The sequence below is a fragment of the Allomuricauda sp. ARW1Y1 genome (assembly GCF_013407935.1).
Lineage (GTDB): Bacteria > Bacteroidota > Bacteroidia > Flavobacteriales > Flavobacteriaceae > Flagellimonas.
In genome coordinates, this window is the sequence record NZ_JACBZU010000002.1 from 871,252 (window position 1) to 916,827 (window position 45,576).

A 45,576-nucleotide genomic window follows, 5' to 3' on the forward strand; every position below is an offset into this window, starting at 1 on the left:
ACAGAATGCCAACATCAACCCGGGTGCAGAAGAAATCCCATACAACGGTATCGACGATGACTGTGACCCCACCACTCCTGATGATGACCTTGACGGTGACGACTTTAATAATGCCGAGGACTGTGACGACAACAATGCCAACATCAACCCGGGTGCAGAAGAAATCCCATACAACGGTATCGACGATGACTGTGACCCCACCACTCCTGATGATGACCTTGACGGTGACGACTTTGATACTGCCGAGGACTGTGACGACAGCAATGCCAACATCAACCCGGGTGCAGAAGAAATCCCATACAACGGCATTGACGATGACTGTGACCCCACCACTCCTGATGATGACCTTGACGGTGACAACTTTGATACTGCCGAGGACTGTGATGACAGCAACGCTAACATCAACCCAGATGCCGAAGAAATCCCATACAACGGTATCGATGATGATTGTGACCCGACCACTCCTGACGATGACCTTGACGGTGACAACTTTGATAATGCCGAGGACTGTGACGACAGCAACGCCAACATCAACCCGGATGCAGAAGAAATCCCATACAACGGTATCGACGATGATTGTGACCCGACCACTCCTGACGATGACCTTGACGGTGACAACTTTGATAATGCCGAGGACTGTGACGACAGCAATGCCAACATCAACCCGGGTGCAGAAGAAATCCCATACAACGGTATCGACGATGATTGTGACCCCACCACTCCTGATGATGACCTTGACGGTGACAACTTTGATAATGCCGAGGACTGTGACGACGACAATGCCAACATCAACCCGGATGCAGGAGAAATCCCATACAACGGTATCGATGACGATTGTGACCCTAACACTCCGGATGATGATTTGGACAACGATGGCTACAATAATGCTGAAGATTGTGATGACAACGACCCAGCCATAAATCCAAATACGGTATGGTACCTCGGGGTCGACAATGACAATGACGGCTTCTTCGGGTCCCAGTTATCCCAACAACAGTGCCTGTCCCCAGGCAACGGGTATTCGACAAAAGAATTCGAAATCAATGACTGCAACGATGATAACCCCAGCATCAACCCCAATGTAGATGAGATTCCTTACAACGGTATCGACGATGACTGTGATCCGGCCACCCCTGACGATGACCTTGACGGTGACAACTTTGATAATGCCGAGGACTGTGATGACAACAATGCCAACATCAACCCGGGTGCAGAAGAAATCCCATACAACGGCATTGACGATGACTGTGACCCCACCACTCCTGATGATGACCTTGACGGTGACGACTTTGATAATGCCGAGGACTGTGATGACAACAACGCCAACATCAACCCGGGCGCAGAAGAAATCCCATATAACGGTATCGATGATGACTGTGACCCCACCACTCCTGATGATGACCTTGACGGTGACAACTTTGATAATGCCGAGGACTGTGACGACAGCAATGCCAACATCAACCCAGATGCAATAGAGGTTACCTACAACGGTATTGATGATGACTGCGATCCGACCACGCTTGACGATGACCTAGACGGCGATGGGTTCAACAATGTGGATGACTGTGATGACAACAACGCTAACATCAACCCGGGTGCAGAAGAAATCCCATACAACGGTATCGATGATGACTGTGATCCTGCCACCTTGGATGATGACCTTGACCAAGACGGGTTCAACAATGCAAATGATTGCGATGACTCCAATGCCAGCATCAATCCAGATTCGGAGGAGGTTCCCTACAACGGCATTGACGATGACTGCAATCCGACCACGCTTGACGATGACCTAGACGGCGATGGGTTCAACAATGTGGATGACTGTGATGACAACAATGCCAACATCAATCCAAGCGCTACTGAAATCATAGGTAACCAGGTTGATGAAAATTGCGATGGCATCATCGAAGTAACATCTTCGGTGGAACCAATAGAACCCGAGCCCATGGAAATACGTGGCGATGAGATATTTATTTACCCCAACCCTGCCAAGGATTTCATTTACATTGAAAAGGTGGACAAATACCAATTCCTGGTCGAAATCTATGATGTCAACAAAAGACTTGTATTGCGTAAGTTTAACACGAATCAACTAAATATCCAGTCACTTGCCAATGGCATCTACTTCCTCATCTATTATGATGAAATGGGCGAAAGAATTGTCAAAAAATTGATCGTGGATAGAAAATAATGGATTCCTTTACCGTTTTTAGTCAAATTTCAACACCTCGCCAATAGGTTGCCCGGTTGTACCATTTGGGAAAGCGATTCCCAATAAAGTGGCAATGGTAGGGGCTATATCGGAAATCTCCGTGCGGTTTACCGTACTTCCCTGTTGAATGCCTTTCCCATATAATAAAAGGGGGACATGGGTATCATAAATCTGTGGGGAACCATGGGTAGAACCTGTTCGGCTATAAGAGATAAAGCCTACATTGGGCACCAAGAGCACATCCCCGGAACGTTTTTGGTTATACCCATTTTGCAAAATGTATGGAATCCCCTTGGTATACTCATTCTCCCACATTTGATGCGCTGTATATACCTGGGCAATTCCCTCATAAGAAAGTAATTCTTTGGCGATGGCCTCTTGAGCATCATCCAGATCGATATCCAAATTGGCCAGAATGGTATGGTCCAAAAACAGTTGATAATTGGATAGATCTCTCACCACATCGGTAGTCCCATAAGTGTATTGAAGAAATGTATTGAACTTTTCGCGCATGCCACCCATATCCAAATATCCGGCGGGAATCTTTGCATCCATCAAAAAAGAAGGAACGTGAATCGCCGCGTGATCGGCGGTCAGGAAAACGGTGTATTCACCTTTGCCCACTTTTTCGTCCAAAGTCGATAAAATTCTTTCCAAATCTTGGTCTAGTCTAATGTAGGTATCCTCGATTTCTTTGGAATTCACTCCAAAAAAGTGACCTACGTAATCCGTGCTTGAGAAACTGATAGCCAAGAAATCGGTTATGGTATCCGCTCCCAAATCCTCTCCTTCCAAAGCGGCCAACGCAAAATCAGCCGTAATGCTATTTCCATAAGGGCTTCTCCTGATCAAATCGAACTGACCGTTTTGGTCCCAAATGGCCGGCAAATCATGGGGAAAGGCATTAGTACTCTCTCCCTTCTGCAATCCTTCGTAGGTATTCGCATCCAATCCACTTTCAACATAAGTTTCAATCGGTTTTAGGGTAGTCCAAGGCTTTTTGTATGCCTCAACCTTATCGGAAGCGTTAAAATCGGCTACCCATTGTGGCAATTCATCCATATAATAGGAACTGGTGATCCAATTTCCGGTTTCACCTCCTTCAAACCAATAGGCCGCATTGGCGGCATGTCCTGCAGGAAGTATGGCCCCTCTATCCTTCAAGGCAACACCGATTACCTTCCCACGCATTTGGGTATGTAACCGCAATTGATCGGTAATGGTGGTGGTCAACATTCGGTGTGGCGACATTTTTCCCAAATCCGATGTAGTACCCACAGATTCATAGGCATCATCGCCTGCACAGTAGACGTCTTTTCCCAATTCCTTGTCGAACCAATCATTGCCGATAATACCGTGTACCGCAGGGGTTGTTCCCGTGTAAACAGAGGTATGTCCTGGCCCTGTACTGGTAGGCGCATAGTTAAAATGGTTGTTTTTACAATTGAAACCTTCGTTTACCAACCGTTTAAAACCGCCCTCCCCATATTGATTCCAAAAACGGGTGAGATAATCGTAGCGCATTTGGTCCACCACAATACCGACCACCAATTTAGGCTGATGCGCAATTGGAGCAGGTTGCGGTTCTGGGGCAGTATTTTTTCTTCGTTGGCCATAGGTTAGACTGATCATGCTCAAAGCCAAAACGGAAAGGATAAGGTTGGTCGTTCTCATAAAAGGATTTATTCAAATAAGAACAAAACTATTGATTTCTGCCGTTTAAAAATTTAAATGAAGGTTAAATGCTCCACAATATTCTTATTTTTATCACCTCAAGTCCATTAAACGCATGAAATACCTAGCAGCGATTGGAAAATACTTCATCATGGTTTGGGAAGTATTTAAAAAACCTACCAAGTGGCGCATCATGAAGACCTTGATCCTCAAGGAAATTGATGAGTTGATTTTTGGGGCCATGGGCATCATCATCTTCATCTCCTTTTTTATTGGAGGTGTTGTTACCATACAGACCGCTCTCAACCTGAACAATCCCCTACTCCCAAAAAGTTTGATAGGATTTGCGACCAGGCAATCGGTTATTTTGGAATTTGCCCCGACCTTTACCTCCATCATCATGGCAGGTAAAGTGGGCTCCTACATCACCTCTAGTATTGGGACCATGCGGGTTACCGAACAGATTGATGCCCTAGAGGTTATGGGCATCAACTCACTGAACTACCTAGTTTTTCCAAAAATTATCGCCACGATGATGTACCCCTTCGCGGTTGCCATTTCCATGTTTGTGGGTATTTTGGGCGGATGGGTCGCCGCAGTATTTGGTGGTTTTGCACCAAGTGGGGATTTTATACAGGGACTACAAATGGATTTTGATTCGTACCACGTGACCTATGCATTCATTAAATCGGTCGTGTTTGCCTTTGTGATAGCAACGGTACCCTCCTACCATGGATTTTACATGACAGGCGGTGCACTTGAGGTCGGAAAAGCCAGTACCACCTCCTTTGTATGGACCAGTGTGGTGATCATTATAGCGAATTATGTACTAACGCAATTGTTGCTGGGCTAATGATACAGGTAGAAAACATACACAAATCCTTCGGGGACAACCACGTATTAAAAGGTATTTCCACAGAGTTCGAAAAAGGGAAGACCAACTTGATCATTGGACAGAGTGGATCGGGTAAAACCGTTTTTATCAAATGTCTGCTTGGCCTTTTTGAACCCGATGAAGGCAATATTTACTACAACGGTAATTGCTATTCCGAACTTTCCATAAAGGAACGAAGAAATTTGAGGCAAGAAATGGGCATGGTTTTCCAAGGCAGTGCCCTTTTTGATTCCATGACGGTGGAAGGCAACGTGATGTTCCCTTTGGATATGTTCACCAATCAATCACAGTCCGAAAAACAAGATCGTGTGGATTTTGTGCTGAAACGGGTCAATCTGGTTGATGCCCATAAACGATATCCTGCGGAAATTTCCGGGGGAATGCAAAAAAGGGTGGCCATAGCCCGCGCCATTGTAATGAACCCCAAATACCTGTTCTGCGATGAGCCCAATTCTGGACTTGACCCCAAAACGGCCATGCTGATTGATAACCTTATCCAAGAAATCACCCAAGAATACGATATCACTACCGTAATCAACACCCACGATATGAACTCTGTGATGGAGATCGGGGAAAAGATTATTTTCCTAAAAAATGGCCTTAAGGAATGGGAAGGGACCAATAAGGAAATTTTCAAGACGGATAATGAGGCCGTGACCAACTTTGTTTACTCTTCCGAGCTGTTTAAAAAGGTACGGCAGATGTACATTGAAGAGCGTAACTAGTTTGAAGGTATCAAAACAAATCAGTTGGCCTCTTTGATGACCAAGGTGCTATCCTGCAAACGAAGTTTTAGCCAAGCCAACATCTTTTTGGTGTCGGCCTGCTTTTGGGAAGCACTGACGCCGTTCTTCCAATCCACTTCAAAAACCGGAATGGTATCCACCTTTTTGAAATCGGTACGTAGCTGGTAGGAAAATCCCAAGGACTCAATATTTTGATAGTTGGCCTTGGCCTCCGCGCTAATATTTTGAAATGGAATCTGTTTGCCCGCGTTCTTGGTCAAGCTAGCCAATTCTTCCTCCAATAACCTGATCTGTTCATCCTTGTTCAAGAGTTCGGCCTTGTTCTTTTCGTACAGTTCGCTCACATAATTGAACTTCTCCTCAGAATCGTCCTTCCCCCCTTGAATAATGTGCAACTCGGCATCCTTGAGCCTATTGTACTGGCTTTTTTGTGTGCGCCAAGTGTTGACGACATTCTCCGGAACGGCCTCATCCCCCATAAATACAACTTCAATCAGCGAAGTTCCATCATCCACATATTCCAATTTGGTCAGATTGTCCACATACCTTCCAGCACCCTCAAATTGATAGATTTCCACGGTTTCCTGCAAAAAACTTTGGGCCTGTTTCATAAAAAGGGATTCTTGGAACACATTATAGAAAGTGAACCCAGCAGGAATCATTACCAAAATACCGGTAATGGAGGCTAAACGTGCGATGAGTCTTCTTCGCTGCGAATTGGCATAGCGCACCATTGGAAATCGCAAAAACTTAATGACCAAAAAAGTGGCCAAACCTATAAATATGGTGTTGATGATAAACAGGTACATCGCCCCTGCAGCATACCATGGCTTCCCAATGGCTAATCCAAAACCGACCGTACAGAGTGGAGGCATCAGGGCAGTAGCAATGGCCACACCGAAAATAACACTGGCGATGGTCCCTTTTTTGGCACGTGCAATTACCAAGGCAAGTCCACCGAAAAATGCTATGAGCACATCCCGAATATCGGGCTTGGTACGGGCGAGCAACTCGGAGGATTCATCCCTTAAAGGAAAAAGGTAGAAAAACAAAAATGCGGTAATGACACTCAAGGTGACCATAACCGTGAAGTTTTTAAGCGATCGTCGCAACGTATCGATGTCATTGATGGCCAACGACATGCCCATCCCCAAAATGGGACCCATCAAAGGGGAGATAAGCATTGCTCCAATTACCACTGCGGTAGAGTTGGCATTCAACCCAATGGATGCAATAAAAATGGAACACACCAAAATCCAAGAGGTATGCCCTTTAAAAGGGATATCCGCTATAATGGATTCCTTGGTGGCTGCCGCATCCGTATTGGACCGAATTTCCAATAAATCGGAGAGAAACTTGCGTACACTCCCCAACAGCCCCTTAAAATCCTTTTTCACCTCATCCCCGCTATCCTGACCGGGAGAAGTGTCCATTTGTTTTTGATCTTCACTCATGTATTATGCAAACTGGTCCCCAAACGAATCCTTTACTTGGTTCAACACCTTTTTTATATCCTGTTGTTTATCCTTTGGATAAATCAAAAGTACGTCTTCTTTATCCACAATGATATAATCTTCCAGACCATCCACAACGACCACTTTATCCTTAGGCGTACGAATCATGTTGCCCTTGGCATTTTCCAACAGCGTTTTGGCATTCACGACTGCATTCTCATTTGGGTCCTTGTCCAATTTATCATACAATGCGCCCCAAGTCCCCAGATCGTTCCAATCGAAGGTGGCGGGCAAAGTGTAAATGGATTTAGATTGTTCCAAGATAGCGTAATCGATGGATATGTTTTCTGCCTTGGCATAGTTTTCTTGAATAAAGGCCGTCTCCTTTGCTGTGTTGTAGGTAGAAATCCCTTTTTCAAACAATGCATATTGATTGGGCTGATATTTTTCGAAAGCATTCACGATGGTTTCCACGCTCCACATAAAAATTCCCGCATTCCACAAAAAGTTCCCCTGTGCCAAGAATTCCTTTGCAGTTTCATAATCTGGTTTTTCACGGAACTGAGACACCTTTTTCAGGTTGTCGTCACTTCCTTTTTCAAATTCGATGTAGCCAAAGCCGGTATTGGGGAAGGTTGGCTGTATGCCCAAGGTGCAAAGGGCTTCTTCCTGTTGACACTTATCAAAACAGGCAATCACATCGTTTTCAAAAGCCGCCTCATCCTCAATCCAATGGTCACTGGGCGCCACGATCATAACGGCATTAGGATTCATTTTCTGAATCTTGAGTGATGCATACAAGATGCAGGGTGCGGTATTGCGCATGGCAGGTTCCAACACCACTTGATCCTGTTTCACCATAGGCAATTGTTCCAATACCAAATCGTTGTAGCGTTCATTGGTGAGGATTAAAATGTTTTCTGTTGGAATAAATCGGTTCAAACGATCAAAGGTCTTTTGGATCAAGGTTTTTCCCGTTCCCAACATATCGTGAAACTGCTTTGGGTTGGCGGATGTACTCACGGGCCAAAACCGGGAACCCACTCCCCCGGCCATCAATACGGCGTAATAATTCTTGTTCATTTGTATATGTTCTTCCATTCCTGCGCAGGCAGGAATCCATTTTGATTTTTCATTACGGATGGTTTATTCAACTAACTCCACTTCGGCATTCGGCTGAAACAAATATACTCTGCCAGTGGACAATTCCACGCATTCGTATCGCTTTACTTTTTTGTTCCCTTTTTTGAATAATCGACCATTGTACAACCTAAAAACACTTCCTGTGGGCAACTCATACACATACTGATGTTCCCGCTCTTCCTCGTCAAACGATTTTAACGCGATGGACAACCTCGCATCCGTGCTACTGCTCGCCTTTGGGTTTTTAAAATGATTCGCAATGATGGGCAGCAATTGTGACGGAAACACCTCCGGCCGTATAAAAGGCACCATTAAATGCTGAAAGGTACGCTTCCACTCCATTCCGTGCGGTTTTATTCGACGACCATAGCTTTCGAAGGCCACCAAATGCGCGATTTCGTGGACGAGCGTAATCAAGAATCGATATTTGTTGAGTGAAGCATTGACAGTAATCAGGTGCAGTCCGTTCGGCAATCTGCGGTAATCCCCATGTCGGGTAACGCGATGATTCACAATTTTCAAGTGCACCCCGTGGGTTTTGATCAATTCAAAACAGGGACCTACGGCAAGCTCCGGAAGATATTTTTGAAGGGTGTCGTTCACTATTGTAAAGTTATAAATTGTTGGTAATGCTTGAAATTGTCTTTACAAAAAATAGTTTCAGGAACAGTTTTTGATAAATAAACAAAGATTTATATTTTTGTAAATAATGTCCAAGGAGCGGATTTGCCACCTTTAGACAATTTATTTGCTAAAGGTGTTATAGCGGCAAATACTGACTTTGGACTTTTTTTATTTGTAGATATGAAAACTGCTTTTTTGATTGATGGAGGTTTCTTCATCAAGAGATACTCATATATAAAAGGTTTCAATAAATCAGACTCTCCTGATTTGGTAGCTAAGAATTTAGTTTCATATTGTTTTAGGCATATTCAAAGAATAAATGACTATAGATTTCGTTATGGATTGCCTCCCACAGAATTGTATAGGATTTTCTACTATGATGCTGAACCTTTTCAAGGTGATTCACATCATCCAATAACGGGAAAAGCTTTTAGTTTTAAAAGAACTGACATTTTCAAATTCCGGAGCACTCTTTTCACCGAATTAAAAAAACAAAGAAAAATTGCATTACGTCTCGGTTTTCTTAAGAATAGTTCTAGGCAATGGAATATAAAATCCCGTCATACAAAAGATTTAATATCAGGAAAAAAGCAAATCCAAGACCTTAATGAATTCGATGTTGAATATCCTTTGTCTCAAAAAGCTGTAGACATGAAAATAGGTTTGGATATTGCGACACTAGCGTTTAAGGAACGTGTTGACCAAATGATTTTAATAGCCGGGGACAGTGATTTTGTTCCTGCCGCAAAATTCGCAAGAAAAGAGGGGATAGATTTCATTTTGGATCCAATGTTAAACGCCATTGATCCATCTTTACATGAACATATTGATGGACTGATGACAATAAAATCTATGCAAAGAAATAATGGTAAAAAGACTGACTCTTCGGATAACTAGGCATCAAAGTTTTTTACCAAATTTCATTCTTTTTTAAGGCGTACTATTGCTCACCTGCAGCAACTTGCCATTGTAGAGTTTTTGTCCTGTCAATGCGAAATCCTTGATATAGGTCGCCATTTCCAAGGCGGTAACGGGAGCTTTGTACCCCGGAAAGGCTTCCTCCAACATTTCTGTTTGAACCGCTCCCAAGGCCAACACATTAAAACTGGGTCCTGTTTCTTTATATTCTTCGGCCAAAAGTTCGGTTAGCGTAATCACGGCCCCTTTGCTGGAACTGTACGCGGATAGTCCCGGAAACTTCATGCTACCCTGCACGCCACCCATGGAGCTTACCGTTACCACATGTCCTTCTTGTCCCATTATAGGCAAAACGGCCCTTGTCATTTCGGCCACGCCAAAGACATTTACTTTGTAAACCCTTTCAAATTCCTCAGCAGTCGTTTCAGAAAAAGGTTTGTTCAACAAACTACCTGCATTGTTTATGAGTACGTCCACCACATGCCAATCTTCCAAAAAGTCCAATAGCTTTTGATAGTCCTTTGGATTGCCCAAATCAAACGGAAAGGAGTCCACATTGGGTAAATTGAGCTTCTTTATCGGTGCATCATTGCGGGACAAGGCCAACACCTGATGTCCTTCCCTTGCAAAAAGTTTCACCAGTTCAAATCCTATTCCCCTGCTCGTTCCTGTTATTATGATATTGGCCATATGTTATTGTATTTATCATTCCCGAGAAATCGGGAATCTGTAAAAACCTTCACACCTTACCTGTTCTGCCCATACATCCGCCAGACGCTCGATGCGATATTTTGAACTTAGTTTAACTTAATTTCTTGATTGGCTGCATTGGCTATTTTTTCTATGACTGGAATGGTTTTGTTCACCACAGTAGACATGTGTTCAAAATCCATTAACCCCGCTTCATCCCCCGGTTTGTGGTAATAAGCGAAATTGGTAAAATCAAACGTGCAGAAGGTATGCGAAGGCACACCAAACTCCTGATGAAATGGGTAATTATCCGATCGCTGATACAGATTGAACTCCTTTGCAGTGGGCAGAAACCCAACCAAATTTTCTCCGGCATAGGTGTTACTGACCTTTGCCAAATTGGACATTTCATATCCTGTGATGTACATTAAATAATCTTTGTCCTGCATGGGCACCCCTGTCATTTCAAAATTGAGCATGGTGTAGAGATTCAACCCCTCTTCTTTCAGCTTCTTGGCCAAATGCTTTGATCCCAACAAGCCTTTTTCTTCAGCACTGAACAGGGCAAAAATTAGGCTGCGCTTATTGGTTTTCTGTGTTGCAAAATAACGGGCCATTTCCAAAACACTAATGGTTCCCGAGGCATTGTCATTGGCCCCATTGGCTATGGCGTCACCATTTTCGGGATTTACAACTCCAATATGGTCATAGTGCGCGCCAATCAAAATAAATTCATCTTTTAACTCCGGATCATTACCCTCTATCATACCCACTAGATTGTAAGATGGCTTTTGAAAATTGGAAAGGGTATCCCTGTAACTTTCAAAATAAGGTGCAAGTCCGTACGACTTGAAGTAATTCTCGATATAAACAGCTGCCATTTCAATGCCTTCAGTTCCCGCTTCCCTACCCTTAAGGTCGTTGCTTGCCAAGTAGTTCATCATTTCACCGATTCGGTCAGCAGTCGTTGGAGCGAAAGGGGTTTGGGTCATTTGACCAGAACCGCAACTTACCATGATCAGTGCGGCAAAAATAGAATACAAAAGTTTCATTCCTGTTGTTTTTTGAATGTTCTAAAGATAAAAAAAGCATCCCGAAAAGGATGCTTTCTATGTATAAGTTATGGAATGTCTATGCCAACATGGTCACTGGATTTTCCAAGTATGCCCTCAAAGTTTGAAGGAACTGGGCTCCAGTAGCACCATCAACGGTTCTGTGGTCACAGGCCAAAGTAACTTTCATGGTACTTCCCACGACGATTTCCCCATTTTTCACAACGGGTTTCTCTACAATGGCTCCGACAGATAGAATGGCCGAGTTAGGCTGATTGATAATGGAAGTAAACTCCTGAATGCCAAACATACCTAAGTTAGAAACCGTGAAGGTACTTCCTTCCATTTCTTCTGGCTTGATTTTTTTGCCTCTCGCCCTACCTGCCAAATCTTTTACGGAACTTCCCAATTGACTCAAGGTCATCTGGTCTGCAAACTTGATCACGGGAACCACCAAACCTTCATCCACGGCTACAGCTACGCCCATGTGCACATGATGCTTGTAAATGGTAGTGTCGCCATTCCAAGTAGTGTTTACTTGAGGGTGCTTTTTAAGGGCCATGGCGCATGCTTTCAATACCATATCGTTGAACGAAACTTTGGTATCCGGCAAATTATTGATTTGCGCACGGGATGCTTTTGCATTGTCCATATCCACCTCGATGGTAAGATAGTAATGTGGCGCTGTAAATTTGGACTCGCCCAAACGCTTGGCTATCACCTTGCGCATGGTGGAGTTTTTCACTTCTTCCACACTTTCCTCTCCCACAGGCAAGTTCACTGGAGCTACCGGCGCAGCAGCTTCTGCAGCTTTATCGGATGTAGCTGGTGCGGCTGGCTGTGCCGAAGGCTTGAAGTTTTCAATGTCTTTTTTGACAATTCTACCATTATCGCCCGTACCTTTTACATCGGCCAGGTTGATGCCTTTCTCATCGGCAATCTTTTTGGCCAATGGTGAGGCAAATATGCGCTGACCGTCCTGTGTGGTAGTTGTCGTTGCTTCTTTTTGGGAAGTATCTTCAGTTGTTGATGCTTCTTCTTCCTTGGAAGCCTCTTTTTTAGGCTTGCTCTTGGAACCACCGGATGATTGAGCTTTCAGCACTGCATCCACATCGGTTCCTTCTGGGCCAATTATGGCCAAAAGTGAATCGACCGGAGCTCCTTCGCCCTCTTGGATTCCGATGTGCAACAAGGTTCCTGCGTAGAACGATTCGAACTCCATGGTCGCCTTATCCGTTTCGATTTCGGCCAAAATATCGCCTTCTTCGACTTTGTCCCCTACATTTTTCAACCAGCTGGCCACGGTTCCTTCTTCCATGGTATCGCTCAAACGGGGCATGGTCACGATTTCAACTCCATCAGGAATCTCGGCGGCCCCGTTGCTATCGTCGTCAGCTGAACTCTCCTCTGCTTCGGGCTCGGCATCCTTTTCTTCTTCGGATGCGCTTGAACCACCCTCTGCACTACCGTTCAACAGACCGGAGATATCTTCTCCTTCTTCTCCAATTATGGCCAAAAGTGAATCAACCGGGGCTCCTTCTCCTTCCTGTATTCCGATATGGAGTAACGTTCCTTGATGGAAAGATTCAAATTCCATAGTGGCCTTATCGGTTTCGATTTCGGCCAAAATATCCCCTTCTTCGACTTTGTCCCCTACGTTCTTGAGCCATTTTGCCACGGTTCCTTCTTCCATGGTATCGCTCAATCTAGGCATGTTGATTACTTCTGCCATCTAATTATAATTTATGTTGTAAAAATGGATAGTCCTCTTGCTCGTAAACCGTATCGTACAATTGCTCCAATGGAGGGAAGTCCGACTCTTCGGCAAATTTCTCGCACTCTTTCACCAAATCCTTCACCTTCTTGTCAATCTTCTTAAGGTCGTCTTCGGTGGCATAACCTTTCTCAAGGATGACGTCTTTTACCTGAGTGATTGGGTCTATCTTTTTATACTCTTCTACTTCTTCTTTTGTTCTGTAATGCTGCGCATCCGACATGGAGTGACCGCGATACCTGTAGGTTTTCATCTCCAAGAAAGTGGGCCCGCCTCCTGTTCTGGCACGCTCAATGGCTTTGTCCATTTCTTTCGCTACGATGGCAGGATCCATTCCATCCACAGGGCCGCATGGCATCTCATAACCAAGACCCAATTTCCAGATATCGGTGGAGTGTGATGTACGCGCTACTGAAGTTCCCATGGCATAACCATTGTTCTCACATACAAAGACCACAGGCAATTGCCACAACATGGCCAGGTTGAAGGCCTCGTGCAGGGAACCCTGTCTAACGGCCCCATCACCCATATAACAAAGGGTTACAGAGTCCCTTTTAAAATATTTATCGGCAAACGCCAAACCAGCACCTAGAGGGATTTGTCCCCCTACGATACCGTGTCCACCATAAAAGCGGTGTTCTTTGGAGAATATGTGCATGGAACCTCCCATTCCTTTGGAAGTACCTGTTACTTTTCCATACAGTTCCGCCATCACCTTTCTTGGGTCCACTCCCATACCTATCGGCTGGACGTGGTTTCGATAAGCAGTGATCATGCGGTCCTTTTCAAGGTCCATGGCATGAAGCGCACCTGCCAAAACGGCTTCCTGTCCATTGTACAGGTGAAGAAACCCTCTTACTTTTTGTTGAATATACACAGCGGCAAGTTTATCCTCGAATTTCCTCCAGAAAAACATGTCCTCATACCATTTAAGGTAAACTTCTTTGGTGATTTTTTTCATCTACAGTAGTATTAAATGAATTTCCCCTGTGGTCGGGGACAGCAAAAATACATATATATCTGTTTTGGAAAAAGATTTGAATTAAGAATCATTCAAAAATGAGCCATCGAAGACCAAGGGCAGTATATCGCCCATGGAGCTACATTTGTAAATGGGGCCTTTTTCCGAGCCCATAATGAGGGATATGGGCGACTGATGCCTCTGCTCGTATTCGACAATGGATTGCCTACAGTTACCGCAAGGCGCAGCCGGAATTGCATCCGCTTTCAGAGAGGGCAAGGTACTGATGGCTATTGCAGTGATTGGAACTCCTGGAAATCTGGCACCTGCTTGAAAAACCGCTACCCTTTCTGCACAAAGTCCCGAAGGATAGGAAGCATTTTCCTGATTATTGCCGATAACGACTTCGCCATTTTCCAAAAGTACTGCCGCGCCAACCTTGAACTTGGAATAGGGTGCGTAGGCATCAGAGCGGGCCGTTATGGCATCCTTTAACAATTTTTGGTCGTTTTGTGACAAGTCTGATAGTGTATCGAAGATGAGCAGATCAAAAGCAATTTTCTTTTTTTTCATGTACTGTCGCGTGTATTCCAAAAATAAGAAAACCTGTCCGAGGACAGGTTTTTTTGTGTTATGTATTTTGCTATGCTTTTAGTCGTTGTAAAACTCCTCACCGATATCGAACCTAAGCGAGAATCGCAAGGTGTTTTCCAATGGGTTTCTAACTTGTGAGGTGGAGAAGAGATAGGAAAGGTCGATTTGTGCTGTTTTGTACTTAAATCCGGCCCCAAGCGTAAAGAATTTTCTTGAACCTTTTTCCTCGCTCTCGTTAAAATAACCACTACGCAACATAAAAGCTTCCCTAAAGCGGTACTCAGCTCCCAGAGCCCATGTTACTTCCTTCAACTCTTCGCTGAATCCACCGGGTGCGTCCCCAAACGACTCAAAGATTCCACTAAAGAATCCGATTTGTTGGTATTCATCATTGTCCTCAACGGTAATTTGTCCGTCACCATTGAAATCCCTTGGCGTAGGCACCAATAGTTTGTTAAACTCCGTGTTGATGGCCAATATATTGTCTTGATCGAAAATAAAATCGAATCCGCCTCCAAATTTAAGGTTGGTGGGCAAAAAGTTCTCTTGTCCGCCCTCATCGTATTGGATGGAACCACCCAAATTGGAAATATTGAAACCTGCTCTCCAACGGCCATCAAAGTTTTGATATGCGATTTCTGGGGAACGGTAAAAACCGGCTACATCAACCGCAAAAGAATTGGCAGCTTGCGAGTCTTGCGTACCATCTTGAAATCTTAAGTTAGAACTGATAAAACGTCCTGCAACGGCCATGGAAAAGGATTGGCTCAATTTTAGGGCGTACGAACCGTCCAACGCAAATTCGTTGGGCTTAACAATGGTCGCTGTTTGGTCAAAGGTTTGTCGTAGTTCGATTTCACCCAAACCAAAATAGCGCAAACCAAAGGCAAATGCGCTTCGATCGTTCAATTTGTTGTAAAAGTTGGCGTTCAACAAGGAAACATCGTTCACGATACTTTCCAAATAAGGGGTATAACTGGCCCCGATTCCCATTTTACGGTCAGCGAATGCATATTTGGCAGGGTTCCATTGTTGGGAATACACATCGAAAGAAGTGGCAACACCCATATCTCCCATACCAGAGGCCCTTGCATCGGCCGCAATGGTCAAAAAGGGAACAGCTGTGGTGATTGCTCTTTCTTGTTGAGCGCTAAGCTGTGGTGCAATTACAAGGAAAGCAACCACGATTAATAACTTTTTCATTCTAAAATTTTAGCAATTCGTCTAGTCCTCGTTTCAATTAAAGTTTTTGAAACAGTACAAATTAAACGGTGTTTTGACAAAAATCTTATATCTCGATACATAATTTTAATGTTAATCGTCCAAAACATCAGTATTTTGGTTAAAAGGTAATAAACCACACCTGCAACTTTTCCAATCCGTTAAAAAGCATCCTTTCCATACTAATTGGCACCAAACACCGTTACAATGATGTGGCATGTTCAGAAATGAGGCATGGCCAGAAATATTTGATGAGCACAAAATATAATGGTAAAAACATCGTTCTAATGCCATCGAAGGTTTAAAAAAATCAAAACAAGACTAAATTACCTGAATTGAAAAGCACAGGTTTTAAAGTACTTAAGCCCAAATTATGAAAAAACACTTAATCAAAGTTGTACTTTCTTGCGCCGTTGTAATGGGAGGTTTTTCCAGTTGTAAAAACTCTTCTTCATCCAAGAATGTTTCCAGAGCCACTGGATGGAAAATCAATGCCAAAGAAGGCGGATTTCAATACAATTCTGACTTCAAGGAGCAAGAAACGCCTCCAGGGACCGTATTTGTAGAGGGTGGAACGTTCACCAAAGGTAAAGTCCAAGATGATGTAATGCACGATTGGAACAATACACCAACGCAACAGCACGTCCAATCTTTTTATATGGACGAAACCGAGGTTACCAACGTAATGTATTTGGAGTACTTGGATTATTTGAAAGAGGTCTATCCTCCCGACAATCCAACATATGCCAATATTTATGAAGGAGCTCTTCCTGACACTTTGGTATGGAGAAACCGATTAGGCTTTAACGAAACCATGACCAATAACTACCTAAGGCACCCTGCCTATGCGGAATATCCTGTAGTGGGCGTAAACTGGGTTCAAGCGACCCAATATGCCGAATGGAGAACCGATAGGGTGAACGAGGTGATGTTGGAAAGGGAAGGATACCTTGCCGAAGATGCCAAATACAAAGTGTTGAACGGCGAAGTCAATGGCACCTTTAGTACAGAGGCTTACCTGAACAATCCAGAATCTGTTTATGGCGGTCAAATAGATTCCTTGCAAGGAAAACAAAAAAGAGATTCCATCAACACTTTTGCCAAAAGAAGCAGCGGTGTGATCATGCCAGAATATAGACTCCCCACCGAAACAGAGTGGGAATATGCCGCTCAAGCACTTGTGGGAACAAGGGAATACAACAACTACAGAGGTAGAAAAAAATATCCTTGGGAAGGCGACTATACCCGTAATGGACAACGCGTAGGCCGTGGAGACCAATTGGCCAACTTTAAACAAGGAAAAGGGGATTACGGCGGTATCGCAGGCTGGTCCGATGACGGCGCCGACATTACTGCCCAAGTAAAATCATACAAACCCAACGATTTTGGCCTATACGACATGGCCGGAAACGTAAACGAGTGGGTGGCCGACGTATACCGTCCTATTGTGGATGACGAAATCAGCGATTTCAACTATTACCGTGGTAACGTCTTCATGAAAAAAGCTATCGGTGAAGATGGAAAAGTAGAAATCTTGGAAGACAAAATTGTTTACGATACACTGCCCAACGGTAAAATTGTCGCCATCAACCTTCCCGGAGAAATCAAGGAAGTACCGGTAACTGAGGAGGAAACTTACTTGAGAACCAATTTCGATAAGAGCGATAACCGCGGATTTAGGGATGGTGACCCAGGTTCCTCCAGATTCTTTAGCCGTTTTGCGGATGAGGACGACAACCAAAGAATGTATGATGCCCCTAAACATAAAGTAGAGCGTAATGAAGATGGTGAATTGGTTCGTCAATATGATGAATCCAACTATAGAACTTCTCTGATCAACAACGAGGTTCGCGTGTACAAAGGTGGTTCTTGGAGAGACAGGGCATACTGGTTAGATCCTGCACAACGTAGATATTTGCCACAGTATATGGCAACCGACGATATTGGCTTTAGATGTGCTATGTCAAGAGTGGGATCAAAATCAAGATCCAACAAAACAGTACGTCATAAGAAGGCAAGATAAATTATGAGATCATTTTAAAAGCCCCGGCCCAAAAGGTCGGGGCTTTTTTTTATCTTCGATTTATGACATTGGAAGAGTTGCACGCTCTATTTTTGGAGCATCCCACAATTTGTACGGACACCCGGAAAATCACCGAAAACTGTCTGTTTTTTGCCTTAAAAGGCCCAAATTTTAACGGTAACGCCTTTGCGCAGGAAGCTCTTAAAAAGGGAGCCGCTTACGCTGTCGTTGATGAAGAATCCTTCGCCGGTGACCGATGCATCGTTTTTGATGATGTGCTGAACACATTGCAGCAACTGGCCCAATTCCACAGGAAACAGTCCAAGGCGAAGATTTTATCCTTGACGGGCAGTAATGGGAAGACCACTACCAAGGAGCTTATCAATGCCGTGCTCTCCAAAAAATACAGAACTGTTGCCACCAAAGGCAACCTCAACAATCACATTGGGGTTCCCTTGACCTTGCTTTCCATTCAAAACGAAACCGAAATCGCCATTGTGGAAATGGGGGCCAATCACCAAGGAGAAATCGAACTATTGAGCAGTATCGCACAGCCCGATTTTGGGTATATCACCAATTTTGGCAAGGCCCATCTTGAAGGTTTTGGCGGCGTGGAAGGGGTGATTCGGGGAAAAAGCGAGCTTTACGCCCATTTAATGGCCGACAATAATTTCATTTTTCTCAATGCCGACGACCCCATCCAGAAAGAAAAACTGCAAAACTACACCAAAAAAATTGGTTTCAGTACCAGCGACCCCACCTATTACAACATACAATACCTCGGCGCAAACCCCTACGTATCCATCCAAGTAGAGGGCATGCCCATACAGACCCAACTCATCGGCAAGTATAATTTCACCAATTGCTGTGCCGCCATTCTGATCGGAAAATATTTCAATGTTCCCTTGGAAGCTATCAAACAGGCCCTGGAGCACTATTCCCCTCAAAACAATCGCTCGCAAATCCTATCCAAAAACGGTTATGATATTGTTTTGGATGCCTATAACGCCAATCCCACAAGCATGAAAGCTGCTTTGGAGAATTTTGTGATGATGGCCGCGGACAAAAAAGCCCTTATTTTGGGGGACATGTTCGAATTGGGCAATACCGCGAAGGAAGAACATCAGACGATTGCGGATATGGTAGAGAAGTTCCAGTTTGATCAAGCGTATTTGGTGGGCGAAAATTTTCATGCCACCGAAACGTCACTGCCCACATTCCCGTCTTTTGATGATCTAAAAAAGTATCTACAAAGAAATCCTTTGGAAAAAGGAGCCGTTTTGATAAAAGGTTCTAGGGGAATGGCCTTGGAGCGCGTATTGGATTTGCTATAGAAAAGAAAAGTGGGATATACTGGATTCGAACCAGTGACCTCTGCCCTGTCAAGGCAGCGCTCTAAACCAACTGAGCTAATATCCCATTAAAATCGGGCTGCAATATCGGAAATTAATCCCAATCCCCATACTCCGCAGAGTTCTTTGATGTCTCATGCAGGGTAATATGCAACAATTGCCCCTTTTTAAGCTTCGGCTTTAGAATATCGTAGATTACTTTAACGAAATATTCGGTGGTCGGGAGCAAATTTTCAAACTCGGGACAATCCTCGTTCAAGTTTTTGTGATCAAAACGCTCCTCTACCTCATCCTTGATCAAAGCACCCAAATCAGCCAAATCCATAACAAAACCAGTATCGGGGTCCACTTCACCCTTAATTCGTACCTCAAGGTCAAAATTATGACCGTGAAAGCTTGGGCTGTTGCATTTTCCGAACACTTCTATGTTCTTTTCCTTGCTCCACTTGGGATTGTGGAGCCTATGGGCAGCGTTAAAATGGGCTTTTCTGCAAATTGTCGCAATCATGCTGCAAAGTTAAACCCTTTTTCTGCAATCCAAATTAGGGAACCAAAAAATTCTTCAAGAGTAGCAATCTGTTTCATTTTGCATTGAAATTGAGACGCGTTATTCCTAACTTTAGGCAAATCGCTAAAATTTTTGAGGCTTAAACACATCAAACAATATCTAAAAATAAAATCATATGAAAATCACCTATTTGGGCCATGCTTCCTTTTTAATTGAAATGAACGGAAAAACAATTCTGTTCGACCCCTTTATCTCTGGCAACGAAATGGCCAAGGAAATTGACATCAACAGCTTAAAGGTCGATTATATTTTTGTGACCCATGGGCACCAAGACCATGTACTCGATGTGGAGAGCATTGCAAAGAACAACCCAAAGGCGAAGTTGGTTTCCAACTTTGAAGTGGTCAGCTGGTTCGCCGAAAAGGGGATTGACGGACATGGAATGAACCATGGCGGAAAGTATACCTTCGATTTTGGAACGGCAAAATATGTAAGCGCAATCCATTCGAGCATGCTGCCCGACGGAAGCAACGGTGGAAATCCTGGCGGTTTTGTGCTCTATGATGACTCCCATTGCATCTACCATGCGGGCGATACGGCCTTGACCAAGGATATGGAATTGATACCGATGACCTGTCCCAAACTGAACATCGCTATTTTGCCTATTGGCGATAATTTTACCATGGGATACGAAGATGCAACCATTGCCAGTGATTTTGTCCAATGCAATCAAATTATTGGATGTCACTACGATACCTTTCCTCCCATCAAAATTGACAAAACCAAGGCCGTGGAGCATTTCGAAAAGAAGGGCAAAAAACTGATGCTGCCTGATATTGGGGAATCCATTTCCATCTAAATCCCTTATAACAATAGATTGTCACAGCGGGATATTCGGGTACGGCATTGGCTAAAAAAATTGGGGCTAAAGGAAGGCTTCAGGGTAGTTTTTTACAGGCCGCCATTTAATTAGTTTAATTTGTTCACTGATTTGCCACCCAATCTAGATATAGTTGACACCGGTTCATCCGGGGAAAAGGAAATTGATTTCATTCATTTGTTTTTTACTTCGTTCGTTTACCTAAAGACCCAGACAAACTATTGGATTCGACTACTCAAGCAAAATGGCCTATTATGGATAAGTTGACAAAAGGGAACGTCCAAAATCGAAACCGATTTAAAGAGAGATAAAATCAGGACGTACATTCTGGACCTAGGATTGGTAGATGTCAAGGTCGCTGCAATTGATGAAGATTGGAGCGGGCTCAAGTTTGTCCATATAACCAAGGATAGACAAACTTGAGCCTTTTTCGATTTTAATTTGGAGCCTTTATATCCGTATTAGAAATTGAAAAATTACCATTTGTATCTTTTGAAACCACCTCAATGAAGTAGGTTTCTTCAGCTGTAAACTGTATTGGCTGCAGGGATTCCGTGGAATAATCCACTTCTTCCAGCAGTAGACTGTTATTCTCCAAGACCTGTACGTCGTACACCAAGCTATCTCCGTCCTCATCGCTGCCCAACCAGCTGATAGACATTTCCATAGTGTTTGTGTTGAACTCAACATTAATTTCAGCAGCATAGGGAGCATAATTTCCCACTGGGACTCCAGGTGTGGTAAACGAGTAGGTATTTCCCGCTGTTTCTCCAAACTGATTAATTGAAGTGACCGACCATGTGTATGTTTTTCCTCTCTGCAATTCCACCTGGGCCTCTAGATTGGAATAGGTGTTATTGAAAACCTCGGTACTGCCTTCCAAAACCACCAATTCATAACTATCCGCAAATTCTGCCTCGTTCCAAGTGAAGGCAATCAAAACTTTGGTATCATCCGATGCCACTTCTTCATAATCTACACAAGGCTCACCATTTACGGGCAATGTCCCTGTCACTTTCAATGGCAAATCATTACTGGGGTTCGGTTCTGGCGGTGGCGGTTGCTCTCCACTGCCTTCACCACCACAGGAAGACAAAATAATTACAATACAGCCACAAACCATTCGAAAAATTGACTTCATTTTATTCATCTTTTTATAATTTTTACCGTTTCCAAACGTCCATCTACTTCCATCTGCAATAGATAAACACCTGATTTCAGGGTGGAAACATCTATATTTCTATTGTTTTGGTTATAATTGATTTCCTTGGCGAGTCGTCCATTCATTCCAAAAACTTTTGCATTAAGGGTATTTGCATCGGTTAAAACATTTACATGGGAGGATGTAATTGTGGGATACACCTGAATGGTGTCACCAATAAAAAAGTTATCGCTTACAACACCTTGGCAGTCGCTTGTCCCGGAAATTACTATTTCATTCTGGCCAAATAAATTATTTAAGACAATGGTATTATTTCCTGTGTCTTCAAAGATGTAGTTCTGTTGCTCCCCATTTATATTTAGTTCATAGCTTTTACTGCCATTGACTTCGTAAACTACGGTACCCGTTTTGCCATCTGTTGAGGCCCTTTTTGCTGATACCGTGGTCACACTATTTACAGTTACCCCATAGGTCTGTTCAAATAGAATCTCAGGCACCGACAATGAGATGGAATAGGAACCAGGGGAAAGCCCTCCAATTTCGAAGCCCTCTCCCGAGGCCACGTCGTCAAATTGGTTGGAATAGGAATCACCAGCTATGGAAATATCCATCGAATGACCTGGTACACTCACCAAGAGATTTACCGAACCATCGGCGCTATCAATGCAACTTGGGGTCAAGACATACACCTGTACGGCATCTGCTGGAATGATTTCACACCCATATTCATCCACAGTAGCATTTGGCCTAGTATCCAAACAAAGGTCCAAGTGATCTAAAATTCCGTCTGCATCATTATCCTCATTACAAAAAGGTACTTTACCTCCATCAGTAATTGCCCAGCCAAAATTATCAATCAGGTTTTGACGCGCTTCTTCAGACTCACAATATTGACTAGAACCAGCGTTTAAAACAACGTTATTTTGTATTATGGGCAAATTAGTCCAACCTATCAATGTTTTGTCGTAGTTCTCCAAGGATAGTCCTGCATTTAAAAAAAGATAATCCATGTTTATGACATTGCCTATATCCCAATCTCCTAAGTTTTGATCAAAAGAAGTTGCACCGTTGAACATGCCGCCTATTGAAGTTTTGTTGGACATATCCCAACTCGATAAGTCTTGATTGAAAGAAACCGCCTCTGCAAACATTCCCGAAGTGCTTTCCAGATTACTTACATCCCAATTACTAAGCGGCTGATTAAAGGAACTTGCCTTGGCAAACATCGTGCCCATTACTGCAACGTTTGAAGTATTCCAATCGTTCAATGGTTGATTAAATGAAGTTGCTCCAAAAAACATACTTGACATTGTAGTGACTTTGCTCACATCCCATTCCCCTATGGGCTGGTTAAATGATGAGGCACCAGAAAACATTGCGTTCATGAAAGTTACTTTGGAAACATCCCAATTTGAAATATCCTGATTAAAAGAAATAGCATCTGCAAACATGGCTCCTAGATCCTCAAGGTTACCCATATCCCATTCCGATATATCTTGATTGAACGAACTGGCACCCGAGAACAATGCCTGCATCGATTTAATGCCACTAACGTCCCACTGACCAATAGGTTGGTTGAATGATGAGGCTCCAGCAAACATCCTATCAATAGCACCAACATTACCGAGATTCCAATTTGAAATATCACTGTTGAAAGCTGTTGCATTGGTAAACATATCTACCATTAGTTTGGCATTTGAAACGTCCCAATTTGAAATATCCTGATTAAACCTAGTTGCCCATCCAAACAAATTGGAAAAATTGGTCACATTTCCAACATCCCAGTTGGCGAACGAATCATTTCCTTCCAAGGACTCACAAAACCTAAACATTGCTCCTAATGATGTAACCTGACTTAAATCCGGCACATCCGTTGCCAAAACATCCATTTTGGAACAGTGTGTGAATGCATTGTCCATAGAAGTCCATTCATTGCTTCCCCATTGATCTACGGATATCAATTTATCCGAATCTGTTTCTGTTCCGTCAAAGTCGTTAAAATAAATTCTTGGAAAATCCCCACCAATCGAAACTTGATATGTTCCTGGCGCCGCATAGGTATGTGTTATATCACCCATAACGTTTGTATCCGAAGTACCATCTCCCCAATCCACTGTATAGTTATAGGCTTCGCTTGGAAATGTTGGAATTGTAATTTGATTGTCCCCCGAAACCCCAGGATTATCTGTTTTCCATGTTGTTATAAAAAAGGTGCTTGAACAGTCTTTTCCTGCATCTGTAATTTCCCAATTGTAATTATCTATCAGTACTTGCCTAGCCGATTCACTATTGCAAAAGTGGGTGTCTTTTGCGCCAAACTTAACATTATCTTGGAGGGAAGGCAATTGGCTCCATGCATTTAGAATTTTGTCATAATTTGATATAGATATTCCAGAGCCATCGAACATGGCATCCAACCTTTGTGCTTGGCCAACATTCCATTTTTCCAAATTTTGATTGAACGAAGTGGCATTTTGGAACATCTCGTTCAGATAACGGATGTTGCTGACATCCCAATCCCCAATGGGCTGATTAAATTTTGAAGCATTGTGGAACATGTTATTGGCTAAAAAGGTTACATAGCTTAAATCCCAAGCTACCATACTTTCATTCCCTTTTAGGGATGAGCAACCATAAAACATATGATTTAAGCGTATATCCTTTGAAAAATCCGGGGAATCTTTTGCCAGAACATCCAAATTAGTACATCCGGCAAAAGCAAAAGCCATAGATATCCAACGATTGGTACCCCATTGATCTATGGAAATAATCTTATCTGTATCAGAAGTATTTCTTGGGTATTGATAAGGGTAATCTTCATTGCTGTTATTAAAGAATATATGCGGAAACCTACCCGTTATTGAGACTTGATAAGTACCTGGAACTGCATACGTATGGGTAATATCTCCAGTTACACCGGTATCGCTGGTGCCATCTCCCCAGTCAACGTTATAGTTATATACCTCTCTCGAATTTGTAGGTATGGTAATTTGATTATCCTCGGAAAACCCTGGATTGTCAGTTTTCCATGTGGTTATAAAGGGGCGTTCCTCCTCACAGTTTTCTCCTTGATCCATTATGACCCAATTATAATTGGAAATAAGGAACTCACGCGCCTCCTTTCCCAAACAATATTGTACATCTTTTGCCCCCAATATGGTTCCATTCTGCAAGGAAGGTAACTGGCTCCAACCAATCAGAATCTCATCATAATTTTCCCTAGAGAGATCATTGTCGTCAAATATATTTGACATATCCACAACATTACTCACGTTCCAATTACTTATATCTTGATTAAAACTGCATTGGCTAAACATGTGACGCATTGACCTAACATTGCTCACGTCCCAATAAGAAATATCCTGATCAAAAAAGGTACTGTTGAACATGTAATCCATATTCGTAACATTACCGACATCCCATCCCGTTACATCTCCTCGAAATGAACTAGAACCAAAAATTCCACTCATGTTTTGTACATTGCTTACATCCCAATTGCTTATATCCTGATTAAAGGTGCTACTAAAAAACATATAGGACATATCCAACACACTGCTTACATCCCAAGAAAAAACATCTTGATTAAATGAAGATTTATCAAACATGTTGGACATATCGGTAATTGTACTTACGTCCCAATCGTTAAAATTTTCTATGCCATTAAAATTCGGGTACTCACGATTGGTATAATTAAATGAATAATTACAATAGAAAAACATTTTCCTCAAACTCGTGACACTGGACAGGTTGGGTACGTCATTCGCTCCCACCGATAGATTGGAACACCCCGCAAAAGCCGATTCCATTGAGGTCCAAGCAATACTTCCCCACTGTTTGATATTAAGAAGCTTATCTGCATCGCCCGATTCGTTGAAATAGATCCTGGGGAAGTCTCCACTAATGGAAACTTCATAGATTCCTGCGGTTGCATAGGTGTGAGTGATATCTCCAGCAACATTGGTATCCATATTCCCATCGCCCCAGTCTACCGTATAATTGTAGATTTCTCCTGTAAAAGTGGGAATGGTGATTTGGTTATTTGCTGAGACTCCCGGATTGTCGGTTTTCCAAGTGGTAATAAATTCTGTTTGGGCAGATACCATAAAATGAATCAGGCCCAAAAGAATTGAGGCTAGTGCTTTTTTCATGCGTAAGTTTAACCATGGCAACTTACTTCTATTCTGGAAATGCACAAAGAAGTATTCGATAAAAAGTAATATTTTTCTTATGAAACTAGTTTGTACAAATAACCCATCCTATAGCATTCATTGAACCTTCAAGTAATCTGGCTCCAAACCATGGATTATGTAAAAAGGGAAAGGCATTTTAATTCTGCAACCAAAAAAAGAAAGGGAATCACCCAATCACAAAAGCCCCATAACTTCCATGATGGGTAAGGCTTACAGAAAGTAGTTGTTTCCCATTGGTCAATGACGGAACTCCCATTTTGTTCTTTTTTAGTTGATAGGAATCATTAACACCATGGAGGAGCCTTGTCTTTAGTTCTTCACTTTGCTCCCTTTGTCCCGTACATTTGAACTTTATGATGGCAGATCCTAAGCTTTGTGGATTCAACCTGGCTTCGGAGAGAATGTAATGGAGTGTCTCCTTGGTTTCAACATAACATAGAAAGTCCTTGAATTTAACCAATCCCGACTGATCGGTGACCTCGCATTCTAACCCCAAAGGATTGTAGAATCGGTTGGGATATATTTGGGTATATAGTTTATAGGCAGCCTCTTTCATGCTCCATAACCGCCAGATCATGCGAAAGGAATTTTCGGCATCCTTAATGTATCCCTGTTCGTTTGAGGTAAAGATTTTGTCCAAGTATCGAGGACGTTGCCAATTAGAAGTGCGCCGCGCTTCATTTAAATCAACAAGGTCGTTGCCTACCATTACTTCCCTATTTTGGAGGTGACAATGTTCATGGCCGACTTTACATCCAGCATCTGTTCCATATCCTCGTTCTCCAACCGGATATCAAATTCGTCCTCAATATCCAAGATAATGTCCACTAAATTGGCCGAGTTGATTTTAAGATCATTCACAAAATCTGTATCCTCGGACAAGTTCTTGAAAGCTTCTTCATCTTGGACATATGGCTTAATGATGGGTTTTAATTTGGTGATGAGTTGTTCTCTATCCATAGCTTTTAATCGGTAAGTTAAGGTATAAATCGCTTAAATAAAACACAGGCATTCACATCGCCAAAACCAAAACTGGCCTTGGCCACCACCTCAACTTTGTGATGTAGGGTTTGGGTAGGCACTTTGGAAGTGGCAATAATTCCCTTGATATCATCGTGGAGGTCCTCGCAATTGATATTCGGCGCTATAAACTGTTCCTTAATTTGAACGATACTGGCTACACATTCAATGGAACCTGCCGCGGCCAAGCAATGCCCGATCAAGGATTTGGTGGAATTGATAAAGGGAAAATCCTCACCCTTTCTACTCAATGCCTTGGTCCAGTTTTCAATTTCCAAAGGGTCTTTCGCAGTGGCGGTAAGATGTCCGTTGATGGCATCCACCTCATTTGGGTTTACCTCCGAATGGGCAAGGGCGTTTTTTATGCAGCGTTGCACGGCCTCTGGATTGGGTGCCGTTAAGGTACCCCCTTGGCGTTGACCTCCGGAATTGACCTCACCGCCCAGAACCTCAGCATAAATCGTTGCACCACGTTCCATTGCAGATTCCAGAGATTCCAACACCAGTGCCCCTGCTCCACTTCCGGGCACAAAACCGGATGCCGAGCCACTCATCGGCCTGGAACCTCTTTCGGGTTCATCATTATGTTTGTAGGTCATCACCCGCATGGCGTCAAAACCTCCCCAAACGTAAGGCCCATGGTCGCTGCAACTGCCTACCAGCATGCGCTTGGCCCTTCCGTGGGCAATACGGTCGTAGCCCATTAAAACTGCTTCGGTTCCCGTAGTACACGCCGACGAGTTGGTAGTGACCTGATTTCCCAGCCCGAGCATACCTCCCAAATACGCGCTAACGCCACTGCCCATGGTCTGCAGCACCACAGTACTGCCCAATCGTCTTACTTCTCCGTCATCCAATTGGTAAATGGCCTCCCTAAATTTATCCACACCCGATGTTCCCGTTCCAAAAATGAGCCCAGAGTCATAATCCAATTCGCTTTCTGGGTGAACCTCCAATCCAGCATCTTTCCATGCATCCACACCTGCAATGCAACCATATAAAATACCAGAACTATTAAAGCCCCTTAGCTGCAATTCCGTAAAATAATCGGATTTCAATTCCTCAGTGATATGTGGGATGCCTCCAATTTGGCACGAAAACTTGAGTTCCTTTAATTGTGGATGGAATGAGATACCGGAAGTTCCATTTTTCAACGCTTTTGTGAACTGTGGAATACCAACACCGTTTGGTGCAACTACTCCCATTCCTGTGATGACGACTCTATTTTTCATTTTTTTTAATTGATTGGACTTCGAAAAGCACAGTTTGCCATTTGGTTATTCGATTATCCATACTTCATCAAAAAGATGCCATTTATAAGATCGCACTCTTTACAATTAAAGTTTGTTTTGTCAGTCTGAGCCTGTCGAAGACTACACCTTTGAACCTAACATTTTCTATTCATGATACACTTCGACAGGCTCAGTGTGACAACAGCACTTTTTTTTGACTGTTTAAACTTATTTCACCTTCAACATTCCTGAAATTACACCTCTTGCGAGAAGCTCCTCCTTCTCGTTCAGCATTTTTACCTTACATTTTAACTTGTTGAAACGAAACACCTCCTTTTCCGAGTGCACAACAACCTTTTGGCCAGGCAAAACGGGTAAATAGAAATCCATTTGATGGGAGGTTAAGGCAATTTGTGGTTTTTGTTCATTGCCCAATTCATCCTTCATCAAATGCACTCCCAAACAAACCAGACCTATTTGGGCCATACACTCCGTAAGAATCACTCCTGGGGTAATGGGGTTGTCCTTAAAATGGCCTTTATAGAAGAATTCATCCTTTTTAAAGGTATAGTGACCTGTAATGTGATGTTCAGAAATGGCCGTAATCCCGTCCACAAACAAAAATGGGGATTGATAGGGCAATAATGCTATGATTTCTTCCGCCTCCATGTTACACCAAATGTTCGCCACCATCCACAGGAATCACCGTTCCCGTGATCCAAGCGGCTTCGTCTTTCGTTAATAAATACACCGCATTGGCCACATCTTCAGGAGTGGTCAACCGTTTATTTGGATTTCGTTTTAAGGTATGTTTTATGATTTGTTCGCTCCCGGGAATCATGCGCAAGGAAGCGGTATCCGTAACCCCTGCTTGAAGACAGTTGACCTTGATACCGTAGGGTGCAAACTCCAACGCCATATTTCTACTAATGGCCTCTAGGGTAACTTTGGCTGCCGAAACGGCCGCATAGCTACGCCAGGCTTTGGAATTGCCTTCGCTGGTAAAACTGATGATTCGGGCGTCAGGGGCAAACAAATCAGCCTCAAAAATTGATTTGGTCCAATCGTACAAACTTATTCCCATCGCTTGGATGGTCAAGGTAAAATCATCGTGCTTAAGCTCCGGTTCCCCTTTTGACACCATGGGTTTGAGGTTGCCCTTGGCCACACTGTGCACCATAACACGAATTTTTTGTTGAGTCCCCAAAACCGTTTTCAAATCTTGGATCAAGGTCTCCCTTTTCTGCGGATTAAAGGCATCCGAGTTAAAGGCCTTGAATTGAACACCTTCCTGCATTATTGTTTCAAATTCCTTTTGAATGGCTTCTTCCAGCATTCGGGGAGCACGGTATACAATGCAGATGTTCATGCCGTGTTGGGCTAATTTCTTTGCCGTTGCCAAACCCAGTCCGCTACTGCCTCCAAGGATTAAAGCCCAATAATTTGTATCTGTAAATTCTTTCATCTTACCACTCCAATAAAATTCGTTGCGCAGAAAAGCCCGGGCCAAAACTCAGCATGATGCCCTTGTCCCCTTCGGGCAATTTTCTGCCCATAAATCGTTCCAACACATACAGTACCGTAGCGCTGCTCATATTTCCGTACAATCTTAAAACCTCTTTGGTGTCATCGATATTTTTCCCCAAGGCACCGAACAGATCTTCTACGGTTTGGACTATCTTTTTACCCCCGGGGTGAAACACCAAATGATCAATATGTTCAATGGTCAGTCCGTTTTGTTCCAAAAAAGGATGGATGATCTTTGGGAAATGATCGGTAATGGTCTGGGGAACGGATGGGTCCAAAACCATTTGTAGGCCCGTGTTCCGAAGTTTAAATCCCATCATATGCTCTGCATCATAAAAATGGTACATCGCCTCATCCTTGATTTCGGGCCCTTCCTCATTTTCATGGGAGGACAGAATGACACTGGCACACCCATCGCCAAAGATGGCCGCGCTTACAATATTGGCCATCGAATAATCATCCAATTGAAAGGTCGCTGTCGGGGATTCCACAGCAATTACTGCGGCCCGCTTGTTGGGATTGGCCTTTAAAAAATTCTTGGCGTACAAAATCCCAGAAATTCCCGCAGCGCATCCCATTTCGGTCACTGGCAGCCGAACAATATCCTGTTTCAGTTTTAAACGATTGATCAAATAGGCATCCAAAGAGGGAATCATTATGCCCGTGCAGCTCACCGTGATAATGTAGTCCAAATCCGTTGGCTTTAATTGGGCCTTGTCCAACGCCTTCAACAAGCTCTTTTCTGCCAGTTTTATGGATTCTCGCACATAAATATCATTTTTTTCTTCAAACGAGGTCTTTAAAAAAACCTCTTCGGGCGCCATAATGGAATAGCGCTTATCCACCGCGGCGTTCTCAAAGATCTTAAGGACTTTCCGTTTAAAACGCTCCTCCTGTCCTTCGAGCCAAAGTTCTACGTATGGTAAAATATCCTTGGTTTCCCTGCTGTATTTTGGTAGTTGCTTTGCAACGGATGTTATTTTTACTGCCATTTAGGGTTTAATTAGCCATTGGTAGCGGAAAGCCCATTTCCAACTAATTTGTGAGTTTAGATTGAGTTGATCTGATATCTGTTCGATTTCCCTGCGCTTGAAGGCCCGCAAAATGGACGTCAATCCGTCCTGCACGATCATGTGGTTCGATATTACCGTTCCCAATAATTTGAACAAGCCATACGCCAATCGATGTCGATGCAGGTCGTTAACGACCACCCCTAATTTAGCCTTGGTGGACATCAGCTGCAACAGCGATCGAATTTCCGTCTCATCCAAATGGTGCAGAAAGAGGGTGGAGAGGACAACATCGTACTCCATGGCTTGGAACGCTTCGGAAAAAACATCTAGCTTCCTAAACGACAGTTCATTATAAGCCATTGATAATTCGACCGCATAGTCAATCGCATCTTGATTGGCATCAATCCCGATAAGCTGGAAGGAATAGTCATGTTTTCGCCCATAATCCGCTATCAGTCTTAAAATATCTCCATGACCGCATCCTATATCAACAATGGTGTACACCTTTTCCTTGGGTTGATGTTCCAATAGTTGGCGAAGACCATTCAAGGTTACACGATTGCCGCCCAACCATTTATTTATGGTGCCGAGCTTATCCAAGGTATCACGGAGCAATTCGCCCTTCATGGAAAAATCGTCCATTAATTCTGCGTCATTGCTCCTCGAAGTGGTATCTACAAACAGGCTCATTGAGTTTTCATCGGTTTTCCGTGTGTCATCCTAATGATTGACGGGAGCAAAAAAGGTACGGCTCTTAAAACTAAGAGTATTTTTGGTGCGAGCCAATCCTGTCTGAACAAATAGGCAATGAAATGCCCAACTTTTAACCTAAAACGGAATGTTCTCTTCCATGCCTTGGCATACGCTCGCTCCAATGCGGACCTTGTTGCAATTTTCTTTTGAAGATAGGAAATAATAAGATCAGATGCCAATTGTGCACTCCGGATGGCCATGGCCATGCCGTTGCCGCATAGCGGATGAATCATACCTGCCGAATCACCGCACATGATCATATGGTTTTCGATGGGATTTTTGGTCGCAAAGGAAATCTGGCTGATGGTCAGGGGTTGTTCAAACTCAGGGGTTGAATGTTGAAAAACCTTCTTGAGCGCCTTGTTTTGAAATAAGACCTGATCTTGGAAGTCATCGATATCTTTGTAGGTTTTGAAAGCGACGTAACTAGTGATATAACAAAGGTTGATGTGATTCCTCTCCACCTTGGAAACACCACAATAGCCTCCCGTAAAGTTATGCAGCGCCACCTTATTGTTCGGAAATTCTCCTGACACATGGGTTTTCACAGCCAAATAAGGAGATTTTTCCTGGATGAACGCACGTTGGAACTTCATATCCAGATTGGACCGCTTGCCAAAGGTGGCCAAGGTGATTTTGGAGGTTACCCTTTTGCCCTTTTTGGTTTGAACCTGAAATATATCATCCTTAAAAAGGACATCGACCACTGTGTCTTGGACCACCGAAACACCATGCTGAACTGCTAGATGATATAACTGATAATCCATTTCGTACCTGCTGATACCGAATCCGCCCAACGGTAATTTTGCCTTAATCACTTTATTGTTGTGTGTAGTGAGCTCAAAGTCGGTAATGCGCTGGGCGTCGAATTGAAAGGGATCAAAACCAAGATAGTTTAGATAGGGCAAAACTTCATTTGAAATATACTCCCCGCAGACCTTATGCTTGGGAAAACTGTCTTTTTCGATAATCAGTACCCGAAACTGATGTTTTGCCAAGTGAATGGCGCTGGTCAACCCGGCCAAACCACCTCCTACGATAATAACGTCATATTGTTGGTCTGTCATTTAAAATCCTTGATGTCTTGGTGTTTCGGAGAGAATTCTTTTCCTGTAGACAACACCTCTAGCAAATCTTTTACAGTAAATGTAAGGAATAAACCAGTGCTTTAGGTTTTGAATATATCTTAGTTCTCAAAAGCAGTTTGAAGAAAGAAGAGAATTTTTGGCCAGGGCCAAAAACAAAAAAACCTTCGAAAAATCGAAGGTTTTTACTTGGTGGGCGCTGAGGGATTCGAACCCCCGACCCCCTCGGTGTAAACGAGGTGCTCTGAACCAACTGAGCTAAGCGCCCATTCCATTTGCCCAATGGGAGTGCAAATATAACACAGTTTTTGATTTAAAAAATAAAAAGATGAAAAAAAATCACACTACTTCAGCCACCACAAAAGTACTTCCCCCAACATAGATCATGTCCTGTTCGTTAGCATTTTTCAATGCCTTCTTCAAACCCTTGCTTACCGACTTGCAAACCTTCCCTTTAAGCCCTTGTTCTTCTGCTAGTTCCCTTAGTTGGTCGGCTTCCATACCGCGAGGGATGGATGGCTTTACAAAGTAATAGTGGGCATCTTTTGGAAAAAGGGTCAGTACCGACCTTACATCCTTGTCCTTCACAAAACCTAATACCACATGGAGCTTCTCAAAAGACTGTTTTTCCACCTGTTTCAGGACCAATTGCAATCCTTCCTTGTTATGGGCCGTATCACAAACCACTAAAGGATGCTGTTGCAACACCTGCCATCTCCCCATGAGCCCGGTGTTCTTTACCACGTTTTGTAAGCCTTTTGAAATGGCCGCTTCCGGAACTTCAAAATTTTTCAGTTGATGGATACAGGCAACGACACCATTAATGTTCCTTTGCTGATAATCGCCCAACAAATCCGTCTGGTACCCGAGGACTGGTTCCGCATCGGCAAACACAATATTGGATTTGAGCTGATGGGCAATCAGGTTAAAGATCATTTTGGTCTCTGCTTGGGTTTCGCTGATTACCACGGGAACATTTGATTTAATCACCCCAGCCTTTTCCAACGCAATTTTTTCCAAGGTATCCCCCAAAAACTGAGTATGGTCCATTCCTATGTTGGTAATGAGCGCCACTTCGGGCGTAATGATATTGGTAGAGTCCAAACGGCCGCCCAATCCCACCTCAATCACTGCAATTTCCACCTTTTCCTCTTCAAAATAGCTGAACGCCATCCCAACGGTCATTTCAAAAAACGACAGTTTGTTGTATTCAAAAAAGGATCGGTACTTCGCTATAAACTCCCTTACAAATTTTTTGCTGACTACCTCTCCGTCGATTTTAATACGTTCCCTAAAATCCTTGAGGTGGGGCGAAGTATAAAGTCCGACCTTGTAGCCTGCCTCCTGAAGAATGGACGCCAACATATGGCTGCTGGAACCCTTTCCATTGGTACCCGCCACATGGATACTTTTGAATTTATCCTGAGGATTTTCCAACACATTACAAAAATGGATAATGTTGTCCAGCTTGGCGTTCAAGGCTACTGCACCTTTTTGCTGGTACATCGGAAGCTGTCCGAACATCCAGTCCAACGTCTCCTTATAGGTCACTACTGTCCCAATTTAAAGTTGACGACCACAAATCCGATTTGCTGGGCCGGTGCATTCGCATCGGAATTCCAACGGTGAAGAAGCGCCGTTTTACGGGCAGGTTCCAAAAGGCATGGCGCATTATTGGTGGTCCCCTTTACTCCCGGCTGAGCTTGGATTACCTTTCCATTTCTATCCACCACAATCCTTACCACTACTCTACCTTCCTCATTGCATTCTTGTTGCACCTTTCCTTGGTTGGCTAACGATCGACCATTAAGTCCATAACCTCCAGTTCCACTTCCACTACCTGGCGCACCATAGTACGAGGTGGCATAAGGGTCTCCATCCGGTTGACCTTTGTCCCCAGCCTTATCATCGTCACCTTCGCTGCCGGTCGTGGTTCCTTCAGATTTGCCAATTCCACCAATCAAAGCATCCACGCTTTTCTTCTTGGCCTCTTGCTCCTGTCGCTTGCGTTCCTCAGCTTCCCGTTTTTCACGGGCAATACGCTCGGCTTCAACTTTGGCCTTTTTGGCTTCTTCCTCGGCTTTACGCTTGGCTTCTTGTTGTTGTTTTAGTTTGATGGTCTCTTCATCGTTGCTGGTGAGTACCTCTTCCACGGGTGCCTCTTCCACAACCGTTTCCTCAGGCTGCACAGGCTCTAATTGCTCTTGAGGCTCCTCAGGCTGCCTTTCCACTTCCCTGGGTTCGGAACGTACTCTTTCCGTGGGCTGCACCTCACCACTTCCAAATTCCATGGTACCGAAATTAACAGCGATACCATTTTCAATGGGTGGGTCGAGATAGGTCAGCCCAATATAAAAAAGCAATAGCAGCAATGCGCTCAACAAAAGTGTGGTGAGCGTAAAGGATTTTTTCTTGTGTCTCGTATCTAAAAAGGACATTATTTTGGCCGCACTGCCAAGATAACCTTGTAACTGTTCCTGTTGGCAATATCCATAACGTTGACCGCTTCTTTGATGGCAACGTTTTCTTCTGCCCTTAGGATGATGGTAGGCTTTTCTTGACCTTCAAGTGCCTTTTTTAATTCAATTTCAATGTATTCTTTGTTGATTTGCTCGTTGTTCACAAAATATTGCAGGTCTTTATTGATGGTCACCGAAACATTCTGTGTATTGGTCGATTTGCCCTTAGCCTTTGGCAACAACAAATCCAACGCATTTGGAGCATTGGAGGTCAGCATGAAAAATACCAACAACAGGAACACAATGTCCGTCATGGACGACATGCTGAATTCAGGGCTTATCTTATTTCTTCCCTTTAGTTTCATGGCAGAGGGTTTAAATGGGTTCGTTCAACAAATCCAGGAACTCCACCGCATTGGCTTCCATTTGGTGCACTACCTTGTCGGTTCGATTCACCAAGTGGTTATAGCCGATATAGGCGATGATACCCACGATAAGACCTGCTACTGTGGTGGTCATGGCGGTGTAAATACCGGATGCTAGGGAACCCATTTCAGCTTGTCCTCCGCTACTTGCCATCTCGTGGAACGCCAAGATCATACCGATAACGGTTCCCAAGAAACCAATCATGGGTGCAGCGCCTGCCACGGTGGCCAGAACACTCACATTCTTTTCGAGTTTGTACACCTCGAGGGTACCTGCATTTTCGATAGAGGTGTTGATGTCGTCCAAAGGTTTGCCTATTCGCGCCACCCCTTTCTCGATGAGTCGCGCTACGGGAGAGTCCGTTTGGGCACATAGCAAGGTAGCAGCTTCCAATTTACCATTGCTGATATGGTCGCGAATCTGGTTCATGAAATTCTTATCTATCTTGGATGCTGCCTTAATGGCAAAAATGCGTTCAAAATAGATGTACATAGCAACAAAAAGAAGAACAAAAAGCACCATGATAATGATAACGCTTCCTGTTCCTCCATTTACGATAAGGTCGATTACGGACAAGGTTTTTTCCTCGGAAATTGAAGCAGCTGCTTCAGCACCTTCCGTTACTTCTTGAAAAATATTCATATAAAATCCCCAATTTATTATGCAAGTATAACGGAGATTTTTGAACTAAAGTATCTTTTAGAACAAATATCGCATACCCATGTAGCAAATTGCTCCAGCGATAAAACCTACAAAGGCCAACCACGATATTTTTTTGAGGTACCAGAAGAAATCTATTTTCTCCATTCCCATAGCAACAACGCCAGCCGCAGAACCGATAATCAACATACTTCCCCCTGTTCCAGCGGAGTAAGCGATAAAGTGCCACAGTTGATCATCCATGGGTTCGGAGAACATCCCCAAACTTGCTGCCACCAAAGGTACGTTATCAATAATTGCGGATCCGACACCTAATAGAATCACCACTAAATCGGACACCCGTGTTCCAGCCATTTCCGTTCCCATTAAAGGCATACCTTGCTTCAATCCTTCGGCGAAGTTGAACAGAAGCCCCAAGGACTCCAAGGCAGCAACTGCCATCAAAATACCCAAGAAGAACAAAATACTGGGCAATTCAATTTTGGTCAACGCGCTATGCACCGGACTGTGGGAGGCGTGGGCATCGCTTTCTTGATCCAAACTGGAAATAGCGATTTTCTTATTACTGTAGATTTCTGCAAATGTTGCGACTACAGCCAAAGACAACATCATTCCTACATAGGGCGGCAAGTGGGTCACGGTTTTAAAAATGGGTACAAAAACAATGGCCCCAAGACCCAAATAGAGCATTCTAGGTCCATATTTTGATTTAGCGCCATCTTCTTCTTCCATATCTATCTCTCCTTTAAAGGCGGGCAAAAAGGAGGCGATGAAAGATGGGATAAGCATACAGACCAATGATGGTATTAGCAAATGTTCGATGAGCATGGCCGTAGAAACTTTATCCCCGATCCACAACATGGTTGTGGTAACATCACCGATGGGCGACCACGCACCACCAGCATTAGCGGCAATAATGATTAGACCGGCGTACCAGATTCGCACTTCCCTGTCCTTCACTATCTTTTGAAGAATGGAAATAAGCACGATGGTCGCAGTAAGATTGTCAATAATCGCAGAAAGGATAAAAGCCAAGAAAGAGAAAATCCAAAGGATTTTTTTCTTGCTCCTTGTTTTTACAAATGATTTTATGGTAGCGAACCCGTCAAAGTAATCAATGATTTCAACAATGGTCATGGCACCCAACAGGAACACCAAAATTTCGGAAGTCTTTCCCAAATGGTGCAAAAGGGTCTCCTCCATCAATTCCATTTTCTCTTCGTGACCAAAGGCTCCAAAGTTTTCCAACAGGGAGTGGTTGCCCGAATCGAACCACGTACTGAAGCCGTCTATCCCGAAAGCCATCAACGCCCACAGTATGGCCATCATGGCCAAAGCAGGAATCAATTTGTCTATTTTTAAATTATGTTCGAGGGTAATTGCCAAATATCCAATTACAAAAATGACAACTAAAAGGGTTTCCATGTTAAGTTTGGTTTAATTAAGGAATTATGTTTTGAGCAGTTATCTGTGCGGCTAAAGATATTCAAAATGAATTTTTCCGCATAATCTAATTGGTATAAAAATATGTGAAACCGATAATTTCGAAGTCAAAACATTCTCTTAAAATTCAAACATTCGCATTTATCGATATCAATACATAGAAATTTGACATCGGAAGAGTATATTTGTAGGTAGTTTTTAAATATTATTCAGTTTTATGGATTTCACACTTTCCGAAGAACAGTTAATGATACAACAAGCGGCCAAAGATTTTGCCCAAAACGAACTTTTGCCAGGTGTCATTGAACGCGACGAAACCCAAACTTTTCCTTGGGAACTTGTCCAAAAAATGGGAGAATTAGGTTTTATGGGGATGATGGTCAACGAAAAATATGGAGGAAGCGGTCTTGGCACCCTCTCCTACGTGCTGGCCATGGAAGAACTATCCAAAATTGATGCCTCCGCCTCCGTAATGGTATCGGTAAACAACTCATTGGTTTGCTGGGGACTCGAAACCTATGGAACTGAGGAACAAAAACAAAAATATTTGACCCGCTTGGCCACTGGAGAGATCATCGGGGCATTCTGCCTATCGGAGCCCGAAGCGGGAAGCGATGCTACTTCACAAAAAACAACGGCCATCGACAAAGGCGACCATTATATACTAAACGGAACCAAAAACTGGATTACCAATGGTAACATTGCAGAAGTTTACTTGGTCATCGCCCAAACGGATCGGGACAAGGGACATCGTGGAATAAATGCCCTGATTGTTGAGAAAGGCATGGAAGGTTTTGATATCGGCCCCAAGGAAAACAAATTGGGAATCCGAGGCAGCGATACCCACTCCCTTATGTTCAATGATGTTAAAGTACCCAAGGAAAACCGAATCGGAGAAGACGGCTTTGGCTTTAAGTTTGCCATGAAAACCTTGGCCGGAGGACGAATAGGTATTGCCGCACAAGCCCTTGGAATTGCGGCGGGAGCCTACGAATTGGCCCTAAAATATGCCAAAGAACGGAAAGCATTTGGTACTGAGATTGCCAATCACCAGGCCATTGCCTTTAAACTGGCAGATATGCATACCAAAATTCAGGCGGCCCGCCATTTGGTGTATCAATCCGCTTGGGACAAAGACAATGGGAACGATTATACGCTTTCTGGTGCAATGGCCAAGCTTTATGCTTCTGAAGTTGCCATGGAAACCGCTATCGAAGCCGTGCAGATACACGGAGGTAATGGCTACGTGAAGGATTACCATGTAGAGCGATTGATGCGTGACGCAAAAATAACCCAGATATACGAAGGCACTTCTGAAATACAGAAAATTGTTATTTCCAGAAGCATCATAGCCGATTAAAAATCAATACCCCCTCCCAAAAGAGGGGGTTGTTTTTTATCAATACCGCCCATTCGTCGACTCGACCCTATTTTTTGGTTGACACCTTCCTTAGAATTCTAAAAATGAACTGTACCCCCACTGCATCGAAAAGGGAAGACCTTCATTTGAACGGCGAATTTGAGAGAATGATAATTTAAGTTTCCCATATTTCCTAAATTGAATATTTTTTAACCTTTATGAAATAACGTTGATTATTTATCTGATAATCAACCAAAACCCTATTGTTTCTTCATTGATTTTGATATTTTTGAGCAAATACGTTAATGATGGGACTGAAGAAACAAGGTTTATATCTACCAGAATTTGAACATGACAATTGCGGTGCGGGCTTTATTTGTAGCCTAAAGGGCATCAAATCGAACGACATCATACATAAGGCCCTAGAGATTCTCGATAAATTGGAACACCGTGGGGCTGTAAGCGCAGATGGAAAAACTGGTGATGGTGCAGGTATTCTTATCGATATCCCCCATGCCTTTTTTAAGGATGCGTGTGCATTTGACCTACCCGAAGCTGGGGAATATGCCGTAGGTAACGTATTTCTGCCCCAAAAAGAAAACCAGCGCGATTTCTGCATCAAGGTTTTTGAAGAGAACATAGCCAAACAAGGGCTTGAACTATTAGGGTGGCGGAACGTACCTGTGAATCGTTCCGTTCCGGGAAAGATCGCTGCAGAAACCGAACCATATGTCATGCAAGTGTTCGTTGGAAAAACTGAAGATTTGGATGAATTCCAATTTAATCTCAAACTTTTCATTGCACGGAAAATCACCGAGCATACCATTATAAATAGTAAACTGTCGGAAAGTGAATTTTTCTACCTTCCCAGTTTATCCACAAAAATCATCATTTTTAAAGGACTGCTGGTTCCAAAGGACATCAGCAGGTACTACGAAGACCTGTTGGACCCAAGGGTAGTGACCCGTTTAGCTTTGGTGCACCAACGATTTTCCACCAACACCTTCCCAAACTGGGATTTGGCACAACCATTTAGATATATGTGCCACAATGGAGAAATCAACACCCTAAGGGGAAATGTCTCACGCATGCGCTCTCGTGAGGAACTGATGGCAAGTGAATGGTTCGGTGAGGACATCAAAAAGATTCTTCCCGTTGTATTGCCTGGAAAATCCGATTCCGCCAGCATGGACATGGTGGTGGAGTTATTGTTGATGACCGGGCGTTCGTTACCCGAAGTGATGATGATGCTCGTACCAGAAGCTTGGGAGAAGAACCCGGATATGTCCGAGGCCAAGCGCGCCTTTTACGAATATAACTCCTGCCTGATGGAGCCATGGGACGGACCCGCTTCCATTCCATTTACCGATGGCAACTACATCGGTGCGGTACTGGATAGAAACGGTCTTCGTCCATCAAGATACTCCGTGACCAAAAAAGGCTATGTCATCATGTCTTCAGAAACAGGCGTAGTGGAACTCGAACCTGAGGACATCGAATTTCACGGACGATTAGAACCCGGAAAAATGTTTTTGGTAAATATGGAGGAGGGTAGAATCGTGAACGATGAAGAAATCAAGGAGCGTATTGCCAAAAAACATCCGTATAAAAAATGGTTGAAGGACAATTTGGTGCATTTGAAAGACATCCCATATAATGATTGTCCCGTATTCTTCGGCGAATTTCCGCTTAAAACCAGAAGAACTGCTTTTGGCTATACCCAAGAGGATATCAACACCATTATAATGCCGATGGCCGAAAATGGGAAAGAACCTATTGGGTCCATGGGGTCGGATACACCCATTGCCGTGTTGTCCGAACGTCCTCAATTGATCTACAATTACTTTAAGCAACTCTTTGCCCAGGTAACCAATCCGCCTTTAGATGGTATTCGTGAGGAATTAATCACCGATATTAGCCTGACCTTGGGGAGCGACCATAATATTTTCGACTTTTCGGAACTGCATTGCCGTAAATTGAAAATCCAGAACCCGGTAATCTCCAAGGAAGATTTGGATAAAATCAAAAACTACGATGCCAGTCCCGACTATAAAGTAGTCTCCATTCCCATGCTCTATGAAATCCAAAAAGGACACAATGGATTGGAAGAAGCACTCGATAACATCCTACAACAAGCCATACAGGCCATTGATGATGACGCCAACATTATTATACTATCGGATAGAATGGTCAGCACCGAAATGGCAGCGATTCCTGCCCTTTTGGCTTGTTCGCATGTGAACAGCGGACTGCGTAAGTTTGGCAAACGCTCCAAATTGAGCATCATCATTGAATCGGCCGAACCTAGGGAAGTGCACCACTTCGCACTCCTTTTTGGTTTTGGTGCAAGTGCCATCAATCCTTACTTGGTCAACGAGATTATTGGGGAACAAATTGAAGAGAACAATATCACCGATTACACTTTTGAGGAAGCCGTCAAAAATTACAACAAGGCCGTAGGTAAGGGTATCCTAAAGGTGATGAACAAAATTGGTATCTCCACCCTTAACTCATACCGCGGTTCCCAATTGTTCGAGTGCATTGGGATCAACACCACCGTGGTGGACAAATATTTCCCCAATACCCCTACCCGAATCCAAGGAATCGGACTGTACGAAATAGAGAAAGAAGTTACCAAACGCCATAAAAAAGCATTCCTATCGCAGGATATAGCAGCCAATCTCGATCTTGAGGTGGGCGGAGAGTACCGTTGGAGAAGAAATGGTGAGAAGCACATGTTCAATCCATTAAGTGTCGCCATGCTTCAAAAATCGGTACGCAACAACGAGCCGGAAACTTATAAGGAGTATTCCAAATTGGTCAATGAGCAATCCAAAAACCTAATGACCATCCGTGGACTGTTCGATTTTTCGAACTACGATCCCATTCCCATTGAAGAAGTGGAACCTTGGACGGAAATCGTCAAAAGGTTCAAAACGGGGGCGATGTCCTACGGAAGTATTAGTCAAGAAGCACATGAAAATCTTGCGGTTGCCATGAACCGAATTGGAGGAAAGAGCAATTCAGGTGAAGGTGGGGAGGATTCGGCTCGTTTCTATAAAAGTCAAACTGGCGACTGGAAAAACAGCGCCATTAAACAGGTAGCATCGGGTAGATTTGGGGTCACCTCCAACTATTTGACGAGCGCTCAGGAAATCCAGATAAAAATGGCCCAAGGGGCCAAACCGGGTGAGGGCGGACAATTGCCCGGACCAAAAGTCAATCCGGCGATTGCCAAAACACGAAATTCAACCCCTTACGTAGGCTTGATTTCTCCACCCCCACACCACGACATTTATTCGATTGAGGATTTGTCCCAATTGATTTATGATCTAAAATCTGCCAACCGGGATGCACGTATCAACGTAAAATTGGTTTCAGAAGTAGGCGTAGGCACAGTAGCGGCCGGGGTTGCCAAGGCAAAGGCCGATGTCATACTCATTTCCGGATTCGATGGAGGTACCGGGGCATCGCCATTGACTTCCTTAAAGCACGCTGGCTTACCTTGGGAACTAGGAATTGCCGAAGCACAGCAGACCTTGGTGCTGAACGATTTGCGAAACAGGGTGGTTTTGGAATGTGACGGACAATTAAAAACGGGAAGGGATGTAGCCATCGCCTGCTTGTTGGGAGCTGAAGAATTTGGATTTGCCACAGCGCCCCTCGTAGCTTCGGGCTGTATTATGATGCGTGTTTGCCATTTAAATACCTGCCCCGTAGGAATTGCAACTCAGAACCCTGAGCTGCGTAAAAAGTTTGAAGGTAAGCCAGAACACGTGGTCAACTATATGTACTTCGTAGCTCAAGAATTGCGTGAGATTATGGCTAAACTAGGCTTTAGGACGTTGAACGAGATGGTAGGCCAAGTGCAAAAGCTTGACCGTAAAAAAGCCATTGAACACTACAAGGCCGCTGGAATTGACCTTACTCCCATTCTGTACCGCATCGACGTCCCCGAGGGAACAAAACTGTACAATACAGAAAAGCAGGTACACGACATCAGTAAATCTATAGAGTTTGATATTATTGGAAAGGCGCACCCTGCTCTTTTCCGCAAGGAGAAAACCACATTGGACTTCCCAATCAAAAATACAGATAGGGCCGTTGGTGCCATTATCAGCAATGAAATCTCAAAAATCTATGGGGAGGAAGGATTACCGGAAAACACCCTGAAACTGAATTTTACCGGTTCCGCTGGACAGAGCTTCGGTGCATTTGCCACCAAAGGACTTACCATGGTGGTTAATGGAAATACCAACGACTATCTTGGGAAGGGACTTTCTGGAGCAAAATTGGTCATCAAAGTTCCGTTCAAATCAACCATAAAACCCGAAGAAAATGTAATTACTGGAAATGTAACCCTTTACGGTGCCACCTCGGGCGAGGCATACATCAACGGTAAAGCGGGAGAACGTTTCTGTGTGAGAAACTCCGGGGCCAAAGCGGTCGTGGAAGGAATCGGTGACCACGGTTGCGAATATATGACGGGTGGTGTTGCTGTAATCTTAGGTTCCGTAGGAAGAAATTTTGGTGCCGGAATGAGCGGTGGAATTGCTTATGTATTCGATAAAGACAGTTCCTTTAAAAGTAACTGCAACGGAGATCACTTGAATCTGCTTCCGGTTGATGAGGATAACGATATCCAACAACTGAAAGACCTGATAGAGAACCATTACAATGCGACCTTAAGTCCATTGGCACAGCGTATTCTTGAAGATTGGGAAAATTGCCTTCCTAAATTCATAAAAGTGTTCCCGGAAGAATTCCGACAAGCACTGATACGATTGGAAGAAGAAAAATTGCAAACCTTATAATTGGAGACATGGGAAAGATTACAGGATTTATGGAATTTGACAGAAAGGATGAAGCATATGCCCCTGTCGAAGAACGCATCAAAAACTATAAGGAGTTTACCAAACCGCTAAAAGAGTCAGAATTAAAAGATCAGGGGGCTCGCTGCATGGATTGTGGTATCCCATTTTGCCATAGTGGCTGTCCGCTGGGAAACCTAATCCCCGATTTTAACGACGCCGTTTACAAAGGCAAATGGCAGCAAGCTGCAGAGATACTGCACTCCACTAATAATTTCCCGGAATTCACCGGAAGGTTGTGTCCGGCTCCCTGTGAAGAATCGTGCGTATTGGGCATCAATGAAGACCCGGTATCGATTGAGAATATCGAAAAGAACATTGTGGAGACCGCATTCAAAAACGGTTGGGTTAAACCCAATATCCCTGTAAAACGAACGGACAAAAAAGTGGCCGTAGTAGGTTCTGGACCGGCAGGATTGGCGGCAGCGCAACAATTGAACCGCGCAGGTCATAATGTTACTGTATTCGAAAGGGATGAGAAACCGGGCGGTCTGCTCCGCTATGGGATTCCGGATTTTAAAATGGAGAAAAGTATTATCGACCGACGATTGGAAATCATGGAGCAAGAAGGCATCGAGTTCAAAACAGGCATTCATGTCGGTGTGGATGTTACGGCCGAACAACTTCAACAAGACTTCGATTCCATTGTCCTTTGTGGTGGAGCCACGGTAAGGCGCAGCCTTCCCATTCCCGGCTGCGATGCCAAGGGAGTGGTACAAGCCATGGATTTTTTACCACAGAACAATCGAAAAGTGGACGGAATACCGTATCAAGGAGAAGAAATCTCGGCAAAAGACAAAAAAGTCATCGTAATTGGCGGTGGTGACACAGGTTCGGATTGTATCGGAACTTCCATTAGACAAGGTGCCATTTCTGTGACCAATTTTGAAATTATGCCGAAAGGAACTACCGAACGGCCAGAGGGACAGCCTTGGCCCTTTTGGCCAATGCGTTTACGTACCAGTTCTTCTCACAAAGAAGGAGCTGACCGTGTATTTAGCATTTCTACCAAAAGATTCAATACCGATAATGATGGCAATTTGAAAAGCTTGGTAACTGCGGAAGTGGAATGGATCAAGCAACCAGGTCAAAGACCTGTATTAAAAGAAGTAGAAGGCACAGAAAAAGAATGGGAGTGCGATTTGGTGCTATTGGCTTTGGGCTTCACAGGTTCTGAAACCACCATAGCCGACCAACTCCATCTTGAAATGGATGCACGAACCAATATTAAAGCTTCTGCGGCAGATTATAAAACCAATGTTCCTGGCGTATTTGTGGCCGGTGACCAAAGAAGAGGGCAATCCTTAATTGTTTGGGCCATTTCCGAGGGACGGCAAGCGGCTCACTACGTGGACAAATACCTTATGGGGACATCCGATTTACCGTTAAAAGGGGAAGGTGATTTGCCCCGAGTGTAAACACTCACATAAATCTCAACTAAACTTACTAACTCCTCAAGGCCTTGTGCTGCGAGGAGTTTTTTTATGGGCTGATAACGGTCCCTTGTTGGATCTAAATGCTAAGAATCCAAAAACAAAAAAGCCCTCCACAAACGTGAAGGGCTTCAAGGAAGGCGGCGACCTACTCTCCCACCTGGTGTGGCAGTACCATCGGCGCAAACGGGCTTAACTTCCCTGTTCGGAATGGAAAGGGG

The 45,576-nt window shown here is 43.7% G+C and carries 36 protein-coding genes, 2 tRNA genes and 1 rRNA gene; 10 read left to right on the forward strand and 29 right to left on the reverse strand.

Translation table 11 applies throughout. The features are described 5' to 3' along the window. Window positions 1-2,191 (forward strand): T9SS type A sorting domain-containing protein (locus GGE08_RS08915; protein ID WP_179384524.1); only part of this gene is annotated, 2,191 nt, incomplete at its 5' end. Window positions 2,192-2,209: 18 nt separating this feature from the next. On the opposite strand, the gene pafA is transcribed toward GGE08_RS08915, so the two are convergent. Beyond that, complete coding sequence (pafA, locus tag GGE08_RS08920) at window positions 2,210-3,886, reverse strand: alkaline phosphatase PafA (RefSeq protein WP_179384525.1); 1,677 nt, start codon at window positions 3,884-3,886, stop codon at window positions 2,210-2,212. 115 nt (window positions 3,887-4,001) lie between these two features. On the opposite strand from pafA, the gene GGE08_RS08925 reads away from it, so the two are divergent. After that, entirely contained in the window at window positions 4,002-4,739 is a 738-nt protein-coding gene (locus GGE08_RS08925) for an MlaE family ABC transporter permease (protein WP_179384526.1), read from the forward strand. Beyond that, window positions 4,739-5,506, forward strand: a complete 768-nt coding sequence (locus GGE08_RS08930; protein WP_179384527.1) for an ABC transporter ATP-binding protein — start codon at window positions 4,739-4,741, stop codon at window positions 5,504-5,506. Before GGE08_RS08925 ends, GGE08_RS08930 begins: the two co-directional genes overlap by 1 nt. A 20-nt stretch (window positions 5,507-5,526) precedes the next feature. On the opposite strand, the gene GGE08_RS08935 is transcribed toward GGE08_RS08930, so the two are convergent. From GGE08_RS08935 to GGE08_RS08945, 3 genes are all read right to left on the reverse strand, one after another. Next, window positions 5,527-6,981: a DUF389 domain-containing protein gene (locus tag GGE08_RS08935; RefSeq protein ID WP_179384528.1), complete on the reverse strand. Its 1,455-nt coding sequence runs from the start codon at window positions 6,979-6,981 to the stop codon at window positions 5,527-5,529. Window positions 6,982-6,984: 3 nt separating this feature from the next. Beyond that, the gene (locus GGE08_RS08940) at window positions 6,985-8,064 is read right to left on the reverse strand and encodes a mannose-1-phosphate guanylyltransferase (protein ID WP_179384529.1); all 1,080 of its coding nucleotides are present in this window, start codon (window positions 8,062-8,064) and stop codon (window positions 6,985-6,987) included. Between the two features lie 63 nt (window positions 8,065-8,127). Beyond that, window positions 8,128-8,727 (reverse strand): SprT-like domain-containing protein, encoded by a 600-nt coding sequence (locus GGE08_RS08945; RefSeq protein WP_179384530.1) that lies wholly within the window; start codon window positions 8,725-8,727, stop codon window positions 8,128-8,130. Between the two features lie 123 nt (window positions 8,728-8,850). Between GGE08_RS08945 and GGE08_RS08950 the strand changes: the two genes are divergently transcribed. Next, complete coding sequence (locus tag GGE08_RS08950) at window positions 8,851-9,645, forward strand: NYN domain-containing protein (RefSeq protein WP_179384531.1); 795 nt, start codon at window positions 8,851-8,853, stop codon at window positions 9,643-9,645. A 33-nt stretch (window positions 9,646-9,678) separates the two neighbouring features. On the opposite strand, the gene GGE08_RS08955 is transcribed toward GGE08_RS08950, so the two are convergent. The 6 genes from GGE08_RS08955 to porV all read right to left on the reverse strand — a co-directional run bounded on the left by GGE08_RS08955 (window position 9,679) and on the right by porV (window position 15,940). Next, on the reverse strand, window positions 9,679-10,356 hold the full coding sequence (locus GGE08_RS08955) for an SDR family oxidoreductase (RefSeq protein ID WP_179384532.1): 678 nt from the start codon (window positions 10,354-10,356) through the stop codon (window positions 9,679-9,681). A gap of 107 nt (window positions 10,357-10,463) precedes the next feature. Next, complete coding sequence (locus GGE08_RS08960) at window positions 10,464-11,408, reverse strand: M20/M25/M40 family metallo-hydrolase (protein WP_179384533.1); 945 nt, start codon at window positions 11,406-11,408, stop codon at window positions 10,464-10,466. Window positions 11,409-11,487: 79 nt separating this feature from the next. Further along, window positions 11,488-13,140: a pyruvate dehydrogenase complex dihydrolipoamide acetyltransferase gene (locus GGE08_RS08965; protein ID WP_179384534.1), complete on the reverse strand. Its 1,653-nt coding sequence runs from the start codon at window positions 13,138-13,140 to the stop codon at window positions 11,488-11,490. Window positions 13,141-13,144: 4 nt separating this feature from the next. Then, on the reverse strand, window positions 13,145-14,143 hold the full coding sequence (pdhA, locus tag GGE08_RS08970; RefSeq protein WP_127140643.1) for a pyruvate dehydrogenase (acetyl-transferring) E1 component subunit alpha: 999 nt from the start codon (window positions 14,141-14,143) through the stop codon (window positions 13,145-13,147). Between the two features lie 81 nt (window positions 14,144-14,224). Beyond that, window positions 14,225-14,716, reverse strand: coding sequence for a cytidine deaminase (gene cdd / locus GGE08_RS08975; RefSeq protein ID WP_179384535.1), 492 nt, complete (start codon window positions 14,714-14,716; stop codon window positions 14,225-14,227). A gap of 78 nt (window positions 14,717-14,794) precedes the next feature. Continuing rightward, a complete protein-coding gene (porV, locus tag GGE08_RS08980; RefSeq protein ID WP_179384536.1) occupies window positions 14,795-15,940 on the reverse strand; it encodes a type IX secretion system outer membrane channel protein PorV in 1,146 nt (381 codons plus the stop codon). A gap of 391 nt (window positions 15,941-16,331) precedes the next feature. On the opposite strand from porV, the gene gldJ reads away from it, so the two are divergent. After that, complete coding sequence (gene gldJ, locus GGE08_RS08985; protein WP_179384537.1) at window positions 16,332-17,981, forward strand: gliding motility lipoprotein GldJ; 1,650 nt, start codon at window positions 16,332-16,334, stop codon at window positions 17,979-17,981. A gap of 62 nt (window positions 17,982-18,043) precedes the next feature. Beyond that, complete coding sequence (gene murF, locus GGE08_RS08990) at window positions 18,044-19,315, forward strand: UDP-N-acetylmuramoyl-tripeptide--D-alanyl-D-alanine ligase (RefSeq protein WP_179384538.1); 1,272 nt, start codon at window positions 18,044-18,046, stop codon at window positions 19,313-19,315. Between the two features lie 10 nt (window positions 19,316-19,325). Here the strand turns inward: murF and GGE08_RS08995 are convergent. Then, a tRNA-Val gene (locus GGE08_RS08995) sits at window positions 19,326-19,400 on the reverse strand. 27 nt (window positions 19,401-19,427) lie between these two features. After that, window positions 19,428-19,841, reverse strand: coding sequence for a 6-carboxytetrahydropterin synthase (locus GGE08_RS09000; protein WP_179384539.1), 414 nt, complete (start codon window positions 19,839-19,841; stop codon window positions 19,428-19,430). A 175-nt stretch (window positions 19,842-20,016) separates the two neighbouring features. Here GGE08_RS09000 and GGE08_RS09005 point away from each other — a divergent pair, with 175 nt between their 5' ends. Beyond that, the gene (locus GGE08_RS09005; RefSeq protein ID WP_179384540.1) at window positions 20,017-20,700 is read left to right on the forward strand and encodes a metal-dependent hydrolase; all 684 of its coding nucleotides are present in this window, start codon (window positions 20,017-20,019) and stop codon (window positions 20,698-20,700) included. Between the two features lie 457 nt (window positions 20,701-21,157). Here the strand turns inward: GGE08_RS09005 and GGE08_RS09010 are convergent, their stop codons facing one another. From GGE08_RS09010 to nhaD, 16 genes are all read right to left on the reverse strand, one after another. After that, window positions 21,158-21,862, reverse strand: coding sequence for a hypothetical protein (locus tag GGE08_RS09010; protein ID WP_179384541.1), 705 nt, complete (start codon window positions 21,860-21,862; stop codon window positions 21,158-21,160). 5 nt (window positions 21,863-21,867) lie between these two features. Continuing rightward, window positions 21,868-26,031: a BspA family leucine-rich repeat surface protein gene (locus GGE08_RS09015; RefSeq protein WP_179384542.1), complete on the reverse strand. Its 4,164-nt coding sequence runs from the start codon at window positions 26,029-26,031 to the stop codon at window positions 21,868-21,870. Window positions 26,032-26,239: 208 nt separating this feature from the next. Continuing rightward, entirely contained in the window at window positions 26,240-26,782 is a 543-nt protein-coding gene (locus tag GGE08_RS09020; protein WP_179384543.1) for a 4'-phosphopantetheinyl transferase superfamily protein, read from the reverse strand. Continuing rightward, complete coding sequence (locus GGE08_RS09025; protein ID WP_179384544.1) at window positions 26,782-27,033, reverse strand: acyl carrier protein; 252 nt, start codon at window positions 27,031-27,033, stop codon at window positions 26,782-26,784. The genes GGE08_RS09020 and GGE08_RS09025 overlap by 1 nt, the downstream gene beginning before the upstream one ends. 17 nt (window positions 27,034-27,050) lie before the next feature. Further along, a complete protein-coding gene (locus GGE08_RS09030) occupies window positions 27,051-28,325 on the reverse strand; it encodes a beta-ketoacyl synthase (RefSeq protein ID WP_179384545.1) in 1,275 nt (424 codons plus the stop codon). 228 nt (window positions 28,326-28,553) lie between these two features. Further along, window positions 28,554-28,994 carry a 3-hydroxyacyl-ACP dehydratase FabZ family protein gene (locus GGE08_RS09035; RefSeq protein WP_179384546.1) on the reverse strand — a complete coding sequence of 147 codons (441 nt, stop codon included), beginning with the start codon at window positions 28,992-28,994 and terminating at the stop codon, window positions 28,554-28,556. A 1-nt stretch (window position 28,995) separates the two neighbouring features. Further along, a complete protein-coding gene (locus tag GGE08_RS09040) occupies window positions 28,996-29,790 on the reverse strand; it encodes an enoyl-ACP reductase (protein ID WP_179384547.1) in 795 nt (264 codons plus the stop codon). A 1-nt stretch (window position 29,791) separates the two neighbouring features. Beyond that, window positions 29,792-30,844: a type III polyketide synthase gene (locus tag GGE08_RS09045; protein WP_179384548.1), complete on the reverse strand. Its 1,053-nt coding sequence runs from the start codon at window positions 30,842-30,844 to the stop codon at window positions 29,792-29,794. Next, entirely contained in the window at window positions 30,845-31,555 is a 711-nt protein-coding gene (locus GGE08_RS09050) for a methyltransferase domain-containing protein (protein WP_179384549.1), read from the reverse strand. After that, window positions 31,552-32,685: an NAD(P)/FAD-dependent oxidoreductase gene (locus GGE08_RS09055; protein WP_179384550.1), complete on the reverse strand. Its 1,134-nt coding sequence runs from the start codon at window positions 32,683-32,685 to the stop codon at window positions 31,552-31,554. The genes GGE08_RS09050 and GGE08_RS09055 overlap by 4 nt, the downstream gene beginning before the upstream one ends. A gap of 208 nt (window positions 32,686-32,893) precedes the next feature. Next, window positions 32,894-32,971: transfer RNA gene (locus GGE08_RS09060), tRNA-Val, on the reverse strand. Between the two features lie 71 nt (window positions 32,972-33,042). Further along, window positions 33,043-34,254: a folylpolyglutamate synthase/dihydrofolate synthase family protein gene (locus tag GGE08_RS09065; RefSeq protein WP_179384551.1), complete on the reverse strand. Its 1,212-nt coding sequence runs from the start codon at window positions 34,252-34,254 to the stop codon at window positions 33,043-33,045. Continuing rightward, entirely contained in the window at window positions 34,254-35,141 is an 888-nt protein-coding gene (locus tag GGE08_RS09070; protein WP_179384552.1) for an energy transducer TonB, read from the reverse strand. The genes GGE08_RS09065 and GGE08_RS09070 overlap by 1 nt, the downstream gene beginning before the upstream one ends. Further along, window positions 35,141-35,527, reverse strand: a complete 387-nt coding sequence (locus GGE08_RS09075; RefSeq protein ID WP_127140660.1) for an ExbD/TolR family protein — start codon at window positions 35,525-35,527, stop codon at window positions 35,141-35,143. The genes GGE08_RS09070 and GGE08_RS09075 overlap by 1 nt, the downstream gene beginning before the upstream one ends. Before the next feature lie 10 nt (window positions 35,528-35,537). Further along, window positions 35,538-36,230 (reverse strand): MotA/TolQ/ExbB proton channel family protein, encoded by a 693-nt coding sequence (locus GGE08_RS09080; RefSeq protein ID WP_127140661.1) that lies wholly within the window; start codon window positions 36,228-36,230, stop codon window positions 35,538-35,540. A 57-nt stretch (window positions 36,231-36,287) separates the two neighbouring features. Further along, window positions 36,288-37,673, reverse strand: a complete 1,386-nt coding sequence (gene nhaD, locus GGE08_RS09085; protein WP_179384553.1) for a sodium:proton antiporter NhaD — start codon at window positions 37,671-37,673, stop codon at window positions 36,288-36,290. Between the two features lie 235 nt (window positions 37,674-37,908). Here nhaD and GGE08_RS09090 point away from each other — a divergent pair, with 235 nt between their 5' ends. From GGE08_RS09090 to GGE08_RS09100, 3 genes are all read left to right on the forward strand, one after another. After that, window positions 37,909-39,051: an acyl-CoA dehydrogenase gene (locus GGE08_RS09090; protein WP_179384554.1), complete on the forward strand. Its 1,143-nt coding sequence runs from the start codon at window positions 37,909-37,911 to the stop codon at window positions 39,049-39,051. A gap of 308 nt (window positions 39,052-39,359) precedes the next feature. Beyond that, the gene (gltB, locus tag GGE08_RS09095; RefSeq protein WP_179384555.1) at window positions 39,360-43,865 is read left to right on the forward strand and encodes a glutamate synthase large subunit; all 4,506 of its coding nucleotides are present in this window, start codon (window positions 39,360-39,362) and stop codon (window positions 43,863-43,865) included. Window positions 43,866-43,873: 8 nt separating this feature from the next. Next, window positions 43,874-45,340 carry a glutamate synthase subunit beta gene (locus GGE08_RS09100; protein ID WP_179384556.1) on the forward strand — a complete coding sequence of 489 codons (1,467 nt, stop codon included), beginning with the start codon at window positions 43,874-43,876 and terminating at the stop codon, window positions 45,338-45,340. A 150-nt stretch (window positions 45,341-45,490) separates the two neighbouring features. Here GGE08_RS09100 and rrf read toward each other — a convergent pair. Then, window positions 45,491-45,576, reverse strand: a 5S ribosomal RNA gene (gene rrf / locus GGE08_RS09105); the annotation flags it as partial.

What these genes read in the sequence shown, in the direction of transcription:
- pafA (WP_179384525.1), bottom strand. Translation starts at nt 3,886, where the DNA reads ATGAGAACGACCAACCTTATCCTTTCCGTTTTGGCTTTGAGCATGATC.
- GGE08_RS08925 (WP_179384526.1), top strand. Translation starts at nt 4,002, where the DNA reads ATGAAATACCTAGCAGCGATTGGAAAATACTTCATCATGGTTTGGGAA.
- GGE08_RS08930 (WP_179384527.1), top strand. Translation starts at nt 4,739, where the DNA reads ATGATACAGGTAGAAAACATACACAAATCCTTCGGGGACAACCACGTA.
- GGE08_RS08935 (WP_179384528.1), bottom strand. Translation starts at nt 6,981, where the DNA reads ATGAGTGAAGATCAAAAACAAATGGACACTTCTCCCGGTCAGGATAGC.
- GGE08_RS08940 (WP_179384529.1), bottom strand. Translation starts at nt 8,064, where the DNA reads ATGAACAAGAATTATTACGCCGTATTGATGGCCGGGGGAGTGGGTTCC.
- GGE08_RS08955 (WP_179384532.1), bottom strand. Translation starts at nt 10,356, where the DNA reads ATGGCCAATATCATAATAACAGGAACGAGCAGGGGAATAGGATTTGAA.
- GGE08_RS08960 (WP_179384533.1), bottom strand. Translation starts at nt 11,408, where the DNA reads ATGAAACTTTTGTATTCTATTTTTGCCGCACTGATCATGGTAAGTTGC.
- GGE08_RS08965 (WP_179384534.1), bottom strand. Translation starts at nt 13,140, where the DNA reads ATGGCAGAAGTAATCAACATGCCTAGATTGAGCGATACCATGGAAGAA.
- pdhA (WP_127140643.1), bottom strand. Translation starts at nt 14,143, where the DNA reads ATGAAAAAAATCACCAAAGAAGTTTACCTTAAATGGTATGAGGACATG.
- cdd (WP_179384535.1), bottom strand. Translation starts at nt 14,716, where the DNA reads ATGAAAAAAAAGAAAATTGCTTTTGATCTGCTCATCTTCGATACACTA.
- porV (WP_179384536.1), bottom strand. Translation starts at nt 15,940, where the DNA reads ATGAAAAAGTTATTAATCGTGGTTGCTTTCCTTGTAATTGCACCACAG.
- gldJ (WP_179384537.1), top strand. Translation starts at nt 16,332, where the DNA reads ATGAAAAAACACTTAATCAAAGTTGTACTTTCTTGCGCCGTTGTAATG.
- murF (WP_179384538.1), top strand. Translation starts at nt 18,044, where the DNA reads ATGACATTGGAAGAGTTGCACGCTCTATTTTTGGAGCATCCCACAATT.
- GGE08_RS09000 (WP_179384539.1), bottom strand. Translation starts at nt 19,841, where the DNA reads ATGATTGCGACAATTTGCAGAAAAGCCCATTTTAACGCTGCCCATAGG.
- GGE08_RS09005 (WP_179384540.1), top strand. Translation starts at nt 20,017, where the DNA reads ATGAAAATCACCTATTTGGGCCATGCTTCCTTTTTAATTGAAATGAAC.
- GGE08_RS09010 (WP_179384541.1), bottom strand. Translation starts at nt 21,862, where the DNA reads ATGAAGTCAATTTTTCGAATGGTTTGTGGCTGTATTGTAATTATTTTG.
- GGE08_RS09015 (WP_179384542.1), bottom strand. Translation starts at nt 26,031, where the DNA reads ATGAAAAAAGCACTAGCCTCAATTCTTTTGGGCCTGATTCATTTTATG.
- GGE08_RS09020 (WP_179384543.1), bottom strand. Translation starts at nt 26,782, where the DNA reads ATGGTAGGCAACGACCTTGTTGATTTAAATGAAGCGCGGCGCACTTCT.
- GGE08_RS09025 (WP_179384544.1), bottom strand. Translation starts at nt 27,033, where the DNA reads ATGGATAGAGAACAACTCATCACCAAATTAAAACCCATCATTAAGCCA.
- GGE08_RS09030 (WP_179384545.1), bottom strand. Translation starts at nt 28,325, where the DNA reads ATGAAAAATAGAGTCGTCATCACAGGAATGGGAGTAGTTGCACCAAAC.
- GGE08_RS09035 (WP_179384546.1), bottom strand. Translation starts at nt 28,994, where the DNA reads ATGGAGGCGGAAGAAATCATAGCATTATTGCCCTATCAATCCCCATTT.
- GGE08_RS09040 (WP_179384547.1), bottom strand. Translation starts at nt 29,790, where the DNA reads ATGAAAGAATTTACAGATACAAATTATTGGGCTTTAATCCTTGGAGGC.
- GGE08_RS09045 (WP_179384548.1), bottom strand. Translation starts at nt 30,844, where the DNA reads ATGGCAGTAAAAATAACATCCGTTGCAAAGCAACTACCAAAATACAGC.
- GGE08_RS09050 (WP_179384549.1), bottom strand. Translation starts at nt 31,555, where the DNA reads ATGAGCCTGTTTGTAGATACCACTTCGAGGAGCAATGACGCAGAATTA.
- GGE08_RS09055 (WP_179384550.1), bottom strand. Translation starts at nt 32,685, where the DNA reads ATGACAGACCAACAATATGACGTTATTATCGTAGGAGGTGGTTTGGCC.
- GGE08_RS09070 (WP_179384552.1), bottom strand. Translation starts at nt 35,141, where the DNA reads ATGTCCTTTTTAGATACGAGACACAAGAAAAAATCCTTTACGCTCACC.
- GGE08_RS09075 (WP_127140660.1), bottom strand. Translation starts at nt 35,527, where the DNA reads ATGAAACTAAAGGGAAGAAATAAGATAAGCCCTGAATTCAGCATGTCG.
- GGE08_RS09080 (WP_127140661.1), bottom strand. Translation starts at nt 36,230, where the DNA reads ATGAATATTTTTCAAGAAGTAACGGAAGGTGCTGAAGCAGCTGCTTCA.
- nhaD (WP_179384553.1), bottom strand. Translation starts at nt 37,673, where the DNA reads ATGGAAACCCTTTTAGTTGTCATTTTTGTAATTGGATATTTGGCAATT.
- GGE08_RS09090 (WP_179384554.1), top strand. Translation starts at nt 37,909, where the DNA reads ATGGATTTCACACTTTCCGAAGAACAGTTAATGATACAACAAGCGGCC.
- gltB (WP_179384555.1), top strand. Translation starts at nt 39,360, where the DNA reads ATGGGACTGAAGAAACAAGGTTTATATCTACCAGAATTTGAACATGAC.
- GGE08_RS09100 (WP_179384556.1), top strand. Translation starts at nt 43,874, where the DNA reads ATGGGAAAGATTACAGGATTTATGGAATTTGACAGAAAGGATGAAGCA.